Source organism: Mycobacterium sp. UM_11 (assembly GCF_001414075.1).
In the GTDB taxonomy this organism is placed as follows: Bacteria; Actinomycetota; Actinomycetes; order Mycobacteriales; family Mycobacteriaceae; genus Mycobacterium.
The window spans coordinates 1-41,629 of the sequence record NZ_LATC01000041.1; the positions used below are offsets into that span (position 1 = coordinate 1).

Sequence of the window (41,629 nt, forward strand, 5' to 3'; positions counted from 1 at the left end):
GAGATGTGTATAAGAGACAGGCATGTAGATGGCCGACAGCACCAGCGCGGTGACACCGAACGCGGCGGCGAGCCAGTAACGATTGAAAGTGCCCAGCAGCACCAGGAATTCGCTGACGAACGGCGCCAGGCCGGGCAGCGACAACGTCGCCATGGCCGAGACGAGGAACGTGCCCGCCAACACCGGGGCCACCTTCTGGACGCCGCCGTAATCGGCGATCTGCCGGCTGCCGTGCCGGGCTATCAGGAATCCCGCGATCAGGAACACCGCCGCCGTGGACAGGCCGTGGTTGAGCATGTACAGCGTCGACCCGCTCTGCCCCTGGCTCGTCATCACGAAGATGCCCAGGATGATGAACCCGAAGTGGGAGATCGAGGTGTAGGCGATCAGGCGCATGACGTCGGTCTGCCCGATCGCGACGATGGCGCCGTAGATGACCCCGATGACGGCCAGCACGATGATCAGGGGGCGGAAATACGTTGAAGCGCCGGGGAAGAGCTGCAGGCAGTAGCGCAGCATGCCGAAGGTGCCGACCTTGTCCATCACCGCCATCATCAACACCGCGGTCGCCGGGGTGGCCTCCACCGCGGCGTCGGGCAGCCAGCGATGAAACGGCCACAGCGGCGCCTTGATCGCGAACGCGAACATGAAGCCCAAGAACAGCGCCTTGAACACCGCGGAGTCGGCGCCGTAGCGGCCGGAGGCGACGCCGGCCACGATCTCGCGGAAGTCGAAGGTGCCCGAACCGTGCTGCGCGGTCACCACGTACAGCCCGATCACCGCGGCCAGCATGATCAGCCCACCGAACAGGTTGTACAGCAGGAACTTCACCGCCGCGCGGGACCGGCCCGGGCCACCGCCGAAGCCGCCGATCAGGAAGTACATCGGGATGAGCATGGCCTCGAAGAACACGTAGAACAGCAGCACGTCGAGCGCGACCACCGAGATCAACACCATCGACTCGATGGCCAGTGTCAGGGCAACGTAGGCGTGCACGCCGCGATGGCTGCGTTCGCCGCCATCACCGTCGCTCCAACCCGCCACCTGCAGCACCGGGATCAGCACCGCGGTGAGCAGCACCAGCACCACGGCGATGCCGTCCACGCCCAGGGAGTAAGTGGCACCGAACGCCGGTATCCAGGAATGACTTTCGACGAATTGGTAAGTGCTGCCGCCTGACTTGAAGCCCAGCGTGACGACGATCGCCACCGCCAGCGTCAGAACGCCGAACACGAGGCCGGTCCACTTGGCCAGCCGGCGCAGCCCGGGCGGCAGCAGGATGACGAGCACCGAGCCGGCCAGCGGCACCAGCCACAGAATGCTCAGCCAGGGAAGGGTTTTCACCACAGTTTCACCGCCAGGATCAGCGCGACCACCAGGACCGCGCCCGTCAGCATCGACAATGCGTAGTTGCGGGCGAAGCCGGTTTGCAGCCCCCGCAGGCGATTCGAAGTCCGACCGACCAGCGCGGCCAGCGCGTTGACCGAGCCGTCCACCCCGGCGTTGTCGACGTCGACCAGCGCCTGGGTCAGCTCGGCCCCGGGGCGCATGAAGACTTCCTCGTTGAACGCGTCGCCGTAGAAGTCCCTGCGCGCGGCCGTGGTGACCGGCGACACCGCAAGCGGGGCGACGCGGGGGATCTCGGCGTTGGCGTACAACCGGTAGGCCACCGCGATGCCGACCGCGACGACGCCCAACGCCACGGCGGTGCTGACCCAGGCCGGGAACGCGTGGGTCACCTCTTCGTGTTTGCCGACGACCGGTTCGAGCCAGCGCGCCAGGGTGCCCCGCCAGGCCAGCAGTCCACCGGAGAACACCGAGCCGACGGCGAGCAGGATCATCGGCCAGGTCATCAGGCCGGGCGCCTCGTGAGGATGTGTGCCGGGGCCCCAACGCTTTTTGCCGAAGAAGGTCATCAGCATCACGCGCGTCATGTAGAACGCGGTGACGCCCGCGCCCAGCAGGGCGGCCCCGCCGAGGACGTAGCCGCGGGCGTCGCCGGCGCCCAGGGCCGCCTCGATGATGGCGTCCTTGGAGAAGAAGCCCGCGAACGGGGGCACGCCGATGATCGCCAGATAGCCGAGGCCGAAGGTGGCGAAGGTGACCGGCAGGGCGGCGCGCAGGCCGCCGTAGCGGCGCATGTCCTGCTCTTCGTGCATGGCGTGGATCACCGCGCCGGAGCCGAGAAATAGGCCGGCCTTGAAGAAGCCGTGGGTGAGCAGGTGCATGATCGCGAACGCGTAGCCGGCCGGGCCCAGGCCGGCGGCCAGCACCATGTATCCGATCTGACTCATAGTGGACGCCGCCAGCGCGCGCTTGATGTCGTCCTTGGCGCAGCCGATGAACGCTCCGAGCAGCAACGTGACGGCGCCGACCACCACCACCGCCGTTTGCGCGTCGGGCGCCAGGTTGTAGAGCGGGTTGGACCGCACGATCAGGTAGACGCCGGCCGTCACCATGGTGGCGGCGTGGATCAGCGCCGACACCGGGGTGGGGCCCTCCATGGCGTCACCCAGCCAGGCCTGCAGCGGAACCTGCGCGGACTTGGCGCACGCGCCCAGCAGCAGCAGCAACCCCATCGCCGTCAGGGCGCCGCGCCCGGCGGCGGGCGCCCCGGCGAACACTCCGGCATACGACAGCGTGCCGAACGTGCTGAACATCAAGAACATTCCGAGCGCGAGCCCGGCGTCCCCGACGCGGTTCATCACGAACGCCTTCTTGGCCGCCGTGGCCGCCGTCGGCTTGTGGTACCAGAACCCGATCAGCAGGTAGGAGGCCAGGCCCACGCCCTCCCAGCCGACGTAGAGCACCACGTAGTTGTCGGCGACCACCAGCAGCAGCATCGAGGCCAGGAACAGGTTGAGGTAGCCGAAAAACCTGCGCCGGTCCGGGTCTTCGGCCATGTAGGCGACCGAATAGATGTGGATCAGCGATCCGACCCCGGAGATCAGCAGGACGAAACACACCGACAGCTGGTCGATCTGCATGCCGAGGTCCACCTGCAGTTGGCTCACCGGGATCCAGCTGAACACCGTCTGGTGGATGACCCGGTCCTCGGCGGCGCGGCCGAGCAGCTCGTTCAGCAGGTCCAGGCCCACGCCGAACGCCGCGAGCGCGGTGGCGCAGCCGAGCCAGTGCCCCCACGGGTCGGTGCGTCGTCCGCCGAACAACAGGATCGCGGCACCCGCCAGCGGCAGCGCCACCAGCAGCCAGGTGTAGTGAGTCATGTTGGCGCTGTCAGCCTTTGAGTAGGTTCGCGTCGTCGACCGACGCCGATTTGCGGGCACGGAAAATCGTCATGATGATGGCCAGGCCGACGACGACCTCGCAGGCGGCCACCACCATCGTGAAGAACGCGATCATCTGCCCGTCCAGGTGGCCGTGCATCCGCGCGAACGTGACGAACGCCAGGTTCACCGCGTTCAGCATCAGCTCGACGCACATGAACATCACGATGGCGTTGCGCCGCAACAGCACACCCGAGGCCCCGATCGTGAACAGCAGGGCCGAAAGGTACAGGTAATTGGCCGGATTCACGATGCACCGCCTTTAATCGCCTGACGCGAGGGGGTCTCCTTGCCGTCGGCGCCGCGGCTGCGCAGGATCGGCGACACCGAAAGCTCCGAGTACGACCCGTCGGGCAGCAGCGCGGCCACGTCGACGGCGTTGTGCCGCGCATAGACACCGGGGCTGGGCATCGGGGTCGGGTGCCCACCGGGCTGGAACCGCTCCTGGGAGAGCTCCCGCTGCGTCTTGCGGCGCTCGAAACGCTCGCGGTGCGCCAGCACCATCGCCCCGACGGCCGCGGTGATCAGCAGCGCGCTGGTGAGCTCGAAGGCCCACACGTACCGGGAGAAGATCAGGGCGGCAAGCCCTTCCACGTTGCCGTTGGCGTTGGCAGTGGTCAGCCCGGCGAAGCCACCGGTCGCGCCGGTGCCGATCGCGGCGATCAGCAGAACGCCGAACCCGACGCCGGCCAACACCGCGGCGACGCGCTGACCGCGCAGCGTCTCCTTCAGGGATTCCGCCGAGTCCACGCCGATCAGCATCAGCACGAATAAGAACAGCATCATCACCGCGCCCGTGTAGACCACGACCTGGACGACGCCGAGAAACAGCGCGTCCTGGATCATGTAGAAGACCGCGAGGATGATCATCGTCATCGCCAGGAACATCGCCGAGTACACGGCGTTGACCGCCAGCACCACCCCGATCGCGCCGATCAGCGCGAGCGCGCCCAGCACCCAGAACGCGACCGCCTCACCGGTGGAGGTGCGGACGATGGTGTCGGCCGCCAACAGCTGGCCCGTCAATCCGGTCACCGGGACTCTCCGGCGTTCTCGATCTGCCGCAGGCCGTCGGCGGTCACGTTGCCCTGGTAATAGTCCTTGTCGGTGGCGCCGGGCGCCCGGGGATGCGGCGGCGCGGTCATCTCCGGCAGCAACGGGGCCAGCAATCGGTCCTTTTCGTAGATCAGGTCGGCTCGGTTGTCGTCGGCCATCTCGTAGTCGTTGGTCATCGTCAGCGCCCGGGTGGGGCAGGCCTCGATGCACAGGCCGCAGCCGATGCACCGCAGGTAGTTGATCTGGTAGACCCGCCCGTAGCGCTCCCCGGGCGAATACCTCAACTCCTCGGTGTTGTCCGCGCCCTCGACGTAGATGGCGTCGGCCGGGCACGCCCACGCGCACAACTCGCACCCGATGCATTTCTCCAGGCCGTCCGGGTAGCGGTTGAGTTGGTGGCGGCCGTGATAGCGCGGCGCGACGGGGCCCGGCTTCTCCGGGTACTCCTCGGTGACGTTCTTCTTGAACATCGACGCGAACGTCACGCCGAACCCGGCGACGGCGTCCAAAAACTTAGCCACGTGCGTTCTCCTTGCTCGCGGCCGCCAAAGACTTCATCGGCAGCGGCGGTGTCGGGAATACCGGAGTGGAGCCCTGTCCGGCCGGAAGTTGTTTGGCCTCGCGGCGCAGCTGCCGCTCCAGCGCGCGAATGCCGGGCGTGCTGAAGGGTTTTCGCAGCAACAGCACCAGCACGGTGGCGAACACGAGGCTGCTGACCACCAGCAGCGGCGTCCAGTGCGCGTACCCCTGGTTCTGCAGCGTGCGGATCACCGCGGCGATCAACACCCAGACCAGCGAGGCCGGGATCAACAGCTTCCAGCCCAGCCCCATGAACTGGTCGTAGCGCAACCGGGGCAGCGAGGCGCGCAACCAGAAGTAGATGAACAGGAAGGTCCACATCTTGGCGGTGAACCACAGCACGGGCCACCACCCGGTGTTGGCGCCGTCCCACATGTTGATCGGCCACGGCGCATGCCAGCCGCCGAAGAACAGGACGGTGGCCAGCGAGGAAACCGTCATCATGTTGACGTACTCGGCCAGCATGAACATTGCGAACTTCAGCGACGAGTACTCGGTGTGGAACCCCGCGACCAGCTCACCCTCCGCCTCGGGCAAATCGAATGGCGCCCTGTTGGTTTCGCCGACCATGGAGATCAGGTAGATCACGAACGACGGCAGCAGCAGGAAGACGAACCAGACCCGGTCCTGCGCGGCGACGATCTGCGACGTCGACATGGTGCCGGCGTAGAGGAAAACCGCCGCGAACGACAGCCCCATCGCCACCTCGTAGGAGATGACCTGGGCGGTGGAGCGCACCCCGCCGAGCAGCGGGTAGGTGGACCCGGATGCCCAGCCGCCCAGCACGATCCCGTACACCCCGATCGCCGACAGCCCCAGGATGAACAGCACCGCGACCGGCAGGTCGGTCAGCTGGAGCGGTGTGCGGTGGCCGAACACGGACACCACCGGGCCGAACGGGATGAACGCGAAGGCGGTGAACGCGGGGATGGTGGAGATGACGGGCGCCGCGAAGTAGACGAACTTGTCGACGCCGCCCGGGGTGATGGTTTCCTTGAGCGCCAACTTGATTCCGTCGGCCAGGCTCTGCAGGGCACCCCACGGTCCCGCCCGGTTGGGCCCGGGGCGCAGCTGCATCCAGCCCAGGATCTTGCGCTCGAGCAGGATCGCGACCAGCACGTTGAGCATGAGGAACACGAAGATGGCCAGCGCCTTGCCCAGCACCAGCCACCAGGTGTCGTGCCCAAACGCGGATAAGGAGCTTGTCATGATGATTTGCGCCGCTCCTCTTCATCGCTCCGCTCTGCATCGTCGCCGGCGGATCCCACTCCGATTTTCACTGTGCTGCCCACGGTTACGCCCAACTGCCGGTGGACGGCGCAACCCGGTGAATTCAGCGGAAGCCAGACCACCCGGTCGGGCATGTCGGTGATCACCAGCGGCAGGCTGATCGACCCGCGTGGCGTGCTGATGGTGACCGCGTCACCGTCGCCGGCGCCGATTTCGGCGGCGGTGTCGGCCGACAACCGCGCCGCGGGTTTGCGTGCGGTCCCGGCGAGATGCGGTTCGCCGTCCTGCAATCGGCCGTTGTCCAGCAGCATGCGCCAACCGGTCAGCACGGCTTCGCCGGCGCCGGGCTGCGCGGGCTGCGGGGCCGCGACGTCGCTCCCGGCGGCCCACTTGCCGTCCCAACTGCCCAGCGCGGACAGTTCCGCGCGCGCCGCGTCCGCGGTCGACAGCCCCAGATAGACGCCCATCTCGTCGGCCAGCGCGTCGAGCACCTGGTGGTCGGATTGGCCGGCTTGCGCGATGGTGCCGCGCAGGGCCGGGGCGAACGGGCGGTAGCGGCCCTCCCAGTTGACGAAGGCGCCGGCCTTCTGCGTCGTCGGGGCGACCGGGAACACCACGTCGGCGCGCTCGGTGACGGCGCTGCGCCGCAGCTCCAGGCTGACGACGAACCCCGCGGCGTCGAGCGCGGCCAGGACGGCTTCGGGGTCGGCGAAGTCGTCGGGTTCGACACCGCCGACCAGCAGGGCGCCCAGCGTCCCGTCGGAGGCCGCCGCCAGGATGCCGTTCACGTCACGCCCTGCGGCCGAGGGCAATTCGGAGACGTGCCACGCCGCCGCGATCTGGGCGCGGGCGGTCTCGTCGTCAAGCGGCCGGCCACCGGGCAGCAGGGCGGGTAGCGCGCCGGCCTCCAGCGCGCCGCGCTCCCCGGCGCGGCGCGGCACCCACGCCAGCCGGGCTCCGGTGGCGTCGGCGAGCCGGGCCGCGGCGGACAACCCGCCGGGCACCGTGGCCAGGCGTTCCCCGACCATGATGACCGCGCCGGCGGTGGACAGCAGTTCGCCGACCTCGCCGGTGGCCAGCCCATCCAGGGCGGCCGCTTCGGTCCCCGGAACGGTTTTGACGAGCCGACCCGACATCTTGACCAGCGCCCTGGTGGCGAACGGCGCCACCGCGTACACCGGCAGCCCGTGCTTGCGGGCGGCCTTGCGCAGCCGCAGGAACACGATCGGCGACTCGTCCTCGGGCTCGAACCCAACGAGCACCACCACCGGCGCCGATTCGAGATCGGAGTAGCTGACGTCACGACGGCCGGCGATCCGCGCCGCCAGGAAGTCGGCCTCCTCGGCCGAGTTCGGCCGGGCACGGAAGTCGATGTCGTTGCTGTCCAAGACGATTCGCGCGAACTTGGAGTAGGCGTAGGCGTCTTCCAGGGTGGCCCGCCCGCCGACCAGCACACCGGTGCGCCCGCGAGCCTCGTCCAGGCCCCGGATCGCCGTCGCCATCGCGTGCGACCACGACGCGGGCACCAGGGAGCCGTCGGCGTCGCGGATCAGGGGAGTGGTGATCACGTCCGGCTGCGTCGCGTAGGTGAACGCCCACCGGCCCTTGTCGCAGTTCCACTCCTCGTTGACCTCGGGGTCGTCACCGGCCAGGCGGCGCAACACCTTGCCGCGGCGATGGTCGGTGCGCTGGGCGCACCCGGAGGCGCAGTGCTCGCACACGCTGGGGCTGGACACCAGGTCGAAGGGGCGGGCCCGGAAGCGGTAGGCGGTCCCGGTCAGCGCGCCCACCGGGCAGATCTGGACCGTGTTACCCGAAAAGTAGGAATCGAAAGGCTCGTTAGCGTAGATGCCGACCTGTTGCAGGGCGCCGCGCTCCTGCATGTCGATGAAGATGTCACCGGCGATCTGCTCGGAGAACCGCGTGCAGCGGGCGCACAGGATGCAGCGCTCGCGGTCGAGCAGCACCTGGGCGGAGATGTTGATCGGTTTGGCGAAGGTGCGCTTGACGTCGGTGAAGCGAGAATCCGCGCGGCCGTTGGACATCGCCTGGTTCTGCAGCGGGCACTCGCCGCCCTTGTCGCACATCGGGCAGTCCAGCGGATGGTTGATGAGCAACAGCTCCATCACGCCGTGCTGGGCCTTGTCGGCGGCCTCCGACGTGAGCTGCGTGCGGACCACCATGTCGTCGGTGGCGACGGTGGTGCACGACGCCATCGGCTTGCGCTGCCCCTCCACCTCGACCAGGCACTGCCGGCACGCGCCGACCGGCTCGAGCAGCGGGTGGTCGCAGAACCGCGGGATCTGGATGCCGATCAACTCGGCGGCGCGAATCACCAATGTGCCCTTGGGCACGCTGATTTCGTTGCCGTCGATGGTCAGCGTGACCATTTCCGGCGGACGTGCCCCTTCCTTCTCGGGGCCGTCCTTGGGGTCACCGGTTTCGGTTTTGGCGGCACTAGTCACGGGCGCCGCTCCTCCTCATCGCGTCGCTCTGCATCGTCGCGTCGCTAGTCAAAGTGTCAAGCCTTTCCGTTCAGCATGGAGTCTCGGGGGTCGAACGGGCACCCGCCGCCCTCGACGTGGGCGACGTACTCGTCGCGAAAGTACTTGATCGAACTCATCACCGGGCTGGCGGCGCCATCGCCCAACGCGCAGAACGACTTTCCGAGAATGGTGTCGGAGATGTCGAGCAGCTTGTCGATGTCCTCGCTGGTGCCCTTACCGGTTTCCAGCCGATCGTAGATCTGGTCCAGCCAGAAGGTGCCCTCGCGGCACGGGGTGCACTTGCCGCACGACTCGTGCTTGTAGAAGTACGTCCAGCGCTGCACGGCGCGCACCACGCAGGTGGTCTCGTCGAAAATCTCCAGCGCCTTGGTGCCCAGCATCGAGCCGGCGGCACCGACGCCCTCGTAATCCAGTGGCACGTCCAGATGTTCGTCGGTGAGCAGCGGCGTCGAGGACCCGCCCGGGGTCCAGAACTTCAGGCGATGCCCGGCGCGGACCCCGCCCGCGTAGTCGAGCAATTCGCGCAGCGTGATGCCGAGCGGGGCCTCGTATTGACCGGGGCGGGTGACATGGCCGGACAGCGAATACAGCGTGAAGCCGGGCGATTTCTCGCTGCCCATCGATCGAAACCATTCGACGCCGTTGAGAATGATCGGCGGCACGCTGGCGATCGTCTCGACGTTGTTGATCACCGTGGGGCAACCGTAAAGCCCGGCCACGGCGGGGAACGGCGGCCGCAGCCGGGGCTGGCCGCGCCGGCCCTCCAGACCCTCCAGCAGCGCGGTTTCCTCGCCGCAGATGTAGGCGCCCGCACCGGCGTGCACCACCAGCTCCAGGTCGTAGCCGGATCCTTCGATGTCGCGGCCCAGATAGCCGGCGGCGTAAGCCTCGGCGACCGCGTTCTGCAGCCGGCGTATCACCGGCACCACCTCGCCGCGCACGTAGATGAAGGCATGGCTGGCCCGGATCGCGTAGGAGGCGATGATGGCGCCCTCCACCAACAGGTGGGGCGTCGCCAGCATCAGCGGAATGTCTTTGCACGTACCGGGTTCGGATTCGTCCGCGTTGACTACCAGGTAGTGCGGCTTGGCGGCCGGGCCGGTGTCGCCCTGCGGGATGAACGACCACTTGGTTCCGGTCGAGAAGCCGGCGCCGCCGCGACCGCGCAGACCCGAGTCCTTCACGGCCCCGATCACCGCGTCGGGGTCCATCTTCAGGGCCTTCTTCAGCGCCTGGTAACCGTCGTGGCGCTGGTAGGTCTCCAGCGTGAACGACTTCGGGTCGTCCCAGTAGGCGCTGATGACCGGGGTCAGCGGGGTGGTCATGACTCGCCTCCGGGAGCCGGCGGGGCTTCCATGCCCTTCTCCTTCGCCACCTGCAGCCCGGCCAAAGTGGCTGCACCGGCGCCGCCCTGGCCCTGGTCGGGGCGCTCGTCGGGCAGGCCGGCCAGGATGCGCGAGGTTTCGCGGAACTTGCACAGCGCACCGCGGGTGGGAGCCTTGGGATTTCCGGACCGCAGCGAGTCGACGAGTTCGCGTGCCGACTCGCACGTCTGGTTGTCGTAGAACTCCCAGTTGACCATCACCACCGGGGCAAAGTCGCACGCCGCGTTGCATTCGATGTGCTGCAACGTGACCGAGCCGTCGTCGGTGGTCTCATCATTGCCGATGCCGAGATGTTCTTTGAGCGCGTCGAATACCGCGTCGCCGCCCATAACCGCGCACAGCGTGTTGGTGCAGACGCCGACCAGGTAATCACCGGTGGGGCCGCGCCGGTACATGGTGTAGAAACTCGCCACCGCCGACACCTCGGCCCCGGTCAGTCCCAACTGCTCCCCGCAGAACTCCAGGCCCGCCGGGGTGAGGTAGGAATCCTCGGCCTGCACCAGGTGCAGCAGCGGCAGCAGCGCCGAGCGCTTGTTGGGGTAGCGGCCGATGATCTCCTTGGCGTCGACCTCGAGGCGCGCCCGCACCTCGGGCGAATACGACTGCGGCGCACCCTCGGTGACGAAAGCGTTGGGCTCCTCGGGCGGGGGTCCGAGCCGGATGAAGACCGGCTGTCCCTGCGGGCCGGTCACCGGTCCACCCCGCCCATGACCGGGTCGATGCTGGCGACCGCGGTGATCAGGTCGGCCACCATGCCGCCCTCGCACATCGCCGCGACCGACTGCAGGTTGGTGAACGAGGGGTCCCGGTAGTGCACCCGGTAGGGCCGGGTGCCGCCGTCGCTCACCATGTGCACGCCCAGCTCGCCGCGCGGCGATTCCACTGCGGTGTACACCTGGCCCGCCGGCACCCTGATGCCCTCGGTGACCAATTTGAAGTGGTGAATCAACGCCTCCATCGAGCCGCCCATGATCTTGGCGATGTGCTCGGGTGAGTTACCCATGCCGTCGGGGCCCACCTTCAGGTCGGCCGGCCAGGCGATCTTGCGGTCCTCGATCATCGTCGGACCCGGCTTCAACTTGTCCAGACACTGCTCGACGATCTTGATCGACTCCCACATCTCGTTGACGCGAATCATGTAGCGGCCGTAAGCATCACACGTGTCGGCGGTCATCACGTCGAATTCGTAGTTTTCATATCCGCAGTAGGGCTCGCTCTTGCGCAGGTCGTGCGGCAAGCCGGTGGCGCGCAGGATCGGCCCGGTGATGCCCAGCGCCATGCAACCGGTCAGATCCAGGTAGCCGACGTCGCAGGTGCGGGCTTTCCAGATGGCGTTTTCGTTGAGCAGGCCGCCCATTTCGCGCAGCACCTGGCGCAGCGGCTTGAGGGCTTCGGCGATGTCGGACTCCGCGCCCGGCGGCAGGTCCTGCGCGACGCCGCCCGGCCGGATGTAGGCGCTGTTCATTCGCAGCCCGGAGATCTTCTCGAACAGGGTCAGGACGATCTCGCGGCCTCGGAAACCGACGAACATCGGGGTCATGGCGCCCAGCTCCATGCCGCCGGTGGCCAGCGCCACCAGATGCGAGGAGATCCGGTTGAGCTCCATCATCATCACCCGGATGACGTTGACCCGCTCCGGGATCTGATCGGTGATGCCGAGCAGCTTCTCCACGCCCAGGCAGTAGGCGGTCTCGTTGAAAAACGGTGAGAGGTAATCCATTCGGGTCACGAATGTGACGCCCTGCGTCCAGTACCGGTATTCCAGGTTCTTTTCGATCCCGGTGTGCAGGTAGCCGATTCCGCATCGGACGTCGGTGATCGTCTCGCCCTCGATCTCGAGGATCAGCCGCAACACCCCGTGGGTGGACGGGTGTTGGGGCCCCATGTTGACGACGATCCGTTCGCCGGGGTCCGCGTTGCGGGCGGCCTCGACGATCTGGTCCCAGTCCTGGCCGCCGGCGACCAAGACGGTCTCCGGGCTTTCCGCGCCGCCGCTGGTCGAATCGGTGATTGTGCTCATCAGTTGTACGCTCTCCGCTCGTCGGGCGGGGGTATCTGCGCTCCCTTGTATTCCACCGGGATGCCGCCGAGGGGGTAGTCCTTGCGTTGCGGGTGGCCATGCCAGTCGTCGGGCATCTCGATCCGGGTCAGCGACGGATGCCCGTCGAAGATGATGCCGAAGAAGTCGTAGGTTTCACGCTCGTGCCAGTCGGTGGTCGGGTAGATGCCGAACAGCGAGGGGATGTGCGGATCACCGTCCGGCACAGCCACTTCCAGGCGGACGCGGCGATTGTGCGTGATCGACTGCAGCGGATACACGGCGTGCAGTTCGCGGCCCGTCTCGTGGGGGTAGTGCACCCCGCTCACGCCCAGGCACATCTCGAAACGCAGTCCGGGCTCGTCGCGAAGGCGCTGGGCCACCCGGGGCAGGGCGTCCCGGCGCACGTGCAGGGTCAGCTCGTCGCGGTACACCACGACCTTCTCCAGCGCGTCGGACAATTCGACGTCGGCGCTTTTCAGGGCCTCGGCCAGCTTGTCGACCACGTCGTCGAAGTAGCCCCCGTATGGGCGGGGCGAGCTGCCGGGTAGCACGACCTCCCGGACCAGCCGTCCGTACCCGGTGGTGTCACCGCTACCGGAGATGCCGAACATGCCGCGGCGTACGCCGATCACTTCGCCGTCGGCCCGGGGCGGGCCCCCGCCTTCGGTTGCCGCTTCCTTGGGGTCGTGGTCCGGCGAGCTCATCGCAGCAGCCCGCGCATCTCGATCGTGGGCCGGGCGGCCAGCGCCGCCTGCTCGGCTTCCGCGATGGCTTCTTCGCGGTTGACGCCCAGCGGCATCTGTTGAATCTTCTCGTGCAGCTTGAGGATTGCGTGCAGCAGCATCTCGGGCCGCGGCGGGCAACCGGGCAGGTAGATGTCCACCGGGACCACGTGATCCACGCCCTGCACGATCGCGTAGTTGTTGAACATCCCGCCCGACGACGCGCACACGCCCATGGCCAGCACCCACTTCGGCTCGCCCATCTGGTCGTAGATCTGGCGCAGCACCGGCGCCATCTTCTGGCTCACCCGGCCGGCCACGATCATCAGGTCGGCTTGCCGCGGCGTCGCCGAGAACCGCTCCATGCCGAACCGCGCGATGTCGAATCTCGGTCCGGCGGTTGCCATCATCTCGATGGCGCAGCACGCCAACCCGAATGTCGCCGGCCACAACGAGTTCTTGCGGACGTAACCGGCCACCTTCTCGACCGTCGACAGCAGAATCCCACCGGGCAGCTGTTCCTCGAGACCCACGTCTACCTCAATCCCACGTCAGGCCGCCGCGGCGCCACACATAGGCGTACGCCACAAAAACCGTGAGCATGAACACCACCATCTCGACCAACGCGAACGTTCCCAGCGCGTCGTAACTGACCGCCCAGGGATACAAGAACACGATTTCGATGTCGAAGACGATAAACAGCATTGCGGTCAGGTAATACTTCACGGGGAACCGCTGTCCGCTCGCCGCGTGCGGGCCGCTGACCGGGCTTTCGGTCGGCTCGATCCCACACTCGTAGGCCGCCATCTTCGACTTGTTGTATCGCGACGGTCCGGCGATGCTCGCGATCGCGACCGATCCCACGGCGAAGGCCGCCGCTATCGCTCCGAGAACCAGGATGGGTATGTAGACGTTCAACTCGCTCCAAGATCTCCTCGTACGGGTCGCCGTGCGGCGGCCGGGCGGGGGGCCGGGCTGCTGTGACGTACGCGGGCTGCGGGGCGCCACAGTGACCTCCACAACATAGCGTCGTGAAGACAGGTGTGCTTTGTCGGGGTGGGGGTATCCGTCAGAGTTTTGTGTCGTAGCAACCCGGCAGTTGGCCGCCGTGCACCGGCACCTTCGTTCGCGAGGGGCGACCGGGTGCTGTTACCGCAGGTGAAGGCGCTAGCGGGTGGGGGTGCGGAGCAGTCCCAGCACCGTGCGGCCGAGCACGATGGGGTCGATCGGGTGCGGCACGGCGGCTTCGGCCCGCGACCAGTTCGCCAGCCAGGCGTCGTCCGCGCGCCCGGTCAGCACCACGAGGGGCGGGCACGTCGCGAGTTCGTCCTTGAGTTGTTTGGCGATTCCCATGCCGCCGGTGGGCGTGGCCTCGCCGTCCAGAATGGCCAAGTCGATGCCGCCCTCGTCCATCTGGCGCACCACCATCGGGGCCGTCGCTACCTCGAGGTAGGTCAGCTCCGGCAAATCCGGATGCAGGTGCTTGCCCAGGGCCCGGATCACCTGTTCGCGGGTGTTGGCGTTGTCGCTGTAGACCAGGATCCGCAGGGCAACGCTGGATTCGGGGCTGGAATCGGGCACGGTCCAGATGGTACTGGTGCCGCACCGGCTTTACTGGGCAGCCCGCACGAAGACCAGTTCCGCGGCCGCCTTGGCCGTCGAACCCATCATGGAAAGCCGGTTCCAGCCCAGGTCGAACCTGTTGCGGTCGACGTCGGTCTCCCCGGCGACCCGGATCGATCCGTCGTCGAGCTCGGTGATGGTGGCGGAGACCGGCAGCGGCTCGGTGATGCCTTTGATGGTGAACGCGGCCCGCACATCCGCCGCCTTGCCTTTGGTCGGCCGCACCGCGGTGACGACGACGTTGATCTCGCCGTAGCGCTCGACGTCGAAGAAGTCGGCGGAGCGCAGGTGCTTGTCGCGCCGCCCGATGCCGGTGTCGATCGAGGCCGCGCGGATGTCGATGCGCCCGAAAACGGCTCCCGCGCCCGTCAGTTGGCCGTCGCCGCTGAACTCGGTGAACCGGCCCTTGACGTTGACCAGGCCCCACATGTTTCTGATCTTGAAGGTGATGGCCGAGCGGTCCGGGACGAGGTTCCAGACGCCGGCCACGTCGGGATCGTTCAGCAGTGTTTCCAGAGTTGTCATCTCCCACCCCATCTCTCGAGGGGAATCTAACCGCTATTGCATCAGCGGCGCGATCTCTGCGGGGTCGAAATACTCGTCGATCCGGGCGAGCCGACCGTCATCGCCGACCCTGATCACGATGCAGACCCGCATCGAGATCGATTGGCCGGCATGGCCGGTGGCGTGCAGGACGTGCTGCTGGACGAAGCCGCCCTCGAAGAAGCGCCGGTCCAGGATTTCATAGCGGCGTTCGGTGGTCGCGTTGATGAACCAGTCGATGACCCGCAACGCGCGGGCCTTATCGTCGTCGCGGCGCGCGCCCACCCGCCAGACCGCGATGTCGTCGCTCCACATCGCCTCGACCGCCGCGAAGTCACCCTTCTCGATGGCCGCGAACAACCGGTCGGCCGCGTCGGCGACGGTTTCCGCACTCGTCATGGCAAACGCTCCTATTCGCTGTTGTCGTAACCCGGGTGTGCGGCGGCCAGCCGGCGCCGCACCAGCGTGCGCAGGCAGGCCGTCACCTCCAAGGCCCGCCCGTCCAGCTCGCCGGCCCGGATCGCGGCGGCCAGCTCTTCCTCGTCGGCGAACCCCAGGTCGGCCAGGGCGGCGCGGGATTCGGCCTCGCTCTCGTCGAGCAGTTCGCGCTCGACGATGCGCAACGCGTTGGCCGCCACCCTGGCGTGGAAGTTGACCTGCCCGCTGGTCGCCGACCGCACGTCGGTCTCCAGGAATTCGGCCACCGCGGCCACCAGCTCGGCGGCGATCGGCCGGCCGTACGCGCCGATCATCAGGCGGCTCCTTCGAGCAGGTCGAGCAGGTCCCACTCGGTCTCGCACACGCGGCGACCGATGGTGGCCAGCTCCACCGAGCGGTGCAGACCGGTCAGATGCCGCTCGGCCTGATAGCGGCAGATGACCCCCCAGCGCAGCGTGGCCAGCACCAGCCACCAATGGAAAGCCACTCGATCCACGCTGGAACCGCTGGCCTGCTCGTAGGCGCGCAGGAAGCTCTCGATGCTGCCCAGACCGCCGGCGCCGAGACCGGCGGGAGCGCCGAAGCGCCAGGCCCGGATGCAGAACCAGGCCAGGTCGTCGTGCGGGTCGCCGCGGTGCACCAGCTCCCAGTCGAGGACGGCGGCGAGGCGGGACCCCTCGACGATCAGGTTGCCCATCCGGTAGTCGCCGTGCACCAGGACGTCCGCCGACGGTTCGGGCCGACGGGCCTCCAGCCAGCGAAACGCCCATTCGAAGGTGGCCGTGGTGTCGCCCATCGCGTCGAGCCGCTCCCGATACCGCGCGAGCGGATCCTCGTGGGCCAGCCCGGGGATGTCCGGGTCCGCGCGGTGGATGGCCGCCAGCGCCTGCGCGCATTGCCGCAGCAGCCCCGCGCGCGCCGCCTGCCCGCCCGCGGCGTCGAGTTGCCGCTGGATGCGCCGGACGATGGTCTCGCCCGCGATCGCCTCGCAGATCAGAAAGGGATTGCCCAGTGCCGCAGGCGAATCGTCGGCGATCAGGACGTGGGGGACCGGTGCGCCGGCGGCTGCGGCGGCGGCCTGGGCGCGCGCCTCGAGCTCCATGCCTGCGTGCACGTCGTCGGGTGCGCCGGTGCGCAGGATCAACGCTTGGCTCCGGTCGCCGGTGGCGGCGTCGAACGCCCAGGTGGCGCGGCTGGCGCCGCCGGTCATGGCGCGCAGGTTGTGCACCGCGACGTCGGCGCCGAGGACCGGCGCCAGCAGCGCGGCGAGTTGTGCGGCCAGGTCGTCGGTCGGCGTCACTTGCCAAACTTAAACAGCCGCTGCGCCACCCGGCGAATCTGGATCTCCTCGGCGCCTTCGGTGATCCGGTAGCGGCGATGGTGGCGATAGATGTGCTCGAACGGCTCGTGCCGGCTGTAGCCCAGGCCACCGAAGATCTGCATGGCCCGATCGGCGGCGTCGCACACGAGCCGGTTCGCCCGGTAGTTGGCCATCGACACCTTGTCCGAGACCTCCATGTGGTGATCGCGGTCCAGGTGCCAGGCGGCGTAGGCCACCAGCAGCCGCACCATCTGGGCTTCGGTCTGCAGTTCCGCGAGCGGCCATTGCACGGCCTGGTTGACCGCCAGCGGCTTGCCGAACACGGTTCGCCTGCCGGCGTATTCGGCGGCGCGGTCGATGCAGTACTGCGCGGCGCCCAGGCTGCTCGCGGCCTGCCGAATCCTGTTCTCGTGCAGGAAGGTCTGCGCCACCTCCAGGCCGCGGTCCACCTCACCGAGGACCGCGTCGGCGGGTACCCGGACGTCGGTCAACCGGACTTCGCCATGGTCGGTCGGCATGTTGAAGGTCCACCAGTAGTAGGGGACTTCGAACCCGGGCGCGTCCGTCGGCACCAGAAACGCCGTGATGCCCCGCGCCTGGCCGGGCTCACCGGAGGTGCGCGCGAAGACCAGGTCGTGGGTCGCGCGGTGCACGCCGGTGTTGAACCGCTTGGATCCGTTGATCACCCAGTCGTCGCCGTCGGGCTCGGCGTGGGTTTCCAGCCACGTCGCGTCCGAACCGTGCTGCGGCTCCGTCAGCCCGAACGCCATGGAACGTTCCCCGGTGATCAGCGCCTCGGACCACAGCCGTCGCTGCTCGGAGGTGCCGAACCGCTCCATCATGATCACCTGCGGGAAGTTCCCGACGATCGAGGACTCGTTCTGCAGGTCGTTGTGCAGCCCAAGTCCCTTGTGCGCCAGGTGTTCCCGAATGACCGCCATGTCCACATTGGTGCCGTCCCGCCCGCCCAGCGAGGCCGGCAGACCGTACCGCAGCCATCCCGCCTTGTCGGCCCGCCTGCGCATCTCGGCGAGCAGCTCCTCCCATTCCCGCGTCGGGATGCCGTCGTTCTCCCAGTCGGTGCGGGCATGTTCCCGGCGCTTGTCGAAATACTGGATGTGTTCGCGCTCGAGCGGTTTGATCTCGGCCTCGATGAAGTCGTCCATCTCGGCGAGCAGGCCCGGAAGGTGTTCGGGGAGCGTGAAATCCACAGTTGTCTCCTATGTCTCCTTGCCGCTGCCGTACAGGGTTTTCTTCCAGATCGTCGACAGGGTGGCGATGGCGTCCTCGTCGCTGATCTTGATGCCCAGGTTGGAGGGGCCGACGAACACGGTGGTGAAGTTCTCGAAGAGCAGGGCGATCGCCGCCGCGGTGTGTTTCGGGTCCAGCTCGGTTCCGTATCCCTGCTCCTGGGCGCGGCGCACCGAGGCGGCGACGATGTCCATGCCGAAGCGCCGAAATTCGTTCTGCACGGCGGCGAAGCGCGGCTGGGTGGCGGCGAGCTGCGCCACGGCGATCATGATGCCGATGTTCTGTTTGAACATGTTCCAGTAGCCGGTGACCACCGAGGTGAAGAAGGCCTCGTCTTCCGGCGAGTCCGGCAGGTGCACGCTGAGCCCGGACGGCGTCACGACGTCGTGCAGAAAGGATTCCGCCAGCGCGGCGAGCAGGTCTTCCTTGTCGCCGAAATACCGGTAGAACACGGCGGGCGACTTGCCGGCGGCGGACGTGATGTCGGCCAGCGTGGTGCCGTGAAAGCCCCTCTCGGCGAACAGCTTTCGGGCGGCCTGCTCAATGGCCTGCCTGGTTTGGCGGCCCTTGGCGGTCAGCGTGTCCGGGGTGGGCATCAGGCCCGGATCCGGTCACCGGCGCGCAGCAGGGCGCCCGGCAGGTCATGGCCGACAACGGATCTGGCGACCTCGGCGGCGGCGATGGCGGCCTGCAGGTCGACGTCGACGCCGAAGCCGCTGTCGCGCAGCAGGTACACCAGGTCCTCGGTGGCGATGTTGCCGGTCGCGCCCGGCGCGAACGGGCAGCCGCCCAGGCCGCCGACCGAGGCGTCCAGCCTTCGCACCCCGGCGCTGACCGCGGCGTATGCGCTGGCCAGCCCGGAGCCGCGGGTGTTGTGGAAATGGCCGCCCAGCGGCAGGTCGCCGATCACCGGACGCAGTTGGGCGATCAGCGAATTCACCCGCCCGGGGGTGGCGGTGCCGATGGTGTCGGCGATCGACAGGCGGTCGACACCGCGGTCGCGGGCGGCCGCGGCGATGTCGAGCACCCGCTGCGGGGGAGTGGGGCCTTCGAACGGTGAGTCCCACGCGGTGGCGATGATCACCTCGACGCTCACGCCGGCGTCGTGCGCGATGGCGAGGATCTCGCCGATCGCCTCGGTGGCCTCCGCGCTGGTGCGCCCGACGTTGGCCTGGCTGAAGGTGTCGTCGGCGGCCACCACGTACTCGATCGAGCGCAGCCCCGCCGCCACCGCGCGCTTGGCCCCGTTCGGGCTGGCCACCAGCGCGGAGAATTCAATGTCGGGGTAGTCGCGCAGGTGCGCGGCGAGCTCGGCGGCGTCGGCCATCGACGGCACCTTCGACGGCGAGACGAACGCGGTGGCCTCGACCTCGCGCACCCCGGTCGCGGCGACCGCCGCCAGGAGTTCGAGCTTGGCCGCCAACGGGATTGGCGCTTCGATCTGCAGGCCGTCGCGCAGCGACACCTCGCGGATCACCACCGCTGTGTTCACAGCACCTCCTCGGCCCGCAACGCGTCCAGCTCTTCGGTGGTCCTGCCCAGCAGTCCGATGAAGACGTCGTCGTTGTGCTGGCCCGGCCGCGCGGGCCCGGCGCTGCGGACCCGGCCCGGGGACTCGGAAAGCACCGGCACCACGCCGGGCCCCAGGACGTTTCGCCCGACCCGTTCATCGAAGTGCTCGACCAGCATGCCGCGGGCCCGCAGCTGCGGGTCGTTGACGACCTCGGCGACGGTGTTGATGGGTCCGGCGATCACGCCTGCGGCGCTGAGGGTTTCGATGATCTCACCCGGCTGGCGCTCCGCCGCCCACGCGCCGATGATCTCGTCGAGCTCGTCCTGGTTGCGGCCGCGGGCGCCGTGCGTGGCGAACCGGTCGTCGGTGACCAGCTCGGGGCGGCCCATCGCCTTGCACAGGCGGGCGAAGACGGTGTCCTGGTTGGCGGCGATCACCACCCAGGAGCCGTCGGCGCTGCGGTAGATGTTCGACGGCGCGATGCCCTCCAGCCGGGTGCCCGACGGTCCGCGCACCACGCCGCCCGCGTCGTAGTCGGGGATGGTGGATTCCTGCACCGCCAAACAGGATTCGGTCAGCGCGACGTCCACCACCTGGCCGCGCCCGGTGGTGCCGCGGCGGTACAGCGCCGCCAGCGCCCCGTGGGCGCCGAACATGCCGGCCAGGGTGTCGCCGAGGGATAGCGCCAGCCGGGGCGGCGGGCCGCCGGGGAAGCCGTTGAGGTGCCGCAGCCCGCTTGCCGCCTCGGCCACCGAGGCGTAGCCGGCCTTGTGCGCGTCGGGCCCGGTCTGCCCGTAACCCGAGACCCGGACCAGGATGATGCCCGGGTTGCGGGCGCTGAGCACGTCGTAGCCCAGATCCCATTTCTCCAGCGTTCCCGGCCGGAAGTTCTCCACGACGATGTCGGACTTCGCGACCAGCTCCAGGAACAACTCGCGGCCGCGGGGCTTGCGCAGGTCGAGTGTGATCGCGCGCTTGTTGCGCGCGTGCACCGTCCAAAAGACGTGCTGCCCGTCGATTTCGGCCTGGCCCCAGGTGCGCAGCGGGTCCGGGGCGCCGGGAGGCTCGACCTTGATGACGTCGGCGCCCATGTCGCCCAGCAGCCGCCCGGCGAACGGGCCCGCGATCAGCGTGCCGAGTTCGAGCACCCGGACGCCCTCCAGCGGACCGGCTGTCACTCTTTGCTCGCGAAGTCGTGGCGGACCAGCCAGTCGGTGACGATGTCGACGGCCGCGCGCAGCTTGTCGCGCTGGTCGGGACCCGCGTAATAGTGGGTGGCGCCGGGGATTTCGTGCATTTCCTTGTCGTGGTACCCGATGGCCTCGAACAGCCGCCGGGTGTGGCTGGGTGTGCAGGCGTCGTCGGCCAGGTTACCGATCACCAGCGCCGGGACCGCGATGTCGGCCCCGCACGCCACCCCGTCGCCGCGGGCGTCGTCGTAGCTCCACTGCGAAAGCCAGCCCCGCAGCGTCGAGAAGCGGGCCAGCCCGACCGGGCTCATGTTCACCACCTGAGGATCCCCCAGGTAGCAGGTTCCCGGGGTGCGTTCGTTGGGATCCACGGTCGGGTCCAGCCAGCGCGGGTCCGCCATGGTGCCGTGCACCACGAAGCCGAACTCGTCTTCGGGCCGGCCGGCCGCCTTCAACTCGGCGAGCTTGTCCCGGACCCAGGCGGTGATGCGCCGGTTGCGCGCGATCTGCGCCTCGCGATACCGGGCCAGGAACTTCTGGCTGTACGGCGGCTGGTTGGGGTTGTCCGGGTTGTAGAGGTCCAGCTCGGGATCGCGCTTGGTGGGGTCGGATTCGTCGAGGATCGACGCGTCGAGCCATTCGGTCAGCGTGCCGTGGCGGCTGATGTGCGCGGCCAGCAGCATGATGCCGTCCGCGGCGGGCAGGTCCAGGGCGGTCAGGTCGGGACCGTCGCCGGACGGGCTGGACGTGATGGTCGGGTGCTGAGCCTGCTGTTGGTAGAACACCGACAGCGAACCGCCGCCGCTCCACCCGGCCAGCACCACCTTCGAATAGCCCAGCCGCTTCTTGGCGTCCTTGATGCACTCGCCCAGGTCCTCCACCACCTTCTCCATCAGCAGCGCCGCGTCGGTGCCGCGGAATCGGCTGTTGCAGTAGATGACGTGGTGGCCCGCCCGGGCCAGCGCGTTGATCATCGGCAGGTAGGCGCCGCCCCCGATCGGGTGCATGAACACCAGCACCGTGTCCGACGGCCTGTCCGTCGGCTTGAGCAGATAGCTCTCCAGCACGGTGATCTCGGCCAGGCCGCCATAGACGTCGCGGACGCCGGAATTGTTCTGGAACGCAACGAGATAGGGGATTCGTTCGTATTCGTGACGGGTCGTCATGCTCAGTGTTGTCCTAGGTCGTTCGCCAGCACCTCGGCCGACGGGGTCAGTCGCCGACGGGTGTCGACGGCGATCACTTGCCAATCGACGCGGGAGTACTCGTCGAACTTGCGGCGCGCCCGTTCCCGCGCCTTCTCCGGTGCGCCGTGGTGAACGCCTTGCGGCGCATGGGAGATCAGGCCGGGCGGCATCGGGATGCCGTAGAGCGAGCCGCCGTGGAAGAAGGCGATCTCGTCATAGTCGACGTTGCGGTGATACCACGGGGTGCGCTCGGTGCCCGGGACACCCTCCGCCGGCTTCGGCAGGAAGTTCATCACGTAGACGCCGGTGGCCTGCATGAACAGGTGCACCGTCGGTGGCAGGTGGACGCTGTCGGAGGTGACCACGTTGTAGTCGGCGATGTTGAAGGTGAACGCGAAGTTGTCACCGCGCCAACCCTCGACGTCGAGCGGATTGTGTTGGTAGAAAAGCGTTGTCGGGCCGCCCTCGTGGAGGAGCCGGACCTCGTACTCGTCGCGGCCGTCGTCCTCGACGGGGGCCGGTTCGGGGATGGTGGCCTGCGACGGGTCGAACGGGAAGTGCCGGCCCAGCGGCCCGGGCGGCGGCACCCGGAACTCGTCGGTCGCCTCGATCATGAGCAGCGTCGTCTCGGCGTCCGGCGCCTGGCGCCAGGTGCAGGCCTTGGGCAGGTAGACCCAGTCACCCTGGGAGTAGCGCAGTGGCCCGAACTCGGTTTCGAGCAGGCCCGCGCCCTGGTGCACGAAGCACAGCAGGTCGCCGTCGACATGGCGGGCGAAAAACGGCATCGGCTGGGCGCGACGGCTCAACAGGATTCGGCAGTCGGCGTTGCTGAACATCAGCAGCGGACCGCCGTTGGCGTCGGTGGCGTCGCTCGGCTTGAGCTCGCCGGCCAGCACGTCGACGGGCCGCAGCGGGCCGACGGACCGGTAGGCGGTGGGGTCGTGGCGGCGGTAGAGGTTCGCCGTGCGGCCGGTGAATCCGCCGCGGCCCAGCTCGTCGTCCTTGAGCCCGTCGAGGTCGGCGTGCAGGCGTTGGGGCGTCGTGCCTTTTCGCAAGTGAACGAACGATTCCATGGATGACCCCCGGCTCGGGCGACCTTACAAAACTGAAAGTGACATTAGTTTTTGTTTTGCGCCCGCACAAGGGTCCATGCGTCTTCGTCGACCTTTTGGGTCGCCGATCAAGCCTGACGAGTCAGTCGCGCACGCGCACCACGACCTTGCCCCTGGCGGTGCGGTTCTCCAGCGACGCGACCGCCGCGGCGGCCTCCTCGAGCGGGTACACCTCCGGATTGGGGGCGGCCAGTTGCCCGGAGCTCAGCAGCTTCTCGAGCCCGGCCCACTGCTCGGCCAGCGCGTTCGGATGCGTGGCCGTCCACGCCCCCCAGCCGACGCCGACCACGTCAATGTTGTTGAGCAGCAACCGGTTCACCTTCACGGTCGGGATCTCCCCGCCGGTGAAGCCGACGACCAGCAGCCGCCCGCCCGGCGCAAGCGAGCGCAGCGAATCGGTGAACCGGTCACCGCCGACCGGGTCGAGTATCAGGTCGACACCGCGACCGCCGGTGAGTTCCTTGACCGCGTCCTTGAACCCGTCGGCCAGCACGACGTCGGTGGCGCCGGCGGCGGTCGCGACGTCGGCCTTCCCCTCGGTGCTGACGACCGCGATGGTGCGCGAGGCCCCGAGCAGCGAGGCCAGCCGCAGCGTCGACGTGCCGATGCCCCCGGCGGCGCCGTGCACCAGGATGGTCTCGCCCTGGGCGAGCCGGCCGCGCACTGTCAGGGCGAAATACACGGTCAGGTCGTTGAACAGGAGTCCGGCGCCGGCCTCGAAGCTCACGTTGTCGGGTAGCTTGAACACCCGGTCGGGCGCCAGGATCGCGACTTCGGCCATGCCGCCGGACAGCATCGTCAGCCCGACGACCCGGTCGCCGGTCCGCACGTGCGCGTCGGCCGGCGCCGAGCGGACCACACCGGCGATCTCCGCGCCCAGCACGAACGGCGGCTCGGGGCGGTACTGATACAGGCCCCGGGTCAGCAACGCGTCGGGGAAGGCGGCACCGGCGGCGTGCACCTCGACGACGACGCCGTCACCCGACGGTTCGTCGACCTCCGCCACCTCGATCGCGTCCGGACCGTCCAACCGAGTCACCCGTGCAGCGCGCATGGTCGCTGAGCCTACTGCCGACTCAGAATCCGCCCGCGACCCGCACCACCGCCCGACCGGTGAACTTGCCGGCGCGCACCTGATCGAGCACGTCGACCACGTCCTTGACGTCGACGTCGCTGGTGAGCGAGTCGAGATGGCGCGGCCGCAACGAATCGCCCAGCAGCGCCCACAGTTTGCGGCGCCGCCCGATCGGCATCTGCACCGAATCCATCCCCAGCAGCGCGACGCCGCGCAGGATGAACGGCATCACGGTGGTGCGTAACGCCGGACCGCCGGTCAGCCCGCTGGCGGCGACCGCCCCGCCGTAGTCGACGGCGCTGAGCACGTCGGCCAGCGTCGCACCGCCCACGCAATCCACCGCGGCCGCCCAACGCGCCTTGGCCAACGGCCGCGGCTTGGCGTCGGGATCCTCCGGCAACCGGCCGATAACCTCCGCCGCGCCAAGCTCTTTCTGCAGCCCGGCCGCCGCCTCCTTGCCGGTCGAGGCGACTACAGAAAAGCCCTTGGCGGCCAGCAGGTCCACGCTGATCGAGCCGACGCCCCCGGAGGCGCCGGTGACCACGACGGACCCGGCGCCGGGCTCGACGCCCCAGTCGATCAGCGCCTGCACGCTCATCGCGGCGGTGAAGCCGGCGGTCCCGATCGCGGCGCCCTCGCGCGGGGTCAACGGGCCGAGCGCGACGACCTGGTCGGCGGGCAGCCGCGCGAATTCGGCGTAGCCGCCGTGGTGGCCGGTGCCGATCTGGTAGCCGTGCGCAAGCACCGTGTCACCGACGGCGAAGTCGGGTGAACTCGACTCGACGACCTCGCCGGCCAGGTCGATGCCCGGCACGACGGGGTAGCTGCGCACCACGCCGCCGCCCGGGGTCACGGCCAGCGCGTCCTTGTAGTTGACGCTCGAATAGAGCACCCGGATCGTGACCTCACCGGGTGGCAGGTCGGAGTGGCTCAAAGTCTCGACCGACGCGGTAATCCGGTCGCCATCTTCGCGAGCGACGAGCGCTTGAAACGTGTCCATGCCTCGACGCTAACCTCGCCGTATGGATTCCTTTCCACTCGGTCGCTTTTCGGTCTCCCGGGTGGGCTTCGGCGCGATGCAGCTGCCGGGCCCCAATGTCTTCGGCCCGCCCCGGGACCGCGATGAGGCGTTGGCCGTCCTGCGGCGGGCCGTCGAGCTCGGCGTCGACCACATCGACACCGCCCAGTTCTACGGACCCGACGTCGCCAACGAGCTTATCCGCGAGGCGCTCCACCCCTACCCGGAGAACCTGGCGCTGGTGAGCAAGGTCGGCGGCCGGCGCGACGACAAGGGCGCCTGGCTGCCGGTCGACGAGCCCGCCGACTTACGCCGCGACATCGAGACCAACCTGCGCACCCTCGGCGTCGACCAGCTGGCCGCGGTCAACCTGCGCGTGTTCGAAAGCGGCGAGCCCGATCGGCTGTTCGACGACCGGCTCTCGGTCATGATCGAAGCCCGCGACGCGGGGCTGATCGGCGGGATCGGGCTGAGCAACGTCAACCGCGATCACCTGCTGCGCGCCTTGGAGCGCACCGAAATCGCCTGTGTGCAAAACGCATTCAACCTTCTCGATCGGGAATCGGCGCCCCTGCTCGACGAGTGCACCGCCCGCGGGATCGCGTTCGTGCCGTTTTTCCCGCTGGGGGCCGCGTTCGTCCAGCCGAACCCGGTGCTGACGCACCCGCTGGTGGCCGACACGGCCGAGCGGCTCGGCCGTACGCCGGCGCAGGTCGCGCTGGCGTGGACGTTGAGCGTGGCGCCCAACGTGTTGCTGATCCCCGGCACCTCGTCGGTGCGGCACCTGGAGGAGAACATGGACGTCGCCTCGATCGAACTCGACGACGAGGTCCGTCAGCAACTGGACGCCCTCGCCGGGTAGTCACACCGAACGTGCACTCAGGGCGGGAAATTGGCCGACTGGCCGCCGTGGTTGCACGTTCGGCGAACCGAGCTACTTGAGCTCGGCCGACGACAGGCCCAGCAAGCGGCGGGCGACCACCAATTGCTGGATCTGCTGGGTGCCCTCGAAGATGTCCAGGATCTTGGAGTCGCGCGCCCACTTCTCCAGCATCGACTGCTCGGAATAGCCTGCGGTACCGGCCAATTCGACGGTCTTGAGGGTGACGTCGCTGGCCATCCGGCCGGCCTTGGCCTTGCTCATCGACGCCTCTTTGGAGTTGGGGATCTTGTTGTCGGCCTGCCACGCCGCCCGCAGGGCGAGCAGGTAGGCGGCCTCCCAGTCGGCTTCCATCCGCAAAAACTCGGCCGCCGCGGCGCTCTGCGCGTGCGACGGTTTGTCGTAGGAGATGTCCACGCCCGCCTCGGTGAGGATCTTGCGGATTTCCTCGAGGGCGGCTCGGGCGACGCCGATGGCCATGGCCGCCACGATCGGCCGGGTGTTGTCGAAGGTCTCCATCACACCCGAAAAGCCCTTGCCGACTTCGATTTCGGGGTTGCCGAGCAGGTTCTCCTTGGGGATGCGCACGTTGTCGAAGCGGATCGCCGCGGTGTCGGAGCCCTTGATGCCGAGCTTGCGTTCGAGCCGCTCGACCGTCACGCCGGGGTGCTCGCGCGGCACGATGAACGACTTGATGGCCGCGCGCCCCTGCGACTTGTCCAGCGTGGCCCACACCACGATGTGGGTGGCGCGCGAACCGGCGGTGACATAGATCTTCTCGCCGTTGATCACGTACTCGTCGCCGTCCAGCTTGGCGGTGGTCGACACCGCCGCCGAGTCGGAGCCGAACCCCGGCTCGGTGATGGCCATCGCCGCCCACACCTTGCCCAGGCGTTCCAGCTGTTCCTGTGTCGCGACGGCGGAGATGGCCGCGTTGCCCAGGCCCTGGTAGGGCACCGACAACATCATCGCGACGTCACCCCAGCAGGCCTCGAGGGTCTGCAGCAGCGCCGCCATGTTGGCGCCGTTGTGGTTTTGGTCCCGGTCCTTGTTCTCGTCGCCCAGGTTGTCGGCCCCGGCGAATTCGATGGATTCCGAGGCGCCCGCGAACAGGTTGTAGAGCGTGTCGAGTTCGACCGGGTAGGCGTGTTCGGCGAGGTCGTACTTGCGGGCGATCGGGCGCATCAGCTCCGCCGCGCCCTGGTGGGTCTTGACGGTCACCGCTTGCAGCTTGCGGGGTAGTTCCAGATTGATTGCCATGGTTGGTCTTTCGGTAGTCCGGATGACGGCTGGATGACGACTTAGATGACGACGACGCCCTCGGCCACGCCGATGGCCCGCAGGTCGCGATACCAGCGCTCGACCGGGTGCTCTTTGGTGAAGCCGTGGCCGCCGAGCAGCTGGACGCCGTCCAGGCCGATCTGCATGCCCTTGTCGGCGCCCAGCCGCTTGGCCAGCGCCGCCTCGCGGAGGAAGGGCAGGCCCTGCTCGGCGCGGGCCGCGCCGCGCCAGGTGATCAAGCGCAGGCCGTCCAGCTCGATGGCGATGTTGGCGCACATGAACGCGACCGCCTGGCGATGGGCGATCGGCTCACCGAAGGCCTCGCGCTCCTTCACGTAGGGCACGACGTAGTCGAGCACCGCGTGCGAGGTGCCCACCGCCAGCGCCGCCCAGCCCAGCCGGGCCAGCGCGATCGCCTCCGAGTAGTCGGCGTCGGTGGCCTCGTCCTCGCCGAGGCGGGCGCTCAGCGGCACCGTAACCCCGGAGAGCTCCACCTGGCCCAGGGCCGCCGCGCGGATGCCCATACTCGGATCCGCCTTGACGGCAAGGCCTTTGGTCGACGACTCCACGACGAACAAAGCCGGCTTGCCGTTCAGCTGCGCGCCGATGATGAACAGTTCGGCGTCGGCCGCCGCCGGAACCAACGACTTCACGCCGTCGAGGCGGTAGCCGCTCGGTGTGCGCACCGCGGTCGTCTTCAGCATGGTGGGGTCGAACAGCGGTTGCGGCTCGGCGATGGCGACGCAGGCCTGTGGAACGTTCTCGCCGGCGAACTCGTGCAGATAGGTGGCCTGCTGGTCCGCGCTGCCCCAATGGGTCAACGCGGCGGCCACACCGCCGGGGGCCAGGATCGGCAGGGCCAGACCCATGTCGCCGTAGGCGAGCGCCTCGGCCGCCAGCACGTTGGTCACGCTGGAGCGGTGGGCGGCGATGCCGTCGAAGTCCTCGGGGATGTTGATCGCGGTGATGCCCAGCTCCGCGGCTTTGGCGATCAGGTCGGCGGGGTAGGTCGCGGCCTCGTCGGCCTCGGGCGCCGCCGGCCGCAGCACCTCTTCGGCGAATTCGGTGAGGGTCTCGACGATCAGCTTTTGGTCGTCGTCGGGCGTCAGGTCGAAGTAGTCCTTGCCGCTCGACTTCAGGCGGGTCGGTCCGCTGCGCAGGTTCTGCACGCGCTTGAACTGCCGGGAGGCGGCGGCCGCGGTGGAGAATACGGTCTTCGTGCCGTACTGCAGCCCCCGGTTGACCGGGTCGCGCAGCCGGTATTTGTCCAGGAACTCCTGGCCCATGAGCGGGGTGAGCAGCGCGATGGCGATGTCGACGCCCGTGCGCTTGTGGTGTTGTAACCCGACCGCGCTCTCGTGGTCTTTCCGTTTGCGACCGGAGCGGGCGGATTTCGAAGTCTTTGTTGAACCGGAACGACTGTCGGTCATCTGGGCGCCTCTGTTGTTGGGGCAGTGCGGATAGGCCTATCTTACTCCGGAGTAAGATCACAGAGAACACTTGTTAACTAATTCACAGCGCCGGTATCCAGGCTGCGCAGCACGTGGGCATGCAGCGGCCCGTTCGTCGCCACGGCGCTGCCGCGGTGCGGTCCCGGCACGCCGTCCAGGCCGGTCATCGTCCCGCCCGCCTCGCGGACCAGGACGTCGAGCGCGGCGAGGTCCCAGACCGAAACCTCGGGTTCGGCGGCGATGTCGACGGCCCCTTCGGCCACCAGGCAATAGGAGAGGAAGTCGCCGAAGGCGCGCACCCGCCAGACGGCGTCGGTCAGCGCGATGAAGCGGTCCCGCAGACCGCGGTCCGCCCAGCCGGACAGGCTGGAAAACGACAGACTGGCCGAATCAAGTTGCGCCACTGAGGAAACCGATAGCCGCCGCGGCGCGGCGCCGTCGACGCCTGCGAAGGCGCCCCGGCCGCGCGCGGCCCACCAACGCCGCTGCAGCGCCGGGGCGCTGACGACGCCGACGGCGGGCACACCGTCTTCGAGCAGCGCGATCAAGCTGGCCCACACGGGCACGCCCCGCACGAAGTTCTTCGTGCCGTCGATGGGGTCGATGATCCACTGCCGTCCGGTGAAAGCGGTGGTCCCGCCGAACTCCTCGCCGACGACGCTGTCGTGCGGCCGTTCGCGGCCCAGCGCCTCGCGCAGCTCGGTCTCCACCCCGCGATCGGCGTCGGTGACCGGGGTCAGGTCGGGTTTGGTGTCAACGCGCAGGTCGAGGGCGCCGAAGCGGGCCGACGTCAGCGCGTCCGCGCGGTCGGCCAGCGCGAGCGCCAATGTCAGATCGTCCCGACTCATGACGCAGTCCTATCACGGCTCTACCATGGCGGCGTGTGGGAATTCGGAGTCCTGATCCTGCTGCTGGCCGTGTTGGCGGTCGCCCTCGCCCAGCGGTTCGGGCCGCGCGGCCCCCGCGGCGAGCTGCTGAACGGAACGCTGCTGGTGACCGGCGTCAGCCCGCGGCCCGAGGCCACCGGTGAGCAGTTCGTCACCATCGCCGGTGTGATCAACGGGCCCACCGTCAGTGAGCACGCCGTGTATCAGCGCATGGCGGTCGATGCCGACAACTGGCCGACCATGGGCCAGTTGTTCCCGGTCGTGTATTCGCCGAAGAATCCGGACAACTGGAGGTTAGCGCCCTCCGAGCCGCCGCCGGCGTAGCGCCCGTCAGCCGGCCGCGGGCGGGCGTGCCATCACCGTGATCCGCACGCCGTAGCGCGGGACCACCATCGCGGCCCGCGAGACTCGCATCCCCGGTAGCCCGGGCACGCCGGGCGTCGTTCGCGCCAGCGCCTCAGTCGGCGCGGCGGAGAAGCCACCGACCGGCAACTCCGGCAACCCCGGAGTGGGGTTGCCGGTCGCGGACGCCCAGCCGGCGGGCACCGACATCGCCCCGATCCTTCCGGCGCCGGCGAACACCGCCCGAACGCCGCCGCCCGGGCCCGACGCGGCACCGCTCAGCGCGGGCGCAGCGGGCATTCCGGCCGGAGCCGCCCCGAGGTTCGGCAAAATGCCTAAGTTCTTGTCGGCCTGGATGATTCCCGCGGGAAACCCTTCCGAATTGAGCAGCGCGTTGAACGTGGTCTGGACGCCCTGGATGGTGTCGAGTATCCGGAAAAGTTGCGAGGACGAGCCGGGCGCTGCGGGGGTCACCACCTGCGAGCCCGTGCCCGAGTTCGAGGCGCCGGCGGTGGCTTGCGCGACGGCCGCCTGCTGGGCGGGCACCCCACCCGGGTCGGTGGTTTGGCGCGGGGAGGAGAAGGGCGAAAACTGCACCGCCGCGGCCGAACTGGCGCAGTAGCTGTACATCGCGGCGGCGTCCTGAGCCCAATACTCGGCGTATTGCGCCTCGGTGGCGGCGATCGCGGCGGTGTTCTGTCCGAAGAAGTTCGTCGCTATCAGCATTGCCAATTGGCTGCGGTTGGCGGCGACCGCGGGTGGCGGCACCGTCATGGCATGCGCCAGCTCGTAGGCCGCCGCGGCCGCCCGGGCGTGCGTCGCCGCCTGCTGAGCCCGCTCGGCGGTGGAATACAGCCAAGCCACATAGGGCGCCGCGCTGGCCGCCATGGCCTGGGAGGCGGGCCCGTACCAGTGCAACCCCGTCAGCCCGGACAGCACCGACTCGTAGACGGCGGCCGTGATGCTCAACTCCGCCGACAGCGAGTCCCAGCTCCCGGCGGCGGCCAGCAACGAGCCGGACCCCGGGCCGGCGTAGAGCCGGCCGGAGTTCACCTCTGGTGGCAGGAGGCCGAAATCCATTGTGTGACAGCCCTATGAGCGCGTACAACGAAGCTGCGTGCGGCGAACGGTTCGTTCTATCTCCGACGGCAGTTGGCGGATCGGCGGCACGTCAGCCGGCGGCCGGCGGGCGGGGGATCACGGTGAGCCGCATCCCGTAGCGGGGCGGTGCGCCCACGCCGACGGAGCGCGCGGCGCCGCTGCCCGGCATGCCCGGATAACCCGGGTACCCGGACGCCACCGGCTCCTCGGTGCCGGGCAGCGTGGTGAAGCCGGCGGGCGATAGCGGCGAGATATGGGTGCTCGTCGGTGCCGACCAGCTTGCGGGCACCGACATCGGCCCGATCGAGCCGGCGTGCGAGAGCGTCGCGGTGATGTTGCCCAGGCCTCCGCCCAGGCCCGCCGTCGCGCCGCGAAGCGCGGGCGCCGCGATGGCGGGGGCGAGATTGGCGGCCGCCGCCCCGGGCTTGGCGAGGATGCCCAGATTGTTCTCGGCCCCAATGATTCCCGATACGAACTGCTCCATGTTGTAGGGAGCGCTGAAGCCGACGCCCGTGCCCTGAATGAGGTCGAGGACTCGGAAGGCGTTGTTATTGTTGGCGGCCGCCAGCGGAGCGGCGCCGACTCCCGATTGCGGGTCCGGCGCCGAAAGTTGGCTGGTTTGCGGTGAGAACGACTGCGCCACAGCCTTGTTGGCGGCCGTCCTGGCGCTGGCCGTGGCCACCGCGGTGTCCTGGGCGCCCACCCCGGACTCGTTGGTGGATTTGCTCGCGGCGGTGAACTTCGGCAACCGCGTCGCCGCCGCCGAGGAGGCGGCGTAACCCGACATCGCGGCGGTGTCCTGAGCCCAGAAATCGGCGTATTGCGCCTCGACGGCCGCGATGGCGGCGGTGTTCTGGCCCACGATGTTCGTCGCCAGCAGCGACGCGAGCAGGGTGCGGTTGGCGGCGATCACCGGGGGCGGCACCGTCATCGCGTACGCCTGCTCGTACGCCGCCACGGCCGTTCGCGCCTGCATGGCGGTTTGTTGCGTCTGCTCGGCGGTCGCCTGCAACCACGCCAGGTAGCGGGCGGCCGCGAACGCCATCGCGTCGGCCGCCGAGCCGCGCCACTGCAGGCCCAGGCTCAAGAGCACCGATTCGTACGACGCGGCGGTGGAGGCCAGCTCGGCCGACAACGCGTCCCAGCTTCCCGCGGCGGCCAACAACGAGGCCGGCCCGGGCCCGGCGTACATCCGGGCGGAATTGATTTCCGGTGGAAGAAAAGCCCAATCCATGATGTCCCATCCCTGTGAAGGCAAACGTGAATAACGCCGGGGCTGAACGCATCGGCGTTGTTTGGCAAATCTGTTGGCCGCTCCCACACCGCTTTGCCGGATCGGCAAAGCTCACCCCGGGTGACTGGGCGGCCGAGCGCGAGCGCTCACGTGCTGTCTAGCGGGCAGCGTGGCGCTTATCGAGGTGGCGGACCGTGCGCACAGGGCATCGCAATGGATCCTTCGATGTTCGGGCAATTCAAAGGTCGCAGGCGCGGACGGCGCTTGCGGGGTTTTGCGGCTATTCCGGCGCCGGCCAGCCAGAATTAAGGACTTGTTTCCCTGTAGTTCATCTTCTGTTAACCGAGCTCGCTTGCCCCGATGCCGGCAGGAAGGACACGAAACCCGCTGCGGGACTTGCTAATTCACCCCGGTGCGGCCGCTTGCGGCGCGCGTTGTTGGGCACGTGTCAAGCACACCCAGGGGCGCTCAGCCGTGGCTGATCCGCAGCAGCTCTTGCAGGTTGGGCAGCTTGACCCGCGGCCGCCCGTGCGGCTCACCGGCGGCCCGCTCATGGCGGTCGATGATCTCCCAGTGCTCGGAGGTGACCAGCTTGGGCTGGCGTGCGGCCAGCCAGTTGGCCAGCTGGTCGGCGTGGTCGTCGGGGAAATCCGCCAACTCGCCCCTCGCGCGTCCCAAGTCGGCGAGCAGGGTGTCGACGGTGTCCTGGGAGTCCTTCTTGTTCGTGCCGATGACGCCGGTCGGGCCGCGCTTGATCCATCCGGCGACGTATTCGTTGCGGCTGCCCTCCACCCGGCCGGCGGCGTTGGGGATGGTCGCGGTCTTCTCGTCGAACGGCAGCCCCGGCGTGGGCATGCCGCGGTAGCCGACCGACCGCACGACGAGCTGAACCGGCAGCTCCTCGCGCTCGCCGGTGTCCTTGGCCGAGACCCGGCCGCTCTCGTCGGTGACCAGCTCGTTGCGGCCCAGCACGATGCTCTCGACCTTGCCGTCGCCCTTGATCTCGATGGGAGAGGTCATGAACTGGAACACGATTCGACGGTGGTCGGGCCGTGGGGCGCGTTCGGCGTAACCGCGCAACACCTTGATGTTCAGTTTCGTCGTCTTGTCCGCGGCGGCCTCGTCTTCGGCGGTGATGCCCTCCAGCTGCGCCGGATCGACGATCACGTCGACCCCTTCCAGGTCCGCCAGCTCGCGCAACTCCAGCGTGGTGAACGCGGTCTGCAGCGGCCCCCGCCGCCCGATGATGACCACCTCCTCCACGCCACACGGCCGCAGCGAGTCCAGGGCGTGGTCGGCGATGTCGGTGCGTGCGAGCACATCGGGATCGGTCACCAGGATGCGGGCGACGTCGAGGGCGACGTTGCCGTTGCCGACCACGACCGCGCGGGCGCCCGACAGGTCGGGGCCGGGTTCTTGGAAGTGCGGGTGCGCGTTGTACCAGCCCACGAATTCGACGGCGGCCATGCTGCCGGGCAGGTCCTCGCCGGGGATCCTCAACGACCGGTCGGATTGCGCGCCGATGGCATAAATCACCGCGTCATAGCGGTCGGACAGCTCCCCGGGGTGCACGTGTTCGCCGACCACCACGTTGCCGAAGAAGCGGAAGCGCGGATCTTCGGCGGTTTTTTCGAACTGCTTGCTGATCGACTTGATCTTGGGGTGGTCGGGCGCGACGCCGGAGCGCACCAGCCCCCACGGGGTGGGCAGCATTTCCAGCATGTCGACGGCGACATCGATCCCTTCGGCCGCGTCGGCCGCCTTGAGCAGGGATGACGCGGCGAAGAATCCCGACGGTCCGGAGCCGACGATTGCAACGTGGTAGGGGCGCATACTCGACCTTCTATTCGTGCCCGGTTAGCGCGCGGGGGGCTGCGGGCGCGCGGCGCGGGGTGCACATGACCGTGACTCGATGCTAAACGCATGACCGCTGGTCGTGGCCCGGGCACTCGCCGGGAGCCGGGGTCCCCGGTGGGTCCCGGTAACGTGGTCCGCTGTGGAACCCGACCGTCAAGCCGATATCGCCGCCCTTGACTCCACCCTGACCACGGTGGAGCGGGTGCTCGATGTGGACGGTTTGCGCAGCCGGATCGAGAAGCTCGAACACGAGGCGTCGGATCCCAAGTTGTGGGATGACCAGAGCAACGCGCAGCGGGTGACCAGCCAGTTGTCCCACGCGCAGGGGGAGCTGCGCCGCATCGAAGAGCTGCGGCAGCGGCTCGACGACCTCCCGGTGCTCTACGAGCTGGCGGCGGAGGAGGGCGAAGATGCTGCCAGCAGGGGTGAAGCGCTGGCCGAGGCGGACGCCGAGCTGAAGGCGCTGCGCGCGGATATAGAGGCCACCGAGGTGCGCACACTGCTCTCGGGTGAGTACGACGAGCGCGAGGCGTTGGTCACCATCCGCTCCGGCGCCGGCGGGGTGGACGCCGCCGACTGGGCCGAGATGCTGATGCGCATGTACATGCGGTGGGCCGAGCAACACAAGTATCCCGTCGAGGTGTTCGACACCTCCTACGCCGAAGAGGCGGGCATCAAGAGCGCGACGTTCGCGGTGCACGCCCCGTTCGCGTACGGCACGTTGTCGGTCGAGCAGGGCACCCATCGGCTGGTGCGGATCAGCCCGTTCGACAACCAGAGCCGACGTCAGACGTCGTTCGCCGAAGTCGAGGTTCTTCCTGTGGTGGAGACCACCGATCACATCGACATACCGGAAGGCGATGTGCGCGTTGACGTTTACCGTTCCAGCGGCCCGGGCGGGCAGTCGGTGAACACCACCGACTCGGCGGTTCGTTTAACCCACATCCCAACGGGTATCGTCGTGACTTGCCAGAACGAAAAATCGCAACTGCAGAACAAGATCTCGGCGATGCGCGTGCTTCAGGCAAAGTTGTTGGAGCGCAAGCGTTCCGAAGAACGCGCGGAGCTGGACGCGTTGAAAGGCGAAGGCGGCAGTTCGTGGGGCAACCAGATGCGCTCCTACGTCCTGCACCCGTACCAGATGGTCAAGGACCTGCGGACCGAGTACGAGGTCGGCAACCCGGCGGCCGTCCTGGACGGGGACATCGACGGGTTCCTGGAAGCGGGAATCCGGTGGCGCAACCGAAAAGATGACGACTAACACAACTCTTCAAGCCTCGACCGCCTCGATAAAAGCGCTGGGCTGGCACGAATTTTGGCGCGGCGAAATCGGTCAATGGATCATCACGCGCGGTCTGCGGATCGTCATGGTGCTGATCGTCGCGGTGCTGGCGGCCCGGTTCGTCAACTGGGTGGCTCAGCAGGTGACCCGTCAACTCAACCTGGGCTTCGCCGAGAGCGACGCGCTGGTGCGCTCGGAGGCCACCAAGCACCGTCAGGCGATGGCCTCGGTGATCTCCTGGGTGTCGGTGGTCCTCATCGGCATCTGGGTGATGATGCAGATCGCCAGCGTGCTGCAGTTTTCGGTCGGGGGACTGGTCGCGCCGGCCACCGTGGTCGGCGCCGCCCTGGGTTTCGGCGCGCAGCAGCTGGTGCGGGACCTGCTCTCGGGCTTCTTCATCCTCGCCGAGCGCCAGTACGGCTTCGGTGACCTGGTCACCCTCACCGTCGTCTCCTCGACGGAGGCCAGCGGCACGGTCGAGAACGTGACGTTGCGGGTGACGCGACTGCGCTCACCGGACGGCGAGGTGTTGACCATTCCGAACGGGCAGATCGTCAAGGTGGTCAACCTGTCCAAGGACTGGGCCCGCGCGGTGGTCGACATCCCGGTGTCCACCAGCGCAGACCTGAACCGGGTCAACGAGGTCTTGCACCAGGAGTGCGACCGCGCGATGGACAACCCGGGGCTAGGCGAGTTGCTGCTGGATGCGCCCACCGTGATGGGCGTGGAGAGCATCGAGGTCGACACCGTCACCCTTCGCCTGGTGGCCCGCACGCTGCCCGGCAAGCAGTTCGAGGCCGGGCGGCAGCTGCGCGTCCTGGTCATCCGGGCGCTGGCCCGCGTCGGCATCGTGACGGCGGCGGACGCGACCGTGGGCCTGGTCGACGACCCGTCCGTGCCGGTCGCCCAGGCTGCCGAGGAGGTAGCCGGCGACGACGTCCAAGGTGCGGTGCAGAAACGTTGAAATTGACCCTGAGCCTTTTCGAGAAACGCAGCGAAGACACCGAACATCGCTGGCCGAAGTACATGTTCGGCGGGCGGGTCCGCACGTCCACCCTGGTGCTGATCATCGCCTTTTTCGCGGTGTGGTGGGTCTACGACACGTACCGCCCCGAAGCGGCGCCCAAGCCGCCGGCGCAGCAAGTGGTGCCGCCGGGCTTCGTGCCCGACCCCAACTACACGTGGGTGCCCCGCAGCCGCGTGCAGGAGCCGCCGGCCACCACGCACACGCCGACCCCGACGAGCACGCCGTCGCCCGCGCCCCCGCCACCGCCGGTGACGACGACCACGACGACGCCGCCGTTGCAGCTCCCGCAGCTGCCCTGCCTGCTGCCGGCGCCGTTCTGTCCGCCCAGCACAAGCCCGCCCACACCGCCGCCTCCGCTCCCGCAGCCGGGGCCCGGACCGGCGCCCAGTTCGCCGCTGCCAGCCAGTTGACTTGGCTTGCCAGCGAAAATCACGGCTACACTGGCGTGCCGTGATGATCACCCTCGACCATGTCAGCAAGAAGTACAAAGCGTCGGCGCGTCCGGCGTTGGAGGACGTCAGCGTCAAAATCGACAAGGGTGAATTCGTCTTCCTGATCGGCCCGTCGGGCTCCGGTAAGTCGACATTCATGCGGCTGCTGCTCGGCGAGGAGAACCCGACCTCCGGCGACATCCGGGTGTCGAAGTTTCACGTCAACAAGCTGCGCGGGCGGCACGTCCCGAAGCTGCGCCAGGTGATCGGGACCGTCTTTCAGGACTTCCGGCTGTTGCAGCAGAAGACCGTGTACGAGAACGTCGCGTTCGCGCTGGAGGTGATCGGTCGGCGGACCGACGCGATCAACCGCGTGGTGCCCGAGGTGCTGGAAACCGTCGGCCTGTCCGGCAAGGCCAACCGGCTGCCGCACGAGTTGTCCGGTGGCGAGCAGCAACGCGTGGCGATCGCCCGCGCCTACGTGAACCGGCCCCTGGTTCTCTTGGCCGACGAGCCGACTGGCAATCTCGACCCAGACACCAGTAAGGACATCATGGATTTGTTGGAGCGGATCAACCGCACGGGGACGACGGTGCTGATGGCGACGCACGACCACCACATCGTCGACTCGATGCGTCAGCGCGTCGTGGAGCTGTCCTTGGGGCGGCTGGTTCGTGACGAGCAACGCGGCATCTATGGGATGGACCGCTAAGTGCGCTTTGGCTTCCTGTTCAACGAGGTCCTGACCGGTCTTCGTCGCAACGTCACGATGACGGCCGCGATGATCCTGACCACGGCGATCTCCATCGGGCTGTTCGGCGGTGGCCTGTTGGTGGTCCGGTTGGCCGACAACTCGCGCGAGATCTATCTCGATCGCGTCGAGACGCAGGTGTTCCTCACCGACGACATCTCCGCCAACGACGCGACCTGCGCGTCGGGTCCGTGTAAAGCGCTGCGGGACAAGATCGATGCGCGCCAGGACGTCAAGTCGGTGCGCTTCGTCAACCGGCAGGACGCGTACAACGACGCGATCAAGAAGTTCCCGGAGTTCAAAGACGTTGCGGGCAAAGAATCGTTTCCGGCGTCGTTCATCGTCAAGCTGAACAACCCTGAACAGCACGCGGAATTCGATGCCGCGATGCAGGGCCAGCCTGGCGTGCGCAGCATCCTCAACGAAAAGGATTTGATCGACCGGCTGTTCGCCGTGCTGGACGGACTGCGCAACGCCGCGTTCGCCGTCGCGCTGGTGCAGGCCGTCGGTGCAATCCTGCTGATTGCCAACATGGTCCAGGTCGCCGCCTACACGCGACGCACCGAGATCGGGATCATGCGGCTGGTTGGCGCCAGCCGCTGGTACACCCAGCTGCCGTTCCTGTTGGAGGCGATGCTGGCTGCGGCCATCGGTGTGGCCATCGCGGTGGTCGGCTTGGTCCTGGTGCGGGCGTGGTTCCTGGACAACGCGCTAAGCCAGTTCTACCAAGCGCATTTGATCGCGAAGGTCGACTACGCCGACATCCTCTACATCTCGCCGTGGCTGTTCCTGCTCGGCGTGTCGATGGCCGGCCTGACGTCCTACGCCACGCTGCGCCTCTACATCCGGCGGTAGCTATGGCGAAAGATCCCGGCCGGGGGAAGGCGGCGGGCGACAAGCGCGGCGGCAAACGAGTCATTGCCACCAATCGCAAAGCGCGGCACAACTATTCAATTCTCGAAGAGTTCGAGGCCGGGGTGGCGTTACAGGGCACCGAGGTGAAGAGTCTGCGCGAGGGCCATGCGTCGCTGGCCGACGCGTTCGCAACCGTCGACGACGGCGAAGTGTGGTTGCGCAACTTGTACATTCCGGAGTATCAGCACGGTAGCTGGACCAACCATGAGCCACGTCGCAATCGAAAGTTGTTGTTACATAGGCAACAAATCGACCGTCTGGTGGGCAAGATACGAGATGGTAACCTCGCCCTCGTGCCAATGTCTCTGTATTTCTCCGAGGGGAAGGTCAAGGTCGAGCTCGCGTTAGCGCGCGGCAAGCGAGCGCACGACAAACGACAGGACATGGCCCGCCGCGATGCCCAGCGTGAAGTGGTCCGTGAATTGGGTCGCCGAGCCAAGGGCATGAACTGATCGGGGCGGCTTACGCCCAGCTGTCGGCCGTTACGTACGGTGTCAGCGACTTTGTGGGCGGTGTGGCAGCTCGACGGGTAGCGGCGCTGCGCGTGATGCTGGTGGTCTATCCGATCGAGACGTTCTTGTTGGCGGCGATGGCCCTCGCCGTGGGCGGCCCGATTTCGCGCGGCGCCATCTTCTGGGGCGCCCTCTACGGCGTCGGGATGGCGGTTGGCATGTGGGCCTTCTTCGCGGCGCTGGGCGCCGGGCCCATCTCGGTGGTGTCACCGTTGGCGGCCGTCCTCAACGCCGCCGTGCCGGTGGCGGTCGGGGTGGCGCTGGGGGAGCGGCCGGGTCCAGGGGCGTCGGTGGGCGTCGTATTGGCGCTCGTTGCCGTCATGCTGGTGAGCCGCGAGGCGACCGCCCAAGGGGTCACGCCGTATCGATTCACCCCCAAGGTGGCGTGGCTCACGCTGCTCGCCGGCTCGGCGATGGGGCTGAATCTGGTTTTTCTGCACCAGGCGCCGCACGCGTGCAAGCTGTGGCCGCTGGTCTTCGCGCGGCTCTCGGCGACCGTGGTGATCTTCGTGATGGCGGCGGCCAGCGACAACCTGCGCGCCCCGCGCGGCAAGCCGATGAAGCTGGCCTGGGCCGTCGCATTTCTGGACATCTGCGCCAACGTGACCATGCTGCTGGCCCTGCACACGTGGTTGCTCTCGCTGGCCAGCATCCTGATCTCGCTCTACCCGGCGGCCACGGTGGTGCTGGCCATGATCGTGCTGCGCGAGCGGCTGACCCGCTGGCAAGGGTTCGGCATGGTGATGGCCATGGGCTCGGTGGCCATGATCGCCGCCAGCTGAGGCTGCGCCTGTCGATTCGGCGTCCGATCGGCCTACTATCCGACCATGGCCGATCGCCCCGTCACCAAGCTCGACAAGTCCGAGGTACTCGCCGGTCTGTTCGCGGTGTGGGACGACATCGCCGCGCTGCTGGGCGGGTTGCCGGAAGGCGAATGGCAGGCGTCCAGCCCGCTGCCGGGCTGGGACGTCAAGGCGCTGGTGGCGCACATGATCGGCACCGAATCCTTCCTCGCCGGCGTCCCCGCGCCCCAGCCGGACATCGACGTCTCGACCCTCGACCATGTCCGCAACGACATCGGCGTGATGAACGAGTGCTGGGTCCGCTACCTCAGCGCCGAAGCCGGCGCGGACGTCATCAAGCGGTTCAAGGACATCACCGACGAGCGGCGCAAGGCGTTGACGGACATGTCCGCGCAGGACTGGGACGCGGCGACGTTGACGCCGGTCGGCCCGGAGAGTTACGGGCGGTTCATGCGCGTCCGGGTGTTCGACTGCTGGATGCACGAACAGGACATCCGCGAGGCGCTGCGCTGGCCGCCGTCCGACGATCAGCTGGTCGGGCCCGCGGCGGAGCTCTCCCTCGACGAGATCGAAGCCACGATGGGCTACGTGGTCGGCAAGCGCGCCAAAGCGCCCGAGGGTTCCCGGGTGCTGTTCGATCTGACCGGGCCGCTGTCGCGCAGCATCCGCGTCGCCGTCGACGGGCGGGCCCAAGTGGTCGACGACTTCGGTGGTCAGGAGCCGACGGTGACGATCCGGCTGGACGGGCTGCAGTTCACCAGGCTCGCCGGTGGGCGGCCGATGTGCCCCACCCGCGCGCAGGGCGTTGAGCTGGGCGGTAACGAGGACGTCGCCGCCCAGGTCGTCGAGCACCTCAATTTCGTGATCTGATCGCAGCGCCGGGGCGGAAGACAACGTCGTTGCCGCGCGTTGATAGCGGCGTACCATGGATTGTCCTGCCGAAAGTCGGCGGGGATGCGAGGGGCTGAACGGTTTCGACTTCGCGCATCGAATCAAGGGAAGCGTGCCGGTGCAGGCAAGAGACCACCGTAAGCGTCGTTGCAACCAATTAAGCGCCGATTCACATCAGCGCGACTACGCTCTCGCTGCCTAAGCGACAGCTAGTCCGTCAGACCGGGAAAGCCCTCGACCCGGAGCCTGGCGTCAGCTAGAGGGATCCACCGATGAGTTCGGTCGCGGGACTCATCGGGACACCAACAGCGACTGGGATCGTCATCCTGGCTGGTTCGCGTGACCAGGAGATCCGAGTAGAGGCATAGCGAACTGCGCACGGAGAAGTCTTGAGGGAATGCCGTAGGACCCGGGTTCGATTCCCGGCAGCTCCACCAAAGGGCCGCAGAGATGCGGCCCTTTTTGCTGGTGCACAGGCTGATTGGGTACGAGTGCAAGGAGCGCCGTGGACGGCAAACGAATGCTTCTGCTGATCGCCGTGGCCGGCGTCGCGGGCTTGGCGGCATGTGGCAACACGACCACGACGCCCGCGGAGCCGCCGTCGATCGCCGGCGAGCCGTTCGGCGAGGTGGATGGAACCCCGGTGACCCGCTACACGCTCACCAACGGGCACGGCATGCGCGTGCGAATCCTGACCTACGGCGGCATCATTCAGTCGATCGAGGTCCCCGACCGCACCGGACATGTCGGGAATGTGGTGCTGGGCTTTCCGGCCCTGGACGGCTACCTGAACAACACGGGATCCGCCAAGACCTACTTCGGCGCGATCATCGGCCGCTACGGCAACCGGATCGCCAAGGGGGCATTTTCGTTGAACGGCAACGAGTATCACCTGCCGGTCAACAA

41 protein-coding genes, 1 other RNA gene and 2 pseudogenes are annotated in these 41,629 nt (G+C 68.2%); 12 read left to right on the forward strand and 32 right to left on the reverse strand.

What is annotated here, in order from left to right; genetic code table 11:
- The 26 genes and pseudogenes from WU80_RS12500 to WU80_RS12625 form a co-directional block, all read right to left on the reverse strand.
- The coding region (locus tag WU80_RS12500) for an NADH-quinone oxidoreductase subunit M (protein ID WP_197285990.1) at positions 1 to 1,344 on the reverse strand (1,344 nt) is incomplete at its 3' end.
- Entirely contained in the window at positions 1,341 to 3,227 is a 1,887-nt protein-coding gene (nuoL, locus tag WU80_RS12505) for an NADH-quinone oxidoreductase subunit L (protein ID WP_055402972.1), read from the reverse strand. The genes nuoL and WU80_RS12500, both read right to left, overlap by 4 nt.
- Before the next feature lie 10 nt (positions 3,228 to 3,237).
- Positions 3,238 to 3,537: an NADH-quinone oxidoreductase subunit NuoK gene (nuoK, locus tag WU80_RS12510; protein ID WP_007168303.1), complete on the reverse strand. Its 300-nt coding sequence runs from the start codon at positions 3,535 to 3,537 to the stop codon at positions 3,238 to 3,240.
- Positions 3,534 to 4,301 carry an NADH-quinone oxidoreductase subunit J gene (locus WU80_RS12515; protein WP_156349529.1) on the reverse strand — a complete coding sequence of 256 codons (768 nt, stop codon included), beginning with the start codon at positions 4,299 to 4,301 and terminating at the stop codon, positions 3,534 to 3,536. Before WU80_RS12515 ends, nuoK begins: the two co-directional genes overlap by 4 nt.
- Before the next feature lie 17 nt (positions 4,302 to 4,318).
- Positions 4,319 to 4,885 (reverse strand): annotated as a pseudogene (gene nuoI / locus WU80_RS12520) (NADH-quinone oxidoreductase subunit NuoI); the annotation flags it as partial.
- Entirely contained in the window at positions 4,857 to 6,131 is a 1,275-nt protein-coding gene (nuoH, locus tag WU80_RS12525) for an NADH-quinone oxidoreductase subunit NuoH (protein WP_055402976.1), read from the reverse strand. The pseudogene nuoI and the gene nuoH, both read right to left, overlap by 29 nt.
- A complete protein-coding gene (locus WU80_RS12530; RefSeq protein WP_156349530.1) occupies positions 6,128 to 8,542 on the reverse strand; it encodes an NADH-quinone oxidoreductase subunit G in 2,415 nt (804 codons plus the stop codon). Before WU80_RS12530 ends, nuoH begins: the two co-directional genes overlap by 4 nt.
- A gap of 131 nt (positions 8,543 to 8,673) precedes the next feature.
- Positions 8,674 to 9,984 carry an NADH-quinone oxidoreductase subunit NuoF gene (gene nuoF / locus WU80_RS12535; RefSeq protein WP_055402981.1) on the reverse strand — a complete coding sequence of 437 codons (1,311 nt, stop codon included), beginning with the start codon at positions 9,982 to 9,984 and terminating at the stop codon, positions 8,674 to 8,676.
- The gene (gene nuoE, locus WU80_RS12540; RefSeq protein WP_055402982.1) at positions 9,981 to 10,736 is read right to left on the reverse strand and encodes an NADH-quinone oxidoreductase subunit NuoE; all 756 of its coding nucleotides are present in this window, start codon (positions 10,734 to 10,736) and stop codon (positions 9,981 to 9,983) included. The genes nuoF and nuoE overlap by 4 nt, the downstream gene beginning before the upstream one ends.
- Positions 10,733 to 12,064 (reverse strand): NADH dehydrogenase (quinone) subunit D, encoded by a 1,332-nt coding sequence (gene nuoD, locus WU80_RS12545; protein ID WP_055402984.1) that lies wholly within the window; start codon positions 12,062 to 12,064, stop codon positions 10,733 to 10,735. Before nuoD ends, nuoE begins: the two co-directional genes overlap by 4 nt.
- A complete protein-coding gene (locus WU80_RS12550; protein WP_055402986.1) occupies positions 12,064 to 12,789 on the reverse strand; it encodes an NADH-quinone oxidoreductase subunit C in 726 nt (241 codons plus the stop codon). Before WU80_RS12550 ends, nuoD begins: the two co-directional genes overlap by 1 nt.
- Positions 12,786 to 13,340 (reverse strand): NADH-quinone oxidoreductase subunit B family protein, encoded by a 555-nt coding sequence (locus WU80_RS12555; RefSeq protein WP_055402988.1) that lies wholly within the window; start codon positions 13,338 to 13,340, stop codon positions 12,786 to 12,788. The genes WU80_RS12550 and WU80_RS12555 overlap by 4 nt, the downstream gene beginning before the upstream one ends.
- A gap of 7 nt (positions 13,341 to 13,347) precedes the next feature.
- Complete coding sequence (locus WU80_RS12560) at positions 13,348 to 13,725, reverse strand: NADH-quinone oxidoreductase subunit A (protein WP_055402991.1); 378 nt, start codon at positions 13,723 to 13,725, stop codon at positions 13,348 to 13,350.
- A gap of 249 nt (positions 13,726 to 13,974) precedes the next feature.
- A complete protein-coding gene (locus WU80_RS12565; RefSeq protein ID WP_055402993.1) occupies positions 13,975 to 14,388 on the reverse strand; it encodes a response regulator transcription factor in 414 nt (137 codons plus the stop codon).
- Positions 14,389 to 14,418: 30 nt separating this feature from the next.
- Complete coding sequence (locus WU80_RS12570; protein ID WP_055403051.1) at positions 14,419 to 14,955, reverse strand: YceI family protein; 537 nt, start codon at positions 14,953 to 14,955, stop codon at positions 14,419 to 14,421.
- Positions 14,956 to 14,988: 33 nt separating this feature from the next.
- Entirely contained in the window at positions 14,989 to 15,372 is a 384-nt protein-coding gene (locus WU80_RS12575) for a nuclear transport factor 2 family protein (protein WP_055402995.1), read from the reverse strand.
- Positions 15,373 to 15,383: 11 nt separating this feature from the next.
- Complete coding sequence (locus tag WU80_RS12580) at positions 15,384 to 15,725, reverse strand: DUF6285 domain-containing protein (protein ID WP_055402998.1); 342 nt, start codon at positions 15,723 to 15,725, stop codon at positions 15,384 to 15,386.
- A complete protein-coding gene (locus tag WU80_RS12585) occupies positions 15,725 to 16,711 on the reverse strand; it encodes a phosphotransferase family protein (protein WP_055403000.1) in 987 nt (328 codons plus the stop codon). Before WU80_RS12585 ends, WU80_RS12580 begins: the two co-directional genes overlap by 1 nt.
- The gene (locus WU80_RS12590) at positions 16,708 to 17,943 is read right to left on the reverse strand and encodes an acyl-CoA dehydrogenase family protein (protein ID WP_055403002.1); all 1,236 of its coding nucleotides are present in this window, start codon (positions 17,941 to 17,943) and stop codon (positions 16,708 to 16,710) included. Before WU80_RS12590 ends, WU80_RS12585 begins: the two co-directional genes overlap by 4 nt.
- Positions 17,944 to 17,952: 9 nt before the next feature.
- Positions 17,953 to 18,579, reverse strand: coding sequence for a TetR/AcrR family transcriptional regulator (locus WU80_RS12595; protein WP_082459840.1), 627 nt, complete (start codon positions 18,577 to 18,579; stop codon positions 17,953 to 17,955).
- Positions 18,579 to 19,475 carry a hydroxymethylglutaryl-CoA lyase gene (locus WU80_RS12600; RefSeq protein ID WP_055403006.1) on the reverse strand — a complete coding sequence of 299 codons (897 nt, stop codon included), beginning with the start codon at positions 19,473 to 19,475 and terminating at the stop codon, positions 18,579 to 18,581. The genes WU80_RS12595 and WU80_RS12600 overlap by 1 nt, the downstream gene beginning before the upstream one ends.
- On the reverse strand, positions 19,472 to 20,674 hold the full coding sequence (locus tag WU80_RS12605; protein WP_055403008.1) for a CaiB/BaiF CoA-transferase family protein: 1,203 nt from the start codon (positions 20,672 to 20,674) through the stop codon (positions 19,472 to 19,474). The genes WU80_RS12600 and WU80_RS12605 overlap by 4 nt, the downstream gene beginning before the upstream one ends.
- Complete coding sequence (locus WU80_RS12610) at positions 20,671 to 21,852, reverse strand: alpha/beta fold hydrolase (RefSeq protein ID WP_055403011.1); 1,182 nt, start codon at positions 21,850 to 21,852, stop codon at positions 20,671 to 20,673. Before WU80_RS12610 ends, WU80_RS12605 begins: the two co-directional genes overlap by 4 nt.
- A gap of 2 nt (positions 21,853 to 21,854) precedes the next feature.
- On the reverse strand, positions 21,855 to 22,946 hold the full coding sequence (locus tag WU80_RS12615; protein WP_055403013.1) for a homogentisate 1,2-dioxygenase: 1,092 nt from the start codon (positions 22,944 to 22,946) through the stop codon (positions 21,855 to 21,857).
- A gap of 121 nt (positions 22,947 to 23,067) precedes the next feature.
- Entirely contained in the window at positions 23,068 to 24,039 is a 972-nt protein-coding gene (locus WU80_RS12620) for an NADPH:quinone oxidoreductase family protein (RefSeq protein ID WP_055403015.1), read from the reverse strand.
- Between the two features lie 22 nt (positions 24,040 to 24,061).
- Positions 24,062 to 25,060 (reverse strand): acryloyl-CoA reductase, encoded by a 999-nt coding sequence (locus WU80_RS12625; RefSeq protein ID WP_055403017.1) that lies wholly within the window; start codon positions 25,058 to 25,060, stop codon positions 24,062 to 24,064.
- 22 nt (positions 25,061 to 25,082) lie between these two features.
- Between WU80_RS12625 and WU80_RS12630 the strand changes: the two genes are divergently transcribed.
- Complete coding sequence (locus tag WU80_RS12630; protein WP_055403019.1) at positions 25,083 to 25,940, forward strand: oxidoreductase; 858 nt, start codon at positions 25,083 to 25,085, stop codon at positions 25,938 to 25,940.
- A gap of 72 nt (positions 25,941 to 26,012) precedes the next feature.
- Here the strand turns inward: WU80_RS12630 and WU80_RS12635 are convergent, their stop codons facing one another.
- From WU80_RS12635 to hisN, 3 genes are all read right to left on the reverse strand, one after another.
- Complete coding sequence (locus tag WU80_RS12635; protein ID WP_055403021.1) at positions 26,013 to 27,218, reverse strand: acyl-CoA dehydrogenase family protein; 1,206 nt, start codon at positions 27,216 to 27,218, stop codon at positions 26,013 to 26,015.
- A gap of 41 nt (positions 27,219 to 27,259) precedes the next feature.
- On the reverse strand, positions 27,260 to 28,669 hold the full coding sequence (locus WU80_RS12640; RefSeq protein ID WP_055403023.1) for an acyl-CoA dehydrogenase family protein: 1,410 nt from the start codon (positions 28,667 to 28,669) through the stop codon (positions 27,260 to 27,262).
- A gap of 77 nt (positions 28,670 to 28,746) precedes the next feature.
- Complete coding sequence (gene hisN, locus WU80_RS12645) at positions 28,747 to 29,538, reverse strand: histidinol-phosphatase (RefSeq protein ID WP_055403026.1); 792 nt, start codon at positions 29,536 to 29,538, stop codon at positions 28,747 to 28,749.
- A 33-nt stretch (positions 29,539 to 29,571) separates the two neighbouring features.
- Between hisN and WU80_RS12650 the strand changes: the two genes are divergently transcribed.
- Positions 29,572 to 29,901: a hypothetical protein gene (locus WU80_RS12650; RefSeq protein ID WP_055403027.1), complete on the forward strand. Its 330-nt coding sequence runs from the start codon at positions 29,572 to 29,574 to the stop codon at positions 29,899 to 29,901.
- 6 nt (positions 29,902 to 29,907) lie between these two features.
- Here WU80_RS12650 and WU80_RS12655 read toward each other — a convergent pair whose 3' ends face one another.
- The 3 genes from WU80_RS12655 to WU80_RS12665 all read right to left on the reverse strand — a co-directional run bounded on the left by WU80_RS12655 (position 29,908) and on the right by WU80_RS12665 (position 34,087).
- The gene (locus WU80_RS12655) at positions 29,908 to 30,999 is read right to left on the reverse strand and encodes a PPE family protein (protein WP_055403029.1); all 1,092 of its coding nucleotides are present in this window, start codon (positions 30,997 to 30,999) and stop codon (positions 29,908 to 29,910) included.
- 91 nt (positions 31,000 to 31,090) lie between these two features.
- On the reverse strand, positions 31,091 to 32,254 hold the full coding sequence (locus WU80_RS12660; RefSeq protein ID WP_055403031.1) for a PPE family protein: 1,164 nt from the start codon (positions 32,252 to 32,254) through the stop codon (positions 31,091 to 31,093).
- Positions 32,255 to 32,722: 468 nt separating this feature from the next.
- Positions 32,723 to 34,087 carry an FAD-dependent oxidoreductase gene (locus WU80_RS12665; protein WP_055403033.1) on the reverse strand — a complete coding sequence of 455 codons (1,365 nt, stop codon included), beginning with the start codon at positions 34,085 to 34,087 and terminating at the stop codon, positions 32,723 to 32,725.
- Positions 34,088 to 34,250: 163 nt separating this feature from the next.
- Between WU80_RS12665 and prfB the strand changes: the two genes are divergently transcribed.
- From prfB to WU80_RS12710, 10 genes and pseudogenes are all read left to right on the forward strand, one after another.
- Positions 34,251 to 35,372, forward strand: a complete 1,122-nt coding sequence (gene prfB, locus WU80_RS12670; RefSeq protein WP_055403035.1) for a peptide chain release factor 2 — start codon at positions 34,251 to 34,253, stop codon at positions 35,370 to 35,372.
- Complete coding sequence (locus tag WU80_RS12675; protein WP_055403037.1) at positions 35,362 to 36,357, forward strand: mechanosensitive ion channel family protein; 996 nt, start codon at positions 35,362 to 35,364, stop codon at positions 36,355 to 36,357. Before prfB ends, WU80_RS12675 begins: the two co-directional genes overlap by 11 nt.
- Positions 36,354 to 36,830, forward strand: coding sequence for a hypothetical protein (locus WU80_RS12680; protein ID WP_055403039.1), 477 nt, complete (start codon positions 36,354 to 36,356; stop codon positions 36,828 to 36,830). The genes WU80_RS12675 and WU80_RS12680 overlap by 4 nt, the downstream gene beginning before the upstream one ends.
- 43 nt (positions 36,831 to 36,873) lie before the next feature.
- The gene (gene ftsE, locus WU80_RS12685) at positions 36,874 to 37,563 is read left to right on the forward strand and encodes a cell division ATP-binding protein FtsE (RefSeq protein ID WP_055403053.1); all 690 of its coding nucleotides are present in this window, start codon (positions 36,874 to 36,876) and stop codon (positions 37,561 to 37,563) included.
- Complete coding sequence (gene ftsX, locus WU80_RS12690) at positions 37,564 to 38,457, forward strand: permease-like cell division protein FtsX (RefSeq protein ID WP_055403041.1); 894 nt, start codon at positions 37,564 to 37,566, stop codon at positions 38,455 to 38,457.
- Between the two features lie 2 nt (positions 38,458 to 38,459).
- On the forward strand, positions 38,460 to 38,969 hold the full coding sequence (gene smpB, locus WU80_RS12695; protein ID WP_055403044.1) for an SsrA-binding protein SmpB: 510 nt from the start codon (positions 38,460 to 38,462) through the stop codon (positions 38,967 to 38,969).
- A complete protein-coding gene (locus WU80_RS12700) occupies positions 38,966 to 39,811 on the forward strand; it encodes an EamA family transporter (protein WP_156349528.1) in 846 nt (281 codons plus the stop codon). Before smpB ends, WU80_RS12700 begins: the two co-directional genes overlap by 4 nt.
- A gap of 45 nt (positions 39,812 to 39,856) precedes the next feature.
- Complete coding sequence (locus tag WU80_RS12705; RefSeq protein WP_055403049.1) at positions 39,857 to 40,702, forward strand: maleylpyruvate isomerase family mycothiol-dependent enzyme; 846 nt, start codon at positions 39,857 to 39,859, stop codon at positions 40,700 to 40,702.
- Positions 40,703 to 40,792: 90 nt separating this feature from the next.
- Positions 40,793 to 41,160: a transfer-messenger RNA gene (ssrA, locus tag WU80_RS25420) on the forward strand.
- A gap of 68 nt (positions 41,161 to 41,228) precedes the next feature.
- Positions 41,229 to 41,629, forward strand: a pseudogene (locus WU80_RS12710) (galactose-1-epimerase); the annotation flags it as partial.

Bases quoted from the DNA above. Each gene is read 5' to 3' on its own strand.
- nuoL (WP_055402972.1), bottom strand. From the start codon at position 3,227: ATGACTCACTACACCTGGCTGCTGGTGGCGCTGCCGCTGGCGGGTGCC.
- nuoH (WP_055402976.1), bottom strand. From the start codon at position 6,131: ATGACAAGCTCCTTATCCGCGTTTGGGCACGACACCTGGTGGCTGGTG.
- WU80_RS12530 (WP_156349530.1), bottom strand. From the start codon at position 8,542: ATGGTCACGCTGACCATCGACGGCAACGAAATCAGCGTGCCCAAGGGC.
- nuoF (WP_055402981.1), bottom strand. From the start codon at position 9,984: ATGACCACCCCGCTGACCCCGGTCATCAGCGCCTACTGGGACGACCCG.
- nuoD (WP_055402984.1), bottom strand. From the start codon at position 12,064: ATGAGCACAATCACCGATTCGACCAGCGGCGGCGCGGAAAGCCCGGAG.
- WU80_RS12550 (WP_055402986.1), bottom strand. From the start codon at position 12,789: ATGAGCTCGCCGGACCACGACCCCAAGGAAGCGGCAACCGAAGGCGGG.
- WU80_RS12570 (WP_055403051.1), bottom strand. From the start codon at position 14,955: ATGACAACTCTGGAAACACTGCTGAACGATCCCGACGTGGCCGGCGTC.
- WU80_RS12575 (WP_055402995.1), bottom strand. From the start codon at position 15,372: ATGACGAGTGCGGAAACCGTCGCCGACGCGGCCGACCGGTTGTTCGCG.
- WU80_RS12580 (WP_055402998.1), bottom strand. From the start codon at position 15,725: ATGATCGGCGCGTACGGCCGGCCGATCGCCGCCGAGCTGGTGGCCGCG.
- WU80_RS12595 (WP_082459840.1), bottom strand. From the start codon at position 18,579: ATGCCCACCCCGGACACGCTGACCGCCAAGGGCCGCCAAACCAGGCAG.
- WU80_RS12610 (WP_055403011.1), bottom strand. From the start codon at position 21,852: ATGACGACCCGTCACGAATACGAACGAATCCCCTATCTCGTTGCGTTC.
- WU80_RS12615 (WP_055403013.1), bottom strand. From the start codon at position 22,946: ATGGAATCGTTCGTTCACTTGCGAAAAGGCACGACGCCCCAACGCCTG.
- WU80_RS12620 (WP_055403015.1), bottom strand. From the start codon at position 24,039: ATGCGCGCTGCACGGGTGACTCGGTTGGACGGTCCGGACGCGATCGAG.
- WU80_RS12625 (WP_055403017.1), bottom strand. From the start codon at position 25,060: ATGGACACGTTTCAAGCGCTCGTCGCTCGCGAAGATGGCGACCGGATT.
- WU80_RS12630 (WP_055403019.1), top strand. From the start codon at position 25,083: ATGGATTCCTTTCCACTCGGTCGCTTTTCGGTCTCCCGGGTGGGCTTC.
- WU80_RS12635 (WP_055403021.1), bottom strand. From the start codon at position 27,218: ATGGCAATCAATCTGGAACTACCCCGCAAGCTGCAAGCGGTGACCGTC.
- WU80_RS12640 (WP_055403023.1), bottom strand. From the start codon at position 28,669: ATGACCGACAGTCGTTCCGGTTCAACAAAGACTTCGAAATCCGCCCGC.
- hisN (WP_055403026.1), bottom strand. From the start codon at position 29,538: ATGAGTCGGGACGATCTGACATTGGCGCTCGCGCTGGCCGACCGCGCG.
- WU80_RS12655 (WP_055403029.1), bottom strand. From the start codon at position 30,999: ATGGATTTCGGCCTCCTGCCACCAGAGGTGAACTCCGGCCGGCTCTAC.
- WU80_RS12660 (WP_055403031.1), bottom strand. From the start codon at position 32,254: ATGGATTGGGCTTTTCTTCCACCGGAAATCAATTCCGCCCGGATGTAC.
- WU80_RS12665 (WP_055403033.1), bottom strand. From the start codon at position 34,087: ATGCGCCCCTACCACGTTGCAATCGTCGGCTCCGGACCGTCGGGATTC.
- WU80_RS12675 (WP_055403037.1), top strand. From the start codon at position 35,362: ATGACGACTAACACAACTCTTCAAGCCTCGACCGCCTCGATAAAAGCG.
- ftsE (WP_055403053.1), top strand. From the start codon at position 36,874: ATGATCACCCTCGACCATGTCAGCAAGAAGTACAAAGCGTCGGCGCGT.
- smpB (WP_055403044.1), top strand. From the start codon at position 38,460: ATGGCGAAAGATCCCGGCCGGGGGAAGGCGGCGGGCGACAAGCGCGGC.
- WU80_RS12705 (WP_055403049.1), top strand. From the start codon at position 39,857: ATGGCCGATCGCCCCGTCACCAAGCTCGACAAGTCCGAGGTACTCGCC.